This window comes from Amphritea sp. (assembly GCF_050300915.1).
Taxonomy (GTDB): domain Bacteria; phylum Pseudomonadota; class Gammaproteobacteria; order Pseudomonadales; family Balneatricaceae; genus Amphritea.
The window spans coordinates 1-56,438 of sequence record NZ_JBNKYN010000006.1 but is presented as its reverse complement, the minus strand read 5'-3'; the positions used below and the strand labels follow the sequence as shown (position 1 = coordinate 56,438).

Here is a 56,438-nt window from a genome sequence, read left to right as displayed (position 1 = left end):
CTTACTGGTTTGCACCCGCTTTAGTGGCGCTGAATGGTATTCCCGCAGTCACCGCTATGAAGATGAGTTTCAGTGCCTGTTTAAAAAATATGCTGCCAGGTTTGGTGTATTCCCTTTTGGCGACAGTTCTGATTTTCGTGGGTGCAATCCCCCTGGGCCTGGGACTGCTGGTGGTTATACCAATGATATCGGCTTCGATGTATACCTCATATCGGGATATTTTCTACAGCTAAGGCTGTATTTTCCCGATGACAGAACAGGATAAAACCTTTCTGACAGATACCGTCAGACGTCACGAAACCCCCGAAGGCATCCTGCTTGAGCTACGGCTGGCGGGGCCTGTGGTGCGTGCTTGTGCCTGGAGCCTCGATATGCTGATCCGGGCAGTACTGTATGCACTGGTTTCCGGTGTTTTTGCCTTCTTTGGTGGCGTCGGCACTTCCGTGATGTTGATCATGTTTTTCCTGATTGAGTGGTTTTATCCGGTTGTCTTCGAACTGTATAACGGCGCTTCGCCCGGAAAAAAAACGATGGGGCTGGTGGTTATTCAGGATAACGGTACGCCGGTGACGTTCTCCTCCTCATTTATTCGCAATCTTCTCCGGGCTGCTGACTTTCTGCCTTTTCTTTATGCCGCAGGCCTGCTGTCGATGTTGATGAACCGAAACTTTCAGCGCCTGGGTGATCTGGCTGCGGGCACGCTGGTTGTCTATCGGGAAACGGATCTGGTTCGGGTTAAGCTGGCGGAGATCGTGGCTATTCGTCCTCCGGTTGATCTGAGTGTGGATGAGCAGCGTGAGCTGATCCGCTTTGCCGAGCGTTGTCCGCAGCTGAGTCAGGAACGCCAGGTTGAGCTGGCAACCTCGCTCTATCCTGTGACCGGTAAACGGGGGGCTGCAGCGGTCAACGAGATTCTAGGATATGCGGCCTGGCTGACCCGGGGGAATCGATGAAGCAGGAGCAGTTTGAACAGCGTTATCAGCCGTTGTGGCAACGTTTGGATCAACAGTTGGCACAGCTAGAAACGTTTCGGCTGCGTCGGGCGGCAGATGAGTTACCGGCCGATCTGCCGCAACTCTATCGTCAGCTATGTAATCACTATGCACTTTCCCGGACGCGTCGCTACAGTCCTCAACTGGTTGAGTTTCTGCACCGGCTGGTGCTGCGTGGTCATCAGCAACTGTACACCCGTCGTGGTGCCTGGCTGTGGCGGCTGATGATCTTTATTGCCAGAGACTTTCCGGCCTGTCTGCGCCACAATATTCGCTATTTCTGGGTGGCACTGGCTCTGTTTCTGCTGCCTGCACTACTGGTAGGGGGGTATTGTCTGGTCGATGACTCCTTTATTCATAGCCTGATGAGCGATGCTGAAGTCAGTAATATGGAGGAGATGTACCGGCCGGATAATGCCCGCCCCGGGCGAACTCTGGAACGCAGTGCCGACTCTGATTTCGCCATGTTTGGTTACTATATCTATAACAATATCGGTATCGGTTTTCGCACCTTTGCGATGGGTGTTCTGGCTGGGGTTGGTACCGTTTTTACACTGCTATATAACGGCATCGTCATTGGTGGAGTGGCGGGCTATCTGTCGGGGCTGGGTTACATCGAAACCTTCTGGCCTTTTGTTTGTGGCCATTCGGCGCTGGAGCTGACCGCGATTGTGATCAGTGGTGCTGCCGGCCTGATGATCGGGCGAGGGGTGATCAGCCCCGGCCGCTTCAGTCGCCTGGATGCGATTAAATTTCAGGCAGGTAAAGCGGTTCCGCTGGTGATGGGAGCGGGGCTGATGTTACTCGGGGCCGCCTTTATCGAGGCGTTCTGGTCTGCCAGTAGCCTGCCAAACACAGTCAAATATGTCGCGGCTATCATCCTCTGGGTGCTTATGATTCTCTATTTTATCTTCGCGGGCAGGGGGACGGGTGGAACTCGATAAACTCGAAATATCCCTGCGCCGACGCACTCCCTGGGAAGCGATAGACCTCGGGTTTGCCCTGGCCAGACGCTGGTTTATGCCACTCTGGTTGCTCTGGCTTAGTATTGCTGTGCCTATGGGGCTGGTTTTGTTTTTCCTCCTATATGATGAACTCGGCTGGCTGATGCTGATTATCTGGTGGTTTAAACCGCTGTACGAGCCGCCGTTGATGTTCTGGTTAAGCCGGGCAGTGTTTGGTGAGCAGCTGCCGGTGAAATCGGTGTTACGGCAGTGGTGGTCAGTGGTCCGGCCGCAGTTGCTGATTAACCTTACCTTGCGTCGTTTCAACCCCTCCCGGTCCTTTGCGCTGCCGGTGGCTTTGCTGGAACAGCTGCGGGGAACTGCGCGCCGCGATCGTTTGCGGGTGCTGGGACGCAACCAGAGTGCGGCTGCCTGGCTGACGGTAATCGGTATCCATCTTGAGTCAGTGCTGGAGATGGCATTTATCGCGGTTGTTTTCATGCTGATCCCGGAAGACCTGCGCTGGACCAGTTTCGGTGATCTGTTTATGGCACCGGGAAAGGTGGGGGACTGGTTACAGTTTGCCGGAGGCTTACTCTGTATGTCGATTATTGCGCCGTTCTATGTGGCCGCCGGGTTTACCCTCTATCTCAATCGTCGAAGTGAGCTGGAAGCCTGGGATATCGAGATCAATTTCCGGCGCACCAGTGAACGCTATAAGGCCGAATCTTCCCGTCGTTCCGGTGGCGCTGTTGCAGCAGTGGTGCTGGCGGCTGTTTTGGCGTTCGTTGTGCCGCTGATCAGTACACCAGTGGATGCGGCTCAGCAAGTGAGCGCCCGGGAGGCTAAGCCGCTGATCGACAAAGTGCTGGCGGATGAAGCCTTTGGTCGTTATGAACAGACGCATACCTGGCAATATGTTGGCTCTGAATCGGAAAACAGCAATAACTGGTTTATTCGCTGGCTCGAAGATTTACTCAGAGGGATGGATACTACGGCGGCTGATAACACGCATAAATCAGCTATCAGTCTGATAGAGCTGGGTAAAATTCTGGTCTGGATTATCGGTATTTCGCTGGTTGTTTTTCTGATCTATCAGATTATCAACAATAGTCAGTGGTTCAGAGATTTTCAGGGCCGCAGGGTGCGTAAGGAAAAGCACAAACCGATTGAACTGTTTGGTCTGGACTTGCGCCCTGAGCAGTTGCCGGATGACCCCGCCGCAGAAGCGCGGCGACTGGTCGCGCAAGGCGCTTTCCGGGAGGCGTTGAGCCTGCTTTATCGGGGCGCGTTGGTCTATCTGGTGACTCAGGAGCATATAGAGATACCCGACAGTGCGACCGAGGGAGAGTGTGAGCGCCTGGTCAGAAGCAACCGCAGTACCGCTGAAGCGGACTATTTTAATACCCTGACGAATCACTGGTTGCGGATGGCCTATGGGCATATCGTTCCGGCGGAAGAGCCTGTTGTTTTGCTATGTCAGCGGTGGCAGGAGGTATACGGCAATGTCGAGCACTAACCGTGTTCTGCTCTGGCTGTTGGCTGGTTTACTCCTGATCGGCGGCATCTGGTATACCCAGTGGTTTTTTAAGAACTTCGAAAAAGTGACTGAGGAGCACCGGGTCGATATCTCACCTGCCGCGACGCGAAACCGTTTTCTCGCCGCGGAACGTTTTTTGACAACGTTGGGGTATGAGGCGGAAAGCTTTCGTGCCCGGAACCTTATTGCCATGCTGCCACCCACCAGTGATGCGCTACTGGTTCGCCGTATGCCGCCAGAGATGAGTGATCAGCAGATTGACACCCTGGACAAGTGGGTTGAGGCCGGTGGCGTGCTGATTCTGGCACCGCAGTATTTCTATGAAGACGATGAGACCAATAATCCGTTTCTGGATTACCTGGGGGTGCGGATGCTGAGTCCTGAAGCCGTGGATGAGGAACCGGCTGAAAGCGATTCAACCCAGAATGCTGCTGTCGATGCGGCCGAAAGTTCGGTTTACCGGCAGGTTAAGCTCTCGCTGGCGAGTGAGCCGGAGCCAGTGACTGTCAGCTTTCGTCGAGACCGTGTTCTGGACGACAGCGAGGAATGGTCTTCTGAAACGTTTGGCTCTGAACAGGGCGCAAACTATCTCAAGTTAGCCTTTGGTCAGGGGCGTGTGCTGGTGCTGAGTGATCTGGATCTGTTCACCAATGACCGGATTAACAAAGATGACAATGCCTTTCTGCTGAGCCATCTGGTTGGTGGGAGTCGCAAGATCTGGTTGCAGTACAGTATTGATTCAGTGCCTCTGCCGCAGCTTTTATGGCAGAAAATTCCATTTATTGTTTCTGTCGTGGTGGTGCTCTGTTTGTTGATGGGGTGGCGCTTATTTCTTTATACCGGCCCCCGTTTGCGGCTGCAAAATGTGCAACGGCGTAATCTGTTAGAGCACATCGATGCTACGGCCAGTTATGCCTGGCGTATCGACCGGGGGGCTAGCCTGTTTGAGAATAACCGTAAAGCGCTGGAGCAGGCGTGGCGCAAGCGTCATCCGGCGCTCAATCCGATGGATAATAGCCAGCGGGCTGAATGGATCGGTGAGAAAACCGGTATGGCGGCGACAGCTGTTGAACGCAGTCTCTACCATGAGATTAAAAAAGATCAGGATTTTATTAAAGCAACGCTGGTACTGCAGCAGCTGGCCAGTAGCTTAAAACAGCGGGAGTTAAGATGAACGAATCGCAGGGACAGGATCAGCTGTCAGACAAAGTGCTGCGCAAACTCGGGCAGCTGGAGCAGGAGATCGGCAAGGCGGTGATTGGTCAGCGTCAGGTGATCCGGGATACCACCATTGCACTGTTGGCGGGTGGCCATGTGCTGGTGGAAGGGGTTCCAGGGTTGGGTAAAACGCTGCTGGTTCGCAGTCTTGCTGCCGCCGTGGGGGGCGTGTTCAACCGGGTGCAGTTTACCCCGGATCTGATGCCCAGTGATATCAGCGGGCACATTATGTTTGACCGTAAAACAGACTCTTTCCGGGTGCGTAAGGGGCCGGTGTTCTGTAACTTCCTGCTGGCGGATGAGATCAACCGCGCCCCGGCGAAAACCCAGTCGGCGCTGCTGGAAGTGATGCAGGAACAGCAGGTGACTATCGAAGGGCAGACGTACGAACTACAGCTGCCATTTCTGGCGCTGGCAACGCAGAACCCGATTGAACAGGAGGGCACCTATCCCTTACCACAGGCCCAGCTTGACCGTTTTCTGCTGAAGGTCTACATCGATTATCCGAGCGTTGATGAAGAGCTGCAGATGGTGAAACAGATCACCTCAGGCTCGGTGGCTGATAAACTGGATGTGACGTCCATACAAGAGGTGCTGAAGCCTGAAGAGATTCTCAGTCTGCAGCGCTATACCTCAAAACTGGAGGTTGATGAGCAGATTGTTGCCTATGCGGTGAATATCGTCAGGGCAACCCGTGACTGGAGCGGTATCGAGACCGGCAGTGGTCCCCGGGGCAGTATTGCACTGCTGCGTGCCGGCCGTGCTAATGCGGTGCTGTCTGGGCGGCGCTTTGTCACTCCCGATGATATTAAAGCCGTGGCCCCTGCGGTATTACGTCACCGGGTTAAACTCAGTGCTGATCTTGAGATTGAAGGTTATCAGCCGGACGATGTACTGAAAGATATTCTCAGCAACGTGCAGGCTCCCCGGGTATGATTCCATCCCGTCGATCAGTACTACTGGTCAGCGTTATTCTGCTGCTCGCACTGCTGGCTGCCTTCTGGCCGTCACTGGAGCTACTGCGTGATCTGGCGGCCGCAGCGGGTGCCGGGGCTCTGTTGCTGGACTTTTTATTGCATCGTCGGGAACCGGTTGCTGAAGTAAGCCGTGAGCTGCGTGGCAGTATTCCTGTGGGCGTCTGGAGTGATGTCAAACTACAGGTGACCAATCACACCGGCCGCTCTCAGTGGCTGACACTGCATGATCATCATCCATCTGAATACGCGGTTGAAGGGTTGCCGCTGCAACTCAGCTTAGCCGCAGAGCGCACTGCCAGAGCGACCTATCGAATTCGACCGGACCACCGCGGTGATGGCTCGTTTGGCGGAGTCGATCTGGTGAGTGTGTCACCGTTCGGGTTATGGCAACGGAAGCAGTTCGTTGCCCTGGCTGAAACGGTGAAGGTATATCCCAATTTTCGTGCTGTCAGTCAGTATACGTTACTGGCCACCGATAACCAGCTCAGTCAGCTGGGTATCAAGCATCAGTTACGCCGGGGCGAGGGTAATGATTTTCATCAGTTACGTGAATATCGTGCCGGTGACTCGTTACGCCAGATCGACTGGAAAGCCACCTCACGTTATCACAAGCTGATCTCCCGGGAGTATCAGGATGAGCGGGATCAGCAAATACTGTTTCTGCTGGACTGTGGCCGACGGATGCGTCACCGGGAAGCCGATGGCGGCCATCTGGATCAGGCATTGAACTCGATGTTGCTGCTTGCCTATGTGGCGGCGGAGCAGGGGGATGCGGTTGGCTTTCATACCTTTGGCGGGGTGCAACGCTGGTTTCCACCGATGAAAGGCACCGCAGTAGTGCGGCAGATGATTGCTAACACCTACGATATAGAGGCGACTCTGGAAGCGGCGGACTATCTCGAAGCGGCCCGTGAGTTAATGCCTTTGCAGCGGCGTCGGGCACTGATTGTACTGGTAACGAATACCCGCGATGAAGACAGTGAAGATCTGGTTACCGCGGTGCGGTTGTTGTCCCGCCGTCATCTGGTTGTGGTGGCCGATCTGCGGGAGCAGATTCTCGACACTACACAGGCACACCGGGTATCAGATTTCGACACCGCTCTGCGCTTTCATGGTGTTCAGGAATATCTGGAAAGCCGCGCCCAGAACCATGAAAAACTGCGCCATCAGGGCGCAATGCCGATGGATCTGCTGGCCAGGCAGCTGCCGGTCGCGCTGGTTAATCAGTACTTAACCGTTAAGGCATCGGGGCGGTTGTAAGGTTTTTTACCCTAAAATGTATGGGTAATTCAGCTACCAGACACCTGATATTATCTTGAAAAACCAGCGAGCGAGAAACGGATATTTTGATGCGGCTGACCAGTAATAGTTTCGACACTGTCTGATCAGGGTATTTTTTGTTGCCAGCATCCGGTAATCGAAGTCAGTAAAAAATAAAACGTTTCTGGCTCGTTTAGCCAATTGGGTTTCAACAGAAAGATCGTTTTTCATCAGCGCTTTTGCAAGGGTTATTCCGTCCCAGATTGCCAGATTTAAGCCTTGCCCCCCGACCGGTGACTGAACATGCGCAGCATCGCCAATCAGCCAGAAGCATTTTACTCTGGGGCTTAATACCCGGCGTAGTGAAACTTTGAATGACCGTTCATATTTGATTTTAGCGTCGTTAAAGTGCTCTTTCAGTCGCACACCAGCGCCGGGGGCGTTAAGAATCCCTTGCACCGTTCCTAACGCGGGTTGAGAAAGAAATAACCCGACGCCATCGGATTGAAGGTGTAGTTTTGCCTGAAGTGAAGAGGGCCATTGATGCGTATTTATTTCAGCGACGGACCACTGTTCGGGGTATTCTCTGCCCTTGAAGGGGAGTTCCAACGCACGACGTACTCTACTGTGGGCACCATCAGCACCGATCACCCACTTAAACTCACCGAGTTCTTCTGTGTTGCACTCATTCCTGATTAACCTGACGGTGGCGGTATCGCTGTTTTTAATAATCGAAACGAACTGAATGCCATATTCGACCTGCACTCCCATCTCTGCAAGACGGTGTTCTAATATTTTCTCGAGTTCGCCCTGAGGGAACAGATGGGCTGGTTGTTTACCCTTAATAGCGGGAACACTTACATTCGAAATAAGTTTAGCATCATCGTAGAAAGCAAAATTACTCATGGGAATCGTGTCGGCAATCGAACGTGGGGATATTTGAAATTTATCTAACTGGTTCCAGACCCCCTGTGCAATTCCAGTCGCTTTTTCAATCATCAATCTGCCGGGACGTTGATCTATCAAGCGAACTTTGAACCCATGATCTATGCATTCAAGTGCAAACGCTAATCCACTGGCTCCTGCGCCAATGACTAATATTGCTTCATTATCATCATTCATACACTGCATCCTTGTTGTGTTTCTGAGTGACCTGAAATTTACTTAGATCGTTGCTTCCTGCGATAAGAATATAACGTATTTTAAGTAACGTTTATCTGTTTTGTTTGCTTACGCCGAAACAGGTTCAGCTGTGACAGAATCATCCCTGCCAGCATCAGACTGCAGCCGATCATGGCGCGATGGCTGAAGTCTTCTTCCAGTAACCACCAACCGCCGATGGCGGCAAAGACCGCCTCAAGACTCATAATGATCGCCGCATGGGAGGCGGGTGCATCCCGTTGCGCCACTACCTGAAGGGTGTAGGCGACACCAACAGAAAGCAGACCTGCGTAAGCAATCGGTTGCCATGCCAGGGTGATATTTGACAGGGTCAGGCTGTCCTGTTCAAAGATCAGGGCAACGATAAAACTCAGCAGGGCGCAGATCATAAACTGGATTATTGCCAGTCTCAGGTTGTCCAGCTGACTGGCTAAACGACCGATGACCACCACATGGGCAGCCCAGAAGAAGGCACTGCCGAGCACCAGCAGATCACCACTATTGATGGTGAAATTGGCACCTGAGTTGGTAGTAACAGTAAGCAAGTAGAGCCCGATAACCGCCAGCAGGCCTCCCAGCCAGGTGTTCAGGCGGGTGATCTGGCCCAGCAGCAACCCCAGAAGTGGCACGATAATGATGTAGAGTCCGGTGATAAACCCGGCATTGCCTGCGGAGGTCCAGAGCAGACCCGCTTGTTGTAACGATGCCCCGAGAAAGAGAATAACACCCGCCGAGATACTGCCCCGGAGCATCGCCCTGGGTTCTGTTGCCCCCGCTTTTGGACGAAATAGCAGTAACAGTGGCAGCAGCGAAACCGCTCCCAGCAGGAAGCGGCAGCCATTAAACCCGAACGGCCCCAGGTGGTCCATGCCCAGACGCTGAGCGACGAAGGCAAAGCCCCAGATTGCAGCGACCAGCAGCAGGGTCAGGTCGGCGCGGATATTGCGGGTTTCCATCAATGGAACCTCTTAAAACAGAAAAAGAGCGGTTATTGTAGATGGCTGCTCTTTTTACGCAATGGGACGCTGCGAAAATTGATTATATGGGCTAAACGATCAGACGGCTGCTGCGGCATCCAGCTGATTAAATGCCCGGCGTCCCAGTGTAAAGGCTTGACGGTTGAGCTCGGTCAGGGCCTCCCCTTTACGTTGAAAACGGGCTAGCAGAGCCTGTTCCAGGGTTTCCGGCGGAAACGGCAGATGGTCGGCAATCGCTCCCAGCATAATTGAGTTAACCAGCCGCCGGTCACCCAGTTCTATTGCGGCGTCACCTGCATTGAAATGATGCAGCTCTACTGAGCTGTCTGCTAACTGGCTGAGAGGATTTTCAGGATAGTCATACAGGCCGATAGAGACGACCGGAGGTATGAGTGGATAGTCATTCACCATAACCACTGCGCCGGGTTTCAGGTGGCTGTGCCAGCGCAACGCTTCTGCGGGTTCAAACGCGATCATCATATCCGCATCGCCGGGTCTGATGGCCGGTGACAACACTTTTTTACCGAAGCGTACATGCGAAGTCACCACGCCGCCCCGTTGCGCCATCCCTGCTACCTCGGTTTTTTTGACGTCATATCCCAGTGCCAGTGCGGCCTGAGCCAGTACATCGGCGGCGGTCATCACCCCCTGTCCGCCGATTCCCACGACCAGAATATTGGTGACGGTGTCGCTGTTCAGTTCGACTGTATTTTTCTGGGATCTCATTATTTCACCTCCACGGCATTGATCTTGTTGACATTGAAGGCCGCTACGATGGCGTTGGGTGCACAGGTATTAGTACAGAGGTCACAGCCGGTACAGGCCGCCGTGTCAATATTTACGAAGGTGAGCTCTTTCTCTCTGCCATTGGGCTTGATAACGGTCTCTCTGCGGCTGACCAGAATCGCGGGGCAACCGACATCGAGGCAGTTGCTGCAGCCGGTACATTTGTCTTCCTCTACTTTGAGAGGCGGCAGCTTACTGTAGCGCTCTGTCAGTACACAGGGCTGATTGGTGATAATCACTGACGGCTCTTTAATCTTCACCTCTTCACGCAGTGCTTTGAACAGGGTCGGAAGCTCGTAAGGATTGACCTCGTGAATTCGTTCCGGCTTCACTCCCAGGGCTTCGCACAGCTTGCGGAAGTCGATCTGCAGGGTTGGCTCTCCGTGAATATTTAAACCGGAGGAGGGGGCGTTCTGCCCACCGGTCATCCCCACCGCGCGGTTATCCAGCAGCAGTATGGTGACATTACCTTTGTTGTAGGTGATATCCAGTAAACCCTGCATCCCCATATGCATAAAGGTTGAATCGCCAATCACGGCCAGAACGTTTTTATTCTGATCTGCCTCACTGCGTCCCTTATCGATACCCTGCGCCACACTCAGGGATGCCCCCATGCTGATGGTGGTATCCAGCGCATTCCAGGGGTGTCCGGCCCCGAGGGTATAACAACCAATATCTCCGGCAATAATAGTGTTTTTGATATGGGAGAGGCAGTAGTAGATACCCAGATGGGGACAGGCAACGCAGAGGGTCGGTGGCCGGGGAAACAGCTCCTCGGCCGCGATTTGTTTATCTTCACAGGGCTTGCCCGATAGTTTATCGATGCAGGGGGTCAGCACCTGAGGCGACAGTTCGCCTATCCTGGGGAGAATATCTTTGCCATAAAGGCTGATCCCTGCGGCGCGAAGTTCGGTCTCAAGCAGCGGCTCAACCTCTTCCACAACCACCAGTTGATCGATGGTTGCCGAAAACTCTCGGATTTTTTCGATGGGGGCCGGATGACTGAAACCGAGTTTCAATACCGGCGCCTCAGGGTAGGCCTCTTTCACATGGAAATAGGCTGCCCCGGAGGCAACAAAGCCTATTGAGTTATCATGGCCGGTTTCAATGCGGTTAAGCGGATGAGTCTCGCTGACCTCTTTAAGTGTCAGGTCGCGGGCCATCATCAGCGGAATCCGTTTGCGGGCATTGCCGGGCACCATGACATAACGAGCCGGGTCTTTGGTAAAGTTTTTGCGTTGATAGGTTTCGGCCGGGCTGCACACGACCACCCCTTTAACATGGCAGATCCGGGTGGTCAGACGCACCATCACCGGCACATCATATTGCTCAGACAGGCCAAACGCCAGCCGGGTCATCTCATAGGCTTCCTGGGCGTCCGCAGGCTCCAGTACGGGGATATGGGCAAAGCGGCCCCAGTAGCGGGAATCCTGTTCATTCTGCGAAGATGACAGACCAACATCATCCGCCACCACGAGCACCAGACCACCGACTGCGCCGATCAGGGTCTGCGTCATCAGCGCATCAGAGGCGACATTTACCCCGACATGTTTCATCGCACACAGCGCCCGGCTACCTGCCAGGGAGGCACCGATAGCCACTTCAAGCGAGACCTTCTCATTGATCGACCATTCGGTATAGATCTCCGGGTAGGCGGCGATAAACTCGAGAATCTCGGTGGAGGGGGTGCCCGGGTAAGCAGAGGCAACTGTGCAACCGGCATCTCGTGCCGCTTGCGCAACGGCTTCGTTACCGGAAATAAACTGACGCTGATCCTGTTGGGAGAGGTGGGGTGCGTTCAAGAAAGGCTCCTTACAGCTTTAGACCTGATAGTTTTTTTGGTTATTTTGGTTTAAAAGTGAATCATAAAAGAGAGATTTTAAAACGAAGCCCGCCAATGCCAGGCTGACCTGAGTCAAGGATAGCCGAATACCCGTGGTCAAATGGTCGTATATGGCCTGGATGGGGGATAGCAGCGGCGCTGTCAAGCCGTTGCTAGTGGTTAGACGTGGCTTCGCCACTTGCCAGGAAAAGCCCTCTTTATTGAGGATAGAGGGGATTTAGGGAATAGATGCTTTGTAAGAAGGTTGTTGATTGGGCAGAGGTGGATAATCCCGAGCAACATCTTTTTCTGGCAAGGAAAGCGAAGCTTTCCGTCTAGCCACTAACAGGCGCGAAGCGCCGTTCTAGCGGCTTAATATAGCGTTCTGCAGCATATACCGTTCAACGGTATCGACTACCGCCTGCGTCTGGCTGTCGACCTCCAGATTTATCTTGTCGCCTACGGATGCTGTGCCAAAAATGGTGACAGTGAGGGTTTCCGGTATCAGATAAACATTAAAACGATTGCCCAGAACTTCGCCGATGGTAAGGCTGCAGCCGTTGAGAGATACGAACCCTTTGGGCAGGATATACTTCATCAAGGCTGGCTCCGCTTCAAACCAGACAATGCGGTTGTCCTGAGGTTGTTCAATCTGATCAATTATCGCGGTGCCGTGGATATGCCCGGAGAGCATATGTCCGCCAATCTCATCACCGATGCGGGCTGCGCGCTCAAAGTTGACCCGGTCTCCGGGCTTTAATTTTCCGAGATTGGTGACTCTGAGGGTTTCCATTATCAGGTCGAAGCTGATCTGGTTTGCACTGAATTCGGTGATGGTCAGGCAGGTGCCATTGATGGCGACACTCGCGCCAGTTTGAAGGTTTTCACAGCTCTGCTGAGGAAACTCCAGCGTCAGTTGCATGAACTGATCCTTGATTACCGTCGTAATAACTGTAGCTGTGCCCTGAACAATACCGGTGAACATAATGCTTTCCTGTTAGCTTTTGACTGGAGTTTCTTTACTGAACTATCGGTTACTGGGCTATGTTTATAAAGACTGACAGCTGATATTGCAATGTTTGAGGAGATCTATATGAAGGTTCTGATCAGTGGCGGTACCGGTTTTATTGGTCGCCATCTTATCCCCCGGCTGTTGGATTATGGCCATGAGCTGGTGGTGCTGGCCCGTTCAGAAACGAAAGCCCGGGAGTTGTTTGGCGCCTCCGTCCGGGTAATCAGCGATCTTAAGCAGATCGCCAGTGATGAGTGGTTGGGTGGCATTATTAACCTGGCCGGTGAGGGGATCGCGGATAAGCGTTGGAGTGAAGAGCGTAAGCAGGCGTTAATCGATAGCCGTATCGAGACAACTGCCGACCTGGTGTCGCTGATTATGCGCTTGGAGCGCAATCCTGAGGTGATGATCAGTGGTTCTGCTATCGGGTTTTATGGTTGTCGCGCCGATGACCTGCAGTTGGATGAGCGTGGTGAAATCATTGATGACTATACTCACCGTTTATGTAAACGCTGGGAGAGTGAAGCACTTAAAGCTCAGTCGATGGGGGTCCGGGTTTGTCTGATCAGAACCGGCGTGGTATTAGGCGATGGCGGGGCTCTTGCTAAGCTGTTGCCCGCATTCAAACTGGGGCTCGGGGGGCCGGTTGCCCGGGGCGATCAGTGGATGTCCTGGATCCATATGGATGATCAGATTGAAGTGATCAGCATGATGCTCACTCATCCTGAATTCCACGGCGCTTATAATCTTACGGCCCCTGAAGCGGTGACCAATAATACCTTCAGCAAAACACTGGCTGGAGTGTTGTCACGGCCTTGCTGGCTTCGGGTGCCTGCAGTGGTGCTCGATCTGATGTTGGGTGAGGGGAGTGAACTGTTGCTTAAGGGGCAACGGGTTTATCCCAAAAGGCTGTTGGACGCCGGTTATAAGTTTGCCTACCCGGATTTGACAACTGCGCTTAATCAGGTGCTTGAGCCTGCTGACTGATTGAAACCGGTGTATCAGGAGCGCCTGGTATTGCGTAGCTGGCTTTCCCTGATATGCTCAAGCGCCTGAGCCAGCAGGTCGCCGGACCAGGGGCCTGACTCGGTACCGCTGATATAACTTTCCATATCGATTAATAAAAGTTCGAGGGTTTTACTGTTGCTGATCTCACTCAGGTCGAGACTGTCCGACACTTTATGGCCAGGCCAGAACAGCCTTGCCCAGTCCAGTATTAATAATCTGGATTCAAGTGGAAGGTCGTTATAGCAGGCATCCAGCGCTTTATTGAAGGCTCGCTGTTCACTTTCCAGCATCTGCTTAAGTTTGTTCTGGTTACTTTCATCTATTTCGCTTTGCCTATCCACATCGCTCTGGTGAGTACTCATTTGCTTAGCACTGTGCTGACGCAAGCGCTCTGAAGCATGCTTTGCAATAGCGCTGGTTTGCCGCTGCTCGGGCAGCAGACCGCCAGATTCATCGCTGGTCTCGCCGATATCAAATCGTCTCCGGCGCTGGGCTGAGTGGCTATAGAGCCACCCCAGCGACGAGACGATAGCGATAGCCGTGAGCAGCCAGATCAGCACGCGCATACTGTTATTATTAAGAGGCTCCTCAGGAGGGTTGTGTGGTGGCTCCGGTGTTGCTGCGTCTATTACGGCGGCCTTGTTGACTGGTGCCGCCGGAGCCACTTTCAGAACCACTTTGTCTAACCTGACCTGCTCACTCTTATCAGTATTTATGTTCCACCAGGGAATAATGATCTCTGGCAGCGTCACTTCGCCCCGTTCTGCGGGGGTGATGCGAATGGTTTCCGTCCGGCTGCTGACGACCCCTTTGGCGGTGACATTTTGCTCCAGGCTGATATCCTCTACGGTGATCTGAGCCAACTCATTACGCAGCGGCATGAGAGCGGGTAGCTGGTCTGCCATCAGGCCCTCTGCACTGATTTTCAGCGTACGTATCTGGCTTTCACCCAGCAGTAGATTGTTCTCGGCTGTTGTCAGATCTTCCAGTGTCAGTTTAAACGCTGGTAACCAGTATCCCCGCACGGCTTGCGAAACCCGGGGCAAAACATCAACGGTTATTGGGTCTGTGCTGAGCTCAGGAGTGCCCGGACCAGCACTGAAATGGGCTGCAGGTATCGTCAAAGGGCCCGGCTGTTCGGGATAGATGGCGTAACTCTGCTCAGTGACATGATAGCTCTGCCCTTTCATCTGACGGGAGTATTGCTGTTTATCTCCCAGGGGCACTATTTTGCTACCGGGTATCATTGGCTCAGAGAGGCTCGACATAGGCGGCAGTTCATCAAGATGAAACAGTCGGACGCTATAGAGTAGCTGGCTGTTCTGATAAACCTCGTAACTGTCTGCCGAGCTTTCAAGAAATGCATCGTTGCTGATCAGCGCTGCCGCCCCGGCAACGCCATCCACTGTGATCAGTTGCGGCTGACTGTATTCGTTATTCAGTTGCAGTGCCGGGATTTGAAGATCACCTGCGTGACGTGGGCGCAGCAGAATTTTCCATCGAGTGGTGTTTTGGTTAGCGCCGTTGGCATAACTGGAGACCGTCATCTGCTTACTGCCCAGGAAATGAAAATCACGGGTCAGGGGGGAGAAGTCTGGGCGGTTGGAGGTGCGCTGATCAACCTCGACCGTGAGTTGAATGGTTTCTCCTTCAGTGATGGCGAACCGGTCAGGAAATACGGTGAGCTGAGCCCAGGCCGCAGGCGAGGTAAACGCAATTAGTCCGGCAATGAGATTTAGATATCGGCTGTGGTGAAACATCTGCGACATAAGTGCGTTTATCTCCGGTTTATGACCCGGCTCCAGAACAGGTGCTACTGGTTGTGTTCTATGAATGGTGGTTGCCCAGAGGGGCTGGTGTATCGCTGTTGCAACGGTAGCATAACTGGAAAAAGTAAGGAAAAGATATCTTTTAAAAAGATATAAGTTATTGTTTTATCATGGATTCAAATTCATGTTGCGTTGAAATATGCGTATACTCCAATGACGCAACCAGTTTAACTAATGGCGACTTAGACCTGTTGCCGGCGTCATCGAAGCTGATAGCGGTGGCACCGTCAGGCTGCTGTCAGTAGAATACTGCCACACGTCAGCCTACGGCGACTTTATTTTTGGTTACTATGGCCCTATGCAGCAGATCATCGTCGATATCAGTTTAACTCAGGAACAGTATCTGGCTCACTATCGCCAACAGGTAAAGGATGTTGTCGCAGTGAGTCGTGACGGCAGGCGGGTGCGGTTTCCATCTGCATTGTTGCAACCGTATCTGCTACATAATGGTGTTCAGGGGAGTTTTCGCATCTGCTTTACTGATGCGGGAAAGTTTAGTTCTATCGAACGACTCTGATTTTTTTACAGCGCCCTCGGCATTGCATATAATGCCCGCACTTTAAATTGACTTGTGGTATCCCATGCTCTATCAAGCTGCCCGATCTTTGTTGTTTAAGCTCGACCCTGAAACGGCCCATGACCTGTCGCTGAATAGTCTGAGCCTGATGTCCAGTGTCGGGTTAAATTCGCTGTTTGGCGTAAAAACACTCAGCCAGCCGGTTGAAGTGATGGGGATTCAGTTTCCCAATCCGGTTGGTCTTGCGGCAGGACTGGATAAAAACGGTATCGCTATCGATGGTATGGCTGCCCTGGGGTTTGGCTTTATCGAGGTAGGCACGGTGACTCCAAGGCCGCAGCCGGGCAACCCTCAGCCGCGATTGTTCCGGATTCCAGAGCATCAGGCGATCATTAATCGCATGGGTTTCAATAATCAGGGGGTCGATACTCTGCTGAAAAATATTGAAAAGAGTCGCTTTGACGGTGTTCTGGGAATCAATATTGGTAAGAATTTTGATACGCCAGTCGAGAATGCTATTGATGATTACCTGATCTGCATGCGCAAGGTGTATGACAAAGCTAGCTATATTACCGTTAATGTATCCTCACCTAACACGCCTGGACTGCGTTCACTGCAGTTTGGCGACTCGCTTGACGAGCTGCTGGCGGCATTGAAGACGGAACAGGCCCGACTGGTTCAGTTGCATGGAAAATATGTTCCGGTGGCCGTTAAGATTGCGCCGGACATGAATGAAGAGGAGTTTGGCCTGGTTGCTGCTGCCCTCAAGTCTTATGAGATGGATGGTGTGATCGCAACCAACACCACGCTGTCACGTACTGGGGTTGAAGATTCTCCTGTTGCACAGGAAGCGGGTGGGCTGAGCGGCGTGCCGGTGCGTAATGCCGCTACAAAAGCGATCCGTATTCTGGCGCGGGAGCTGGATGGTGCGCTGCCGATTATCGGTGTCGGCGGTATCACAAACGGTTTTGATGCGGCTGAAAAGATAGAGGCGGGTGCTTCACTGGTGCAAGTGTATACAGGGTTTATCTATCGTGGACCTGAGCTGATTTCTGAGTCGGTCAGGGCGATTGCTGATCTGACTCATTAATCATGCTACTCACTGAACGGATTCGCTGATACCAAATGCAAGAAAGGCTCCCTGAGGAGCCTTTCTTTTATATTCTTTCCACGTTAATTTAGTTGCAGTGGATCGGTTAATGCAAAGATGGATTAATGTTTATAGCCGAGACACCCGACTGACCATTCCAATGTGCTTCACGCCCCTCACGCCATCCACTCATCCAGTGGGTTCTGAGGTCTCCGATAGTGACTGGACACTCGTCTTTGGATTTACCTACGAGTCCGGCTGTAAAGCCGCGGTTGAAAAGTACTGAAGAACGATCACGTTTTTGTCTCTTCATAAAAGACGCCTCTATTTAGTTCTTAATATTTTCAGGCAATTTACTGATACCACGGCCGTTGTTGCGAAAGCTGATTGTCAGTCTTTCTGATTCCCTGCCGTCTCAGTAAACCCGGTTACTGTGACTCAATTGCTCCTGTGGTTTGTGTGTTGACTGATTAAATTTTGAACTTCACAGAAATTCACAATGGCTTAAACAGATTCTGGAGTGTAATTAAAAAAAAGTATTAAGAAAGTGATTTTAATAAAATTGTCACAAACGCATCTGCAAAAAGATCATTACTTCAAGGGGTTGCACCGGGGTTTTGAAACGCTGAAATCAGATTGAAAAAAATTCACGTTACTGCAGTTTCTTTTGAATTCGCATCTTTGTCATTGGTCTTAAAAGCGTTTGCCGTTAATATGCCGGTTCTTAAATGAGGTATTCCCTGAGTATGAAATTCTTTGCTACCTGCCCTAAAGGGCTGGAGCCTGTTCTGTTTGATGAACTTCAGGCCCTGAATGTTGAAGCGCCGAAACAAACGTTGGCCGGTGTGTATTTTTCTGGTGGTCTGCAAGCCGCTTACCGCGCCTGTCTATGGTCGCGGGTAGCCAACCGCATCTTGCTTGAGCTGCACCGCTGTCCGGCTGAAACTGCCGATGCACTGTATCGTGGCGTGCAACAGATTAAATGGCTTGAACATATGCGTCCTGAAGGCACTCTGACGATCGATTTTACCGGCCAGTCAGAGGGGATTAATCACAGTCGTTTTGGTGCGCAAAAAGTTAAAGATGCGATCGTCGACCAGATTCGTGATGAAACCGGGCGGCGCCCCTCTGTTGACCGGATGAAGCCCGATCTGAGAGTTAATGTTCATTTGCAGCGGGGCGAAGCAACGATCGCGGTTGATATCTCCGGTGACAGTCTGCACCGCCGGGGCTACCGCCTGCAATCCGGCTCCGCGCCGATGAAAGAGAACCTTGCTGCAGCATTACTATATCGCTGTGGCTGGCCTGAAAAGGCGGCTGAGGGGCAGGCGCTGCTTGATCCTATGTGTGGTTCAGGAACCCTGCTGATAGAAGGCGTTTTGATGGCCGCGGATATCGCCCCGGGGCTGTTTCGCCGGGATTATGGTTTTACCTATTGGACACAACATAACAGCGCCCTGTGGAAATCACTGCTGGAGGAAGCAAATGAACGACGTGATGCGGGGCTGAAAATGGTCCGCAGTCGTTTCGAAGGTTTCGATGCCGATGCTAAAGTCCTTAATATCGCGCGGGATAACGCCCGCAGAGCCGGTGTTGAATCGTTAGTTCATCTCGAACGCCGGGAGCTGTCAAGACTGACCCGTTCTGCTTCTGATGAACACGGTTTGGTAGTCACCAACCCGCCATATGGTGAGCGTCTGGGTGAGGAGCCAACGCTGTTCTTCCTTTATCAGCATCTGGGTGAGCGTCTCAAAGCGGATTTTGCCGGCTGGCAAGCTGCAGTATTTACCGGCAATCCTGAGTTATGCCGGATGATGAAGCTGGCTGCGGATAAAACCTATAAGCTGTATAACGGTGCTATTCCAAGCCAATTGCAGATTTTTAATATCCGTGCACGTGCTCGTGCTGAGGCGGCGATGGCGGTTCAGAAACCGTCTGATCAGCCAGAATCTGATGTTGCGGGCGTTTTGGATGCTGAGCCTGACGTTCAGGTTGCTCCGGTTGAGTTGAGTGATGGTGCTCAGATGCTGGTTAACCGCCTCAATAAGAATCTCAAGCAATTGAGTAAGTGGGCGCAGCGCCAGGATATTACCTGTTACCGTTTATATGATGCTGACCTGCCGGAGTATTCCGCTGCGATCGATATCTATAATGATTGGGTACATGTACAGGAGTACCAGGCACCGAAAAGTGTTGATATGGTTAAGGCGTTTGCAAGGCTGCAGGAGATTGTTGCTGTATTGCCTTCGGTGCTAGGAGTCCCGGCGGAAAAAATTATTCTCAAGCAGCGCCGCCGACAGCAGGGCAGCAGCCAGTATGAGAAACGGGATCAGACCGAGCGCTATATTGATGTCACCGAAGGTGGTTGCCGAATCCTGGTAAACCTTGAAGATTATCTGGATACCGGATTGTTTCTTGATCATCGGCCAATTCGCCTGCAGATTCAGCAACAAGCGAAAGGCGGTGACTTCCTTAATCTGTTCAGCTATACCGCTACCGCTTCACTTCATGCTGCAAAAGGGGGCGCCCGCTCAACGACCAGCGTCGATATGTCGGCGACCTATCTGAACTGGGCAAAGAAAAATTTTGCTCTGAATGGATTTGCGGAAGCGCGCAACCATTTTCTTCAGGAAGACTGTATCAAGTGGTTAAAGGGGCAGAAAGGACAGAGCTATGATCTGATCTTTATGGACCCGCCAACCTTCTCAAACTCTAAGCGGATGCATGATGTGTTGGATGTACAGCGGGATCATGTGGGGCTGATCGATCTGGCAATGGGGTTGCTACGCCCAGGAGGAAAGTTGATTTTTTCCAACAACTACCGCCGTTTTAAGCTTGATCCTCAACTGTCTGAGCGTTATCAGGTTGTTGATATTACCCGGAAAACAATTGATCTTGATTTCAAACGTAATAGTAAAATTCATCAGTGTTTTGAGATATCCGCGCTTTAATCAGAGAGCGTCATCGTTTTAATAAAAGCCACCCTCGGGTGGTTTTTTTTGGTGCGTAGTTATTGCTTTTAATTGGTGCGATTTGCTGTATTGGCATGTTATCTGCTTATTAAAGTGCACATTTCTGGAGCAGTAATGGTTATTTCCGCTGTAGCCCTATGTTTATCATAGGTGTAGATCGGTGGTGCCAGAATCCGGATTGTTCTTACAATTAAAAAACGCACCGTTAATGTGCTATCTGAATAGATTGGCATTAAAAAGGTGCGAAAGTTGGCAGGAGATCTTCGTGGAAAGTGTTAATAGTGCAGTAGAAACACTCGTTCAGAGTTCAAATACGCTGTTTATTCTGATGGGCGCCATCATGGTATTCGCGATGCATGCAGGGTTTGCCTTCCTTGAGGTGGGAACTGTGCGTCAGAAAAATCAGGTGAATGCGCTGGTTAAAATTATGACAGACTTTGGTTTCTCAGCGGTCGCCTACTTCTTTATCGGTTATTGGGTGGCATATGATGTGACCTTTTTTCAGGATGCTGAGACCCTGGCCCAGGGAAATGGCTATGAGCTGGTAAAGTTTTTCTTCCTGATGACCTTTGCCGCCGCAATCCCGGCAATTGTTTCTGGCGGTATTGCTGAGCGGGCGCAGTTCTGGCCTTTTCTGATTGCATCGTCGCTGATCGTTGCCTTTGTCTACCCGTTTTTTGAGGGGATTGTCTGGAATGGCAACTTCGGCATTCAGGAGTGGATGACCAGTCGGTTTGGTGCTGCGTTTCATGACTTTGCCGGATCTGTTGTGGTGCATGGTGTGGGCGGCTGGCTGGGACTGGTGGCGGTGATCATGTTGGGGATCCGTAAAGGGCGTTATAGAAGCGGTAAGCTGGTGGCATTTCCGCCCTCTAACATCCCTTTCCTGGCGCTGGGTGCATGGATTCTCTGTATCGGTTGGTTTGGCTTTAATGTCATGTCGGCGCAAACCCTGGAGGGGATTTCCGGGTTAGTGGCTGTCAACAGTCTGATGGCCATGGTGGGGGGGATCATCGTTTCGCTGTTGTTGGGCAAAAATGACCCTGGTTTCATTCATAACGGCCCGTTAGCCGGGTTGGTGGCGATCTGTGCCGGTTCAGATATTGTGCATCCAATTGGTGCGCTGATGATCGGTGGTATCGCAGGAGCGTTGTTCGTCTGGATGTTTACCGTGGTGCAGAATCGCTGGAAGATCGATGACGTGCTGGGTGTGTGGCCCCTGCACGGCCTCTGTGGTGCCTGGGGCGGGATTGCTGCCGGTATCTTTGGTTCGGCTTCTCTGGGAGGCCTGGGGGGTGTCAGCCTGACTGCACAGCTTGTCGGTACTTTACTGGGGGTTGTCATTGCTGTGGTTGGTGGTGTGGTTGTCTATGGCACCATTAAACTTGCCATGGGGTTGCGGTTGGATGAGGAGCAGGAATTCAATGGTGCCGATCTGTCGATTCATAATATTGAATCTGTGTCTGTCGATTAAGATCGGTTTCAGAAATAGGCTTGCTAGCCTGGATCTGGTCAGGAAAGCGGTATAAAAAGCGGCGGCATTCTAAGAATGCCGCCGCTTTTTTATATGCTGGATGCCGACTGTTTGAGTTCGTGACGACAATGAATTCTGACTCGCAACACGATCAGTCCGGCGAGCACCAGTAGTGTTCCGCTGATAAAGCTCAGAGGGGGTGATATCAGCGTGTAGCAGATCACTCCGCCGATCAGATAGAAAAATGGCAGGCTTTCATACAGCCACTCGGGTAGGTAGCCCTCAATGTTGCCGCGGGATATCTGGCTGAGAAGGAGGCGGTGTTCACGACGGTCCCTGCGACGGTAGTTTGAGCGCATAATCCATAGTGCGCTGCCGTATAGATAGAGCGTCAGTGCAGCTAAGAGCATGGCAGGAACCTGATTGTATAAAATGGCCAGCAGTGAGCATGTGGCAAAGCAGAGATAGGGTGTGCTTTCGTAGAGAGGTGTGGGAAGCCGCATAGTAATCGCCTTTAGCTAATTATCGGTTTAATCCCCCTACCCATACATGGATATTAGTATGAAGCTAAGTAAATTGGCTAGTTTGCGAGATGAAAAATATTCAATCTAAAGCGGAAGCGTCAGTCTATAGGCGTGTTTCTGGCGAAAAAAAGCCGCTAACTAGAGCGGCTTTATTTCGGGTCAGGCAGATTACTTGGATGGGTAATCCCGCTTAACCGGGCCAGTATACAGTTGGCGTGGGCGACCGATCTTATTCGGGCTGCTGTGGAATTCGCTCCAATGAGAGATCCAGCCAATAGTACGGGACAGTGCGAAAATTACGGTAAACATGTTGGTTGGAATGCCGACCGCTTTCAGGATGATGCCTGAATAGAAGTCAACGTTCGGATAGAGTTTACGCTCAACAAAGTATTCATCTTCCAGGGCGATCTGCTCAAGCCGTTTGGCGATCTTCAGCAGTGGGTCGTTTTCGATGCCCAGTTCGGCCAGTACTTCATCGCAGGTCTGCTTCATAACTTTAGCGCGGGGGTCAAAGTTACGGTAAACGCGGTGACCAAAGCCCATCAGTCGGAATGAATCATCCGGATCTTTGGCGCGTTTGATGAACTCTTCGATATTGGCTTCGTCACCAATTTCGTTAAGCATAGTCAGAACCGCTTCGTTCGCGCCGCCGTGAGCGGGTCCCCAAAGGGCTGCGATGCCGGATGCGATACAGGCAAATGGGTTAGCGCCTGAAGAGCCCGCCAGACGAACAGTGGAAGTAGATGCATTCTGTTCATGGTCGGCATGTAACAGGAAGATCTTATCCATCGCCTTGGCCAGCACTGGATTAGTCACATAGTCTTCACATGGATTACCAAACATCATCTGTAGGAAGTTGTCGGCGTAATCCAGATCGTTACGTGGATACTGGAAAGGTTGTCCAATACTGTACTTGTAACACATCGCCGCAATAGTAGGCATTTTCGCAATCAGGCGGTAGGCGCAAACCTCGCGATGATGTGCATCATCGATGTCCAGTGAGTCGTGGTAGAACGCAGAAAGCGCACCAACAACACCGACCATGATCGCCATTGGGTGTGCGTCACGACGGAATCCGTTAAAAAAGTGCAGCATCTGTTCGTGAACCATCGTGTGGTTCTTAACGGTGGCAACAAATGTTGCTTTCTCTTCAGGTGTCGGCAGTTCGCCGTTCAGTAGCAGGTAGCATACTTCCAGGTAGTCAGATTTTTCTGCCAGTTGCTCAATGGGATAACCGCCATGCAGCAAAACACCCTGGCCGCCATCTATATAGGTAATAGCGGAGTCACAAGCTGCGGTAGAAACAAAGCCTGGATCATAGGTGAACAGGCCTTTACTTGTCAGAGCGCGAACATCAATAACATCAGGTCCCATTGTTCCGGAGTAGACCGGCAATTCAAAAACCTCGTCGATACCGTCGACTGTTAAGCGTGCTTTCTTGTCAGCCATTATAGGCTCCTATCATTTCTGTTTAATCTGAATGACTTTATAAATTGTAGAAGGGTAATCACGTGCCGCATCAGGGTTTGCAGTTAAACCTGTGGGCGCTCAGAGCCCTTTAATTCAGTCACAATCTAAGAGTTTTAGCTCGAAATAGGACTCTGACACTATAGAGAGTTGAATTCGTTTGTCAATTCAATCGAGCTTAGTTTTGCCGCGATGCAGCAAAGGTCGAATACATTGGACGTAAGGTTTATCAGGAATCTGAAATTAGCTGAATAATCATTTAGTTGTAGGGCGATGGTGGAGGGTGTCAGATAAAAAAAACACTAGACAATAGACTTAGAACCGGTGTTGATTAATTGTATTGCGGCAATTTGCTGGTATACTCCGTCACCAGCTTGCATTCCTCATTTCGGGATGGGGTGCAGGCGCTGGACCGAGGTGCTTATCTTTGTCTTTGTACACTACCTTTAACAACCTGGCCCTGCAATCGGGCTTAACCTAAGTGTGAACAAGAGCCGTGAACGAGAAAAGACCCGTTAACTTAGATCTACGAACTATTAAACAGCCACTTCCGGCTATCACTTCCATACTGCACCGTGTAACGGGGCTAGCGTTGTTTTTTGGCGCGTTCTTTATGCTGTATGCACTTGGAATGTCTCTTGAATCTGAACAGGGCTTTGAAGCTGCTGCACAGATGCTGACAGAGAGCTTCTTCGCGAGGCTGATCGCATGGGGATTGGTTTCAGCGTTGCTGTATCATTTCTTTGCCGGTATTAAACACCTGGTGATGGATTTTGGTCATTGTGAAGAGTTGGAAAGCGGTAAAATGGCAGCCAAAGTGACTCTGGTTGTATCTGCTGTTGCAATTCTGCTGGCGGGAGTATGGATATGGTAACTTCAATTACAAGTTTTGGCCGAAGCGGTCTTTATGACTGGATGATCCAGCGTGTAACTGCTGTCGTATTACTTGCTTTTACAGTCTTTATGATTGGGTACATGCTGTTGAATCCGAATCTGGATTACCAACAGTGGAAAGAGCTGTTCGAATGCACCTCTATGCGTATCTTTACACTGTTGGCTCTACTGTCAATGGCGGCGCACGCATGGATTGGTATGTGGTCAATCTCGACTGACTACATTAAGCCTACAGGCATTCGTTTCTTGTTCCAGTCAGCTTGTGGTCTTCTGACGTTTATCTACGTCGTTTGGGGCATTCAGATTCTGTGGGGAGTGTAAGATGAGCAGCAAGCTACGTACGCTGACTTTTGACGGTATTGTTATTGGTGGTGGTGGCGCGGGAATGCGTGCAGCACTGCAACTGGCCCAGAGTGGCCTGAATACCGCGTGTATTACTAAAGTATTTCCAACCCGTTCGCACACTGTCTCTGCTCAGGGTGGTATTACCTGTGCGATTGCCAGTGCAGATCCGAACGATGACTGGCGCTGGCACATGTACGATACCGTTAAGGGTTCCGATTATATCGGTGACCAGGACGCTATCGAGTACATGTGTTCTGTAGGTCCTCAGGCTGTATACGAGCTGGACCACATGGGGATGCCATTCTCCCGTACTGAAGAGGGCCGTATTTACCAGCGTCCTTTTGGTGGACAGTCGAAAAACTTCGGTGAGGGCGGTCAGGCTGCCCGTACCTGTGCTGCAGCCGACCGTACTGGTCACGCATTGCTGCACACGTTGTACCAGGCCAATATGAAAGCCGGTACCACATTCATGAACGAATGGTATGCGGTTGATCTGGTTAAGAATGGTGATGGCGCTGTTGTGGGTGTTATAGCGATCTGTATTGAAACCGGTGAAACTGTTTACGTTAAAGCCAAGGCGACAGTATTGGCGACTGGCGGTGCCGGACGTATCTTCCAGTCTACCACCAACGCTCTGATCAATACCGGTGACGGTATGGGTATGTCTCTGCGTGCGGGTGTTCCTGCTCAGGACATGGAGATGTGGCAGTTCCACCCAACCGGTATTGCCGGTGCCGGTGTGCTGGTAACAGAAGGTTGTCGTGGTGAAGGTGGTTACCTGGTCAATAAAGACGGTGAACGCTTCATGGAGCGCTATGCGCCCAACGCGAAAGACCTGGCTGGCCGTGACGTTGTTGCCCGTTCTATGGTTCTCGAAATTCTGGCAGGCCGTGGCTGTGGTGAGAATGGCGATCATGTATACCTGAAGCTGGATCACCTGGGTGAGGAAGTGCTGCACTCCCGTCTGCCTGGTATCTGTGAGCTGTCTAAGACATTTGCCCATGCTGACCCGGTTAAAGAGCCCGTACCTGTTGTACCAACCTGTCACTATCAGATGGGTGGTGTTGCCACTAACATCGGTGGTCAGGCGATTGGTCGTGATGCTGAGGGCAATGATTACATTATCGATGGTCTGTTTGCCTGTGGTGAGGTTGCTTGTGTATCTGTACACGGTGCTAACCGCCTGGGTGGTAACTCGCTGCTTGACCTGGTTGTGTTTGGTCGTGCTGCGGGAATTCAGATTGAGAAGCAGATGGCTGCAGGTTACACCGCTGAGAATGCCACCGAGGCTGATATCGAGCGTGCCATGGCGCGTCTTAACCGCCTGAATAACTCTACCGGTGGTGAGCGTGTATCTGAGGTTCGTGCTGATCTGCAGAAAACCATGCAGCTCTACTTCGGGGTATTCCGTGAAGGCGAAAGCATGGAGAAAGGTCTTGAAATGCTGAAAGAGATCCGCACCCGTGTGGAAAACCTGCATCTTGAAGACAAGTCTCAGTCTTTCAACACCGCGCGTATCGAAGCGCTGGAGCTGGAAAACCTGATGGAAGTTGCTGAGGCGACTGCTATTGCCGCGTTGACTCGTAAGGAAAGTCGTGGTGCTCACGCCCGTAATGACTTTACCGAGCGTGATGATGAAAACTGGCTGTGCCACTCACTGTTTGATCCTAAGACTAAAGAGATCAGCAAGCGTGATGTTAACTTTGCGCCGAAGACAGTAGAAGCATTTCCACCAAAAATCCGAACTTACTAAGGGGTTGTTACGATGCTGGTAAGTGTATATCGCTATAATCCTGAAATTGATGATGCGCCCTACATGCAGGATATCCATATTGATATCCCGGGTGGCAAGGACATCATGGTTCTGGATCTGCTGCAACTGCTGAAAGATAAAGATCCGACTATGGGTTACCGTCGTTCATGCCGTGAAGGTGTGTGTGGTTCTGATGGTATGAATATGAACGGACGTAATGGTCTGGCCTGTATCACGCCGCTGTCTGAAGTGGTTGAAAACGACAAGTTGGTTCTGCGTCCGCTGCCAGGTCTGCCGGTTATTCGCGACCTGGTTGTCGATATGTCTCAGTTCTACAAGCAGTACGAGAAGATCAAGCCGTTCCTGATCAACGATACGCCGCCGCCTGCTATTGAGCGTCTGCAGTCGCCGGAAGAGCGTGCTGAGCTGGATGGTCTGTACGAGTGTATTCTCTGTGCCTGCTGTTCTACTGCCTGTCCGTCTTTCTGGTGGAATCCTGATAAGTTTATCGGTCCTTCCGGTTTGCTGCAGGCATACCGGTTTCTGGCAGACAGTCGTGATACTGCAACGACAGAGCGTCTGGCAGGGCTGGATGATCCGTTCAGTGTGTTCCGCTGCCACGGCATTATGAACTGTGTCAGTGTCTGTCCGAAGGGTCTTAACCCGACTAAGGCTATTGGCAAGATCCGCAACATGTTGATTTCGCAAGCGACCTGATTGCAAACAAAGCGGCTCCCACTGGGAGCCGCTTTTTTTTGACTTTTATCTGTGTGCCCGTCAGTGGTTATGCGTGTACTAGTCAAAAGACTTATATCTGTTTGTATGGAAAGTTTTTAGAATTCCCTCTGCATTGATATATGAACCTCGCCATAAAAAGCGTAGAATCACGTCCCGTAACCTGTACCTCTATCAGGCTATATACGTGAGAAATTATAAACGGTAACTAAACAGGGGACGGCCGGAACAGGCCAGTTGGACAGGACGTGGTGCATCCTGGACTTCGATAGTACCCCTGAGCCAGGGTGATCAAGAATGCAAGAAGGCATAATGGAGCTGATGTGGAAGAATGCCCATCTATACGGTGGCAACCTGTCTTACATTGAGCAGCTATATGAATCCTATCTGATGGACCCCAACGCGATTCCTCAGGAATGGCGTGAAGAATTTGATCGGCTACCTAAAGTCGGCGATAACCTGACCCAGGATGTTCCGCATTCTACGGTACAGGACCATTTCCTCTATCTGGCGAAAAACCAGCGTCGTGCGGCACCCGCTGCCGGTGGTGGTCAAAGTTCTGAGCATGAGAAAAAGCAGATTCGCGTTTTGCGAATGATCAACGCCTATCGTGTGCGTGGTCATCAGGCTGCTAATATCGATCCGCTTAATCTGATGCAGCGTGAGCCGGTGCCGGATCTTGATCCGCGCTTCCACGAACTGTCTGAAGCTGATTTTGATACAACATTCCAGCTGGGTTCTCTGTTCTTCGGAACGGAAGAGGCAACCCTGAAAGAGATTATTAACGATCTCAAGAAAACCTACTGTACGACAGTGGGTGCTGAGTATATGCATATTGTCGATACTCAGGAAAAACGCTGGATACAATCCCGACTTGAACCTGTTCGCTCCCATCCAGTGGTTGATGTTGACCGCAAAATGATGGTGCTTGAGCGTCTGACCGCAGCTGAAGGTCTGGAAAAGTACCTGGGTTCGCGCTTTGCTGGGGCGAAACGCTTTGGTCTGGAAGGCGGTGAGTCGCTGATTGTTTCCCTGAATACGCTGATTCAGCGTGCCGGTAAACAGGGCGCCCGTGAAGTTGTGATCGGCATGGCCCACCGGGGGCGTCTGAACACCCTGGTTAATATCTTCGGTAAAAATCCTGCTGAACTGTTCGGTGAGTTTGAAGGTAAAAAAATGCTGGAAACCTCCGGTGATGTAAAGTATCACCAGGGCTTCTCATCTAACGTGATGACCGCTGGTGGTGAGGTTCACCTGGCGATGGCATTTAACCCATCTCATCTGGAGATCTCGGCACCCGTTGTTGAGGGTTCGGTACGTGCTCGTCAGGACCGTCGCCAGGACCCTGTTGGTACAACCGTTGTGCCCGTCAATATCCACGGTGATCAGGCATTTGCTGGTCAGGGTGTGGTGATGGAGACATTCCAGATGTCCCAGACCCGCGCTTATAAAACCGGTGGCACCATCCATATCGTAGTCAACAACCAGGTAGGCTTTACCACGAACAAACTGGAAGACTCACGCTCTTCTGAGTACTGTACTGATATCGCTAAGATGGTGCAGGCGCCGATCTTCCACGTGAATGGTGATGATCCTGAAGCGGTTCGTTTTGTGACTCAGCTGGCAGTCGATTACCGTACAGAGTTCAAGAAAGATGTGGTCATCGATCTGGTTTGCTACCGTCGTCGTGGCCATAACGAAGCGGATGAGCCATCGGGTACTCAGCCGCTGATGTATAAGCAGATCAAGGTGCAGAAATCTACCCGTGAACTGTATGCACAGCAGCTGATTGCCGAAGGTGTGATCACTGAAGAGCAAAGCAAGCAGTTGGAACTGGATTACCGTAAAGACCTGGAAGATGGTAAGCACGTTACTCACTCTCTGGTACTGGAACCGAATCAGGAGCTGTTTGTTGACTGGACGCCGTATATCGGTCATGAGTGGTCGTTTGATTGCGATACCCGGGTAGACAACAAGCTGCTGCAGGAACTGGGTAGCAAAATCTGTGAAGTGCCTGAAGGTTTTCAGGTGCAGCGTCAGGTGCAGAAAATTTACGATGACCGTAAACGTATGGCCGTTGGCGCGATGGAGCTGAACTGGGGGATGGCGGAATCACTTGCCTATGCTTCGATTCTGGCTGAGGGTTATCCTGTGCGTCTCACAGGTCAGGATGTTGGCCGGGGTACATTCTCGCATCGTCACGCCGTTCTGCATGATCAGCGCACTGGACAGGTTTATGAGCCGCTGAAAAACATTGCTGCTGATCAACCAGCGTTGACGCTGCATGACTCTTTCCTCTCTGAGGAAGCGGTATTGGCATTTGAATATGGTTATTCGACTACTATGCCAAACGCACTGGTTATCTGGGAAGCTCAGTTTGGTGATTTCGCCAACGGCGCTCAGGTAGTTATTGACCAGTTTATTACCAGTGGTGAGCACAAGTGGGCGCGTCTTTGTGGCCTGACTATGCTGCTGCCGCACGGTTTTGAAGGGCAGGGGCCTGAGCACTCTTCAGCCCGTCTGGAACGTTACCTGCAGTTGTGTGCTGAACACAACATTCAGGTGTGTGTGCCAACAACCCCCGCACAAATTTTCCATCTGCTGCGTCGCCAGATTGTGCGGCCTCTGCGTAAGCCTCTGGTGGTGATGACGCCGAAGAGCTTGCTGCGGCATAAACAGGCTGTTTCGACACTGGAGGATCTGTCGGATGGCGAGTTCCTGCCGGTAATCGCTGAAACCAATCAGCTGGATCCGAAGAAGGTCAAGCGTCTGGTGCTATGTAGCGGTAAGGTGTACTACGACCTGTATAACCGCCGGGCAGAACTGGAAAAAGACGATGTCGCGATTGTACGTATTGAGCAGCTGTATCCGTTCCCGGAGCATCAGATGTTCGCTGCAATCAAAGATTACACTAACCTCGAATCGGTTGTCTGGTGTCAGGAAGAGCCAATGAACCAGGGTGCATGGTACTGTTCACAGCATCATATGCGCCATGCACTGGCCCGTCATAACGACAAGATTCATATGGAAGGTGTGGGTCGTCCACACGCTGCAGCGCCTGCCGTAGGTTACATCTCTGTACACCTTGAACAGCAGGAAAAACTGGTTAATGAAGCAATCAATGGCTAACAGGCCAGATAAAAGCGCCTGTTAGTAACTGAGAAAGGAAAAGACATGTCAATCGAAATCAAAACGCCGACCTTCCCTGAATCTGTAGCCGACGGTACCGTAGCGACCTGGCACAAACAGCCTGGTGAGGCTTGTTCTACCGATGAACTGATCGTTGATATTGAAACGGATAAAGTCGTTCTGGAAGTTGTAGCCCCTGCTGATGGCGTGATCAAAGAGATCCTCAAAGGCGAAGGCGATACCGTATTGAGTGAAGAGATCCTGGCGATCTTTGAAGCAGGTGCTACTGCATCTGCAGCCCCCGCAGCGGTTGCCGCTGCTGCGCCAGCTGCTGCTGTTGCCACTGCAGCATCAAGTGAGACTGATGCAGAAAAAGTTGGCCCTGCAGCACGTAAGCTGATTGAAGAGAACGGTCTGGATGCTAACCAGATTCCGGGTACTGGTAAGAATGGCGGTATCACTAAGGAAGATGTGGTTAACTTCATTAAAAATAAGCCTGCTGCAGCTCCTTCTGCACCGGTTAAAGTTGATAATGCTGCCGCACTGAACATCGTTTCCGGCGAACGGGTTGAAAAACGTGTTCCAATGACGCGTCTGCGCGCCACTATCGCTAAGCGTCTGGTTGAAGCACAGCAAAATGCTGCAATGCTGACGACTTACAACGAAGTGAATATGAAGCCGATCATGGAACTGCGTAAGCAGTATAAGGATCTGTTCGAGAAGACCCATAACGGTACGCGTCTGGGCTTTATGTCATTCTTCGTTAAAGCGGCAACTGAAGCCCTGAAGCGTTTCCCTGCGGTTAATGCGTCAATCGATGGCAATGATATGGTTTATCATGCGTATCAGGATATCGGTGTTGCGGTTTCCACTGAACGTGGCCTGATGGTGCCGGTTCTGCGTGATACTGACAGCATGAGCCTGGCGGGTGTTGAGGCTGCTATTGCTGACTTCGGCAAGCGTGGCCGTGATGGCAAGCTGGGTCTTGACGATATGCAGGGCGGTACATTCACGATCACTAATGGTGGCGTATTTGGGTCCCTGATGTCTACACCGATCCTGAACCCGCCACAAACGGCTATTATGGGTATGCACAAGATCCAGGATCGCCCAATGGCAGTGAATGGACAGGTAGAGATTCTGCCAATGATGTACCTGGCGCTATCCTATGACCATCGTATGATTGATGGTAAAGAAGCAGTACAATTCCTCGTGACTATTAAAGACCTTCTGGAAGACCCTGCACGTATGCTTTTGGAAGTCTGAGTCGGTCCCTTACTAGAACGAATAGATAGGTAGGTAATAAATGTCTGATAAATTTGACGTAATTGTAATTGGTGCAGGACCTGGCGGATATGTCGCTGCGATTCGTGCTGCCCAGTTGGGTCTGAATACTGCGTGCGTTGAAAAATGGGTTGATGATAAGGGCGCTGCTGTTCTCGGTGGCACCTGTCTGAACGTCGGTTGTATTCCGTCTAAAGCGCTGCTTGAGTCAACTCATCAGTTCCATAAGACTCAGCATGCTGATGTACACGGTATCCAGACCGGTGACGTCACCATGGATGTTAAGAAGATGGTCGCCCGTAAGGACAAGATCGTCGGCAATCTGACCGGTGGTATTGCTGGCCTGTTTAAGGCAAACGGCGTAACCCTGCTTCAGGGTATGGGTAAGCTGCTGGCTAATAAGCAGGTTCAGGTAACTGCCGCTGATGGTTCTGCGACTGTTTATGCTGCAGAGAACGTGATTCTGGCATCCGGCTCTGTTCCGGTTGAGATTCCACCAGCACCCCTGACAGAGGGGTTAATTCTCGATAACGCGGGTGCGCTGAATATCGATGAAATCCCTAAACGTCTGGGTGTTATTGGCGCGGGTGTTATCGGTCTTGAGATGGGGTCTGTCTGGGCGCGCCTGGGGACTGAAGTAACCGTTCTGGAAGCGATGGACGAGTTCCTGGCCATGGCTGACGCTGACGTCGCTAAAGAAGCCGCTAAGATCTTTAAGAAGCAGAAGCTGGATATCAAACTGGGTGCTCGTTGCACTGGTACTGAGATCAATGGCAAAGAGATTACCCTGAAGTATACCGATGCTGAAGGTGCTAAAGAGCTGGTTGTCGACAAACTGATCGTGGCCGTTGGTCGTCGTCCACAAACTCAGGGTCTGCTGGCGGATGATTCCGGTGTGCAGCTGGATGAGCGCGGATTCATCTTCGTTGATGGTCAGTGCCGTACAGAAGCGCCGGGTGTCTATGCCATCGGTGACTCTGTTCGTGGTCCTATGCTGGCGCATAAAGCGTCTGAAGAGGGCATCATGGTTGCGGATATTATCGCCGGTCATCATGCACAGATGAACTACGATGTGATTCCTAGCATCATCTACACGCATCCAGAACTGGCGTGGGTTGGTAAGACCGAGCAGGAACTGAAGGCTGCCGGTGTGGCTATTAAAGTGGGTAAATTCCCATTTGCTGCATCTGGTCGCGCAATGGCTGCTGATGACACCGATGGTTTCGTGAAGATGATCGCCGATGAAGCGACTGACCGCATCCTGGGTGTGCATATGGTCGGTGGTATCGCTTCCGAACTGATTGCACAGGCAGCGATTGCGATGGAGTTTGGTTCTACTGCCGAAGATCTGCAGTTGACCGTGTTTGCGCACCCAACCGTATCAGAAGCCGTGCATGAAGCAGCGCTGGCAGTCGATGGTCATGCTATCCATATGGCTAATCGTAAAAAGCGTTAATCGCTGTAAAATAGTTTGAAATTTCGACCGGGGTGACCCGGTCGATTATTGTTGAGGGTGAAACACTGTCACCTGAAGCAATTGGGCTGTGAAAAGATAATCTCTCTATATCGTTTTGCAGGTTCCTAAAAAGTGTGAAAAAGACGACGGATTAGAGCATGAATCTTCATGAGTACCAGGGCAAACAGTTGTTTGCCGAATATGGTCTGCCGGTTTCTAAAGGAATCGCGGTAGATACCCCTGAAGCTGCTGCTGAAGCGGCTCTGAAAATTGGTGGTGATAAGTGGGTTGTTAAGACTCAGGTTCACGCAGGTGGACGTGGTAAAGCCGGTGGCGTTAAGCTGGTTGACTCCCCAGCAGAAGCTCAGGCTTTTGCAGCGAATTGGCTGGGTAAAAACCTGGTGACTTATCAGACCGATGCTAACGGTCAGCCAGTTTCCAAAATTTTAGTTGAAGATTGCACTGATATCGCGAACGAGCTGTATCTGGGTGCGGTTGTGGACCGTTCTTCTCGTCGCATCGTTTTCATGGCATCCACCGAAGGTGGTGTTGAGATCGAGAAAGTAGCGGAAGAAACACCAGAAAAAATCCTGAAAGCTACCATTGATCCGGTCACCGGTGCACAGCCTTACCAGGCACGTGAACTGGCGTTCAAACTGGGTCTGGAAGGTGTTCAGATTAAGCAGTTCACTCAGATTTTCCTGGGTCTGGCCAAGATGTTCAAAGAAAAAGATCTGGCCCTGCTGGAAATCAACCCTCTGGTTATCACCACTGAAGGCAACCTGCACTGTCTGGATGCTAAAGTAGCGATCGATGGTAACTCTGTTTACCGTCACAAAGATCTGCAGGCGATGGAAGATCCATCACAGGAAGACGAGCGTGAAGCACGCGCGGCTGAATGGGATCTGAACTACGTCGCACTGGATGGCAGCATCGGCTGCATGGTTAACGGTGCAGGCCTGGCAATGGGTACGATGGATATCGTCTCTCTGCACGGTGGCTTCCCGGCTAACTTCCTGGACGTTGGTGGCGGCGCGACTAAAGAGCGTGTAACCGAAGCGTTCAAGATTATTCTTGAAGACACTAAGGTTAAAGCCGTACTGGTTAACATCTTCGGTGGTATCGTGCGTTGCGATCTGATTGCAGAAGGTATTATCGGTGCAGTTAAAGAGGTAGGCGTAAACGTACCAGTTGTTGTACGTCTGGAAGGTAACAATGCTGAACTGGGTTCCAAACTGCTGTCTGAGTCTGGTCTGGACATCATTGCAGCAACCAGTCTGACTGATGCTGCTGAGCAGGCAGTTAAAGCAGCGGAGGGTAAATAATAATGTCCGTTCTGATTAATAAAGACACCAAAGTAATCTGTCAGGGTTTCACTGGTGGCCAGGGTACCTTCCACTCTGAACAGGCTATCGCATACGGCACCAAGATGGTTGGTGGTGTAACGCCGGGTAAAGGCGGTACTGAACACCTGGGTCTGCCGGTATTCAACACTGTTGCTGAAGCGGTTGAAGCGACTGGCGCAGACGCTTCTGTTATCTACGTTCCTGCTGCATTCTGTAAGGATTCTATCCTGGAAGCTGCGAACGGCGGTATCAAGCTGATCGTTTGTATCACTGAGCACATTCCGGTTATGGATATGCTTGAGTGTAAAGTTGTATGTGACAACCTGGGCGTGCGCCTGATCGGACCAAACTGCCCGGGTGTTATCACGCCGGGAGAGTGTAAGATCGGTATTATGCCAGGTCACATCCATCTGCCGGGCAAAGTCGGTATCGTATCCCGTTCCGGTACACTGACCTATGAAGCGGTTAAACAGACAACTGATGCTGGTTTTGGTCAGTCTACCTGTGTTGGTATCGGTGGTGACCCGATCCCAGGTTCTAACTTCATCGATATTCTGGAAATGTTCCAGAACGATCCACAGACTGAAGCGATTGTGATGATCGGAGAGATCGGTGGCTCCGCTGAAGAGGAAGCGGCTGCTTACATCAAAGCAAACGTAACTAAGCCTGTCGTATCTTACATCGCTGGTGTGACTGCACCTGCCGGTAAGCGTATGGGCCATGCGGGTGCGATCATCTCCGGTGGTAAAGGTACTGCAGACGAGAAGTTTGCTGCGCTGGAAGCCGCTGGTGTGAAGACTGTTCGCTCTCTGGCTCAGATCGCTGACGGTCTGCGTGAAGTGACTGGTTGGGAATAATCGCTTAGCGATTATTCCAGTGGCTAGACGTGACTTCGTCACTTGCTAGTCGCTAGAAAAAAAACCGCCTTAGGGCGGTTTTTTTGTGTCTGCGGATTGAGTTAACGTTAGTTCTGCGGGTATTCTGGATGCCTATATTCGTAAGGAGTTGTTATGAGTCTGTTTTCATCTATTAAATCGATATTTGCGTCTGCTGATAGCGGCCCTAAAGAGCCTGAAGCGCTCCCGTCTGAAGAGTATCAGGGCTTTACCATTACGCCCGCGCCGATTCGTGAAGATGGCGGCTATCGAGTGAACGGTCTGATTACCAAGGGGGAGCAGAGTCATCGTTATATCCGCGCAGATATGTTGTCATCCAGTGATAGTTGTGCCGAGGAGATGATCCGTAAAGCAAAGCAGATGATTGACCAGCAGGGTGATAATGTTTTCAGTTGACCCTCTGCAGGAGGGCTGGCTTTGCTATCGGATTTGACTCTGTTTATATGATAGAGTTGCCACTAAATTTATAGTTATAAAGGGATTTTTTGATGCGATATCTCATTATTGCACTTTCACTATTGTTGGCTGGCTGTGAAGTTGCACCGGTAAAAGATGCTTCCAGTGTTCAGGTTGCAACAAAGCTTGATAATAGTCTGACACTTCCGGTGGCTGCGCCACTCGCTTACTATATTGGCCGTGAAGATCTGCAGCGAGAAGTTAATGGGGCTGATGGCTATTCCCGCTGGAAATTCTACCCAGGACCATCCTTTAAAAAAGCAGCAGACGTAGTCTTTCCTGACTTCTTCTCCATTGCTGGTCCACTGGCTGAAGATCAGCCTTTTCGCTATCTGGTCAAGCTTAGCAGTGAGGCGGGGTTTTCGAGTCTGTGGGGGACATTTAAGGTATCAGTCACCGCTTCATACCTTGATCGTCAGGGTAATGAAGTCTTTAAAACTACAACGGATGCCAGTGTTACCGGGGCAAACCTATGGCAGGAAGCTTATACCAGTATTTATGCCGAGGCCCTGAAAGAATCCACACACCGGTTTCTGAACCATATGGCAGCGCTGAATACTGATTTACAACAGCCAGTCAGTGATGAGGAACGGCAGACGGCTGACTTTGATAAACTGTTGGGAGAGATGAAGCCCGCAGGCAACGGTACAGGTTTCTTTATAAACAGTACCGGGCAGTTGCTTACGGCAGCTCATGTCGTGAATCAGTGCCTGAAAACCGAAGTGCGATATAACGGGCAAAACTATCCGGCGAACAGGGTTGCGGTTAGCAGGGTTCTTGACCTTGCGGTACTGCAGGCTGATCTGCAACCGGCACGTTTTGCCAGCATCCCTACTAATGCCTCAGATGATGTTGCATTGGGACAGAGTGTATTTGTTACTGGCTATCCACTAGGAAGTATCATGGCAGACTATCCCAGTCTCACAATGGGTAACATCAGCTCCTTGGGGGGCTTGAAAGGTGCGTTGGCCAATCTGCAGTTTTCAGCGCCAGTGCAGCCGGGTAACAGTGGTGGACCATTAATCGATTACAAGGGGAATGCTGTAGGGGTAGTCACCAGTAGTCTGAATCAGTCAATGATGCTGGCGAAGACCGGGACCACGTCTCAGAATGTCAATTTTGCTGTGAGTGCCGAATATATGCGCCGCTTTCTCGATCATTCGCATGTTCAGTACCGTTATAAGCCTCTGAAGAAAAGTCTTGAAACAGCTTCAGACGCAGCGGTTAAATTCACTGTACAGATATTGTGTTATCAGTAAGGAGTGCTGAAATGTTCACTAATTTAATCCGGCTTAAGATTATCCTGCTACTGGTTGTGCTTTTTAATTCAAGCCTGGTGCAAGCTGCAGATCCTTCTGAGTCTTTTACTGAATATGTTCATCAGGGGAATCCGTATCCGCCTGTATTGTTCCAGAGTAATATTGAGGGCGACACCTTTACGGAGAAGCTAAAAGCCTATGGTGCTTTTAAATCCGTAGACAAGGATGCTATGGGATCACCTATTGGTATTATCGTTATGAAAGGCTTGCGCATGAAAGCTGATGCAACCAGTTTTTCAAGTTTAATGTTGTCGGCGGGAACTCTTGGGTTAATCCCCGTTGTATCGAATAAAAGCTTTAAAGTTCAGTATGGTGTATTTGTTCAGGGGGATCTGCTGTCTACTTTTGACTACGAGATGACCTCCACTGATGTAGAGAACATGTGGAGCGGTCCCCGTACTTCTGAAATGAAGCCTGCAGAGGAGCTCTTTCTGGAAAACAGCCTGTCGCTGTTTCTGAATGATCTGGCAAAAGACCGTAAGGCTCAGGAGCTCTTTCGTGAGTACTATACCTATTTCGATCGTTGAGTGGTAATGGTTGAAATCAGATCAACTTAAGCGCCTCAGGGCGCTTTTTTATGGTGAATTGGATGACTCAGAAGCAACTGTTTGCCCGCTATAGTAAAGATCTTAATCCTGGCAGGCTTGAGTGGATTGGTCTGCGACCAACGCGTAAAGCGGATCTTGAGGTGGTTGATAGCGTTGAAGCGTTGGCTGGCTTGGGGCTGGAGGGTGATCATCGCTGTAGCAAAACACCGGGCTCTGCCCGGCAGGTTACGCTGATCTCTGCTGAATTTATCCGGATGATCGAAACCTACACTGGCATTAACACGATTGATCCGGCCCTGTTACGGCGTAATCTGGTGGTCAGTGGTATTAATCTCAATGCTTTACGGCACCAACAGTTCACTATGGGAGGTGCGCAGTTTGAAGCAACAGCATTGTGCCACCCCTGTCGCCGGATGGATCTGGCGCTGGGCCAGGGCGGGGCTGCGGCTATGCTGGGGTATGGTGGCCTGTGTGCGCGGGTATTAGAGTCAGGTATGATCAGGGTTGGTGATCCGCTGATACCGCAAGTATCAGGTTGATTGTGGTGACGGACGAAAAGGGTAAAGGGGCATTAATGGATAGATCAACGCCTGTTTTTTGGCGTGATTCACGTATGCCTTATGTGGAACTGCGTCAGGTGAGTGATGGCAGGACTGTGTGTTACGCACCTCATAGCCATGCTCAGTGGTCAATTGGCGCAATTACTGAAGGTATCAGCACGTTTTGTTACCGGGATGACCGGTGTCAGGTCGGTGCGGGTGATCTGGTGCTGATAAATCCAGATTGGGTCCACGCCTGTAATCCGATCGACAATCAGCCCTGGGCATATCTGATGCTCTACATCGATACTGGGTGGCTAACGGCGCTGCGTACCCGGCTTGGCTTGCTGGAGCAGCCTGTGTGGCAAGATATCGGTACCGCCGTTGTTTCTGAGCAGTGGTTTTATCAGGGATATTGTCAGATGGCGGATTGTTTGCTGAACCCTCAGGTGGCTCTGCCAGAGAAGCAAACTGCGGTTATCGAATATCTTTCCGGCTTACTGAGCTGTCTGGCAGGTCAATATCCATTGCCACTTGAGAAGGTGCCGCAGGCACTCAGTGATCTTGCGGGGTATCTTGATGAAAATGCCACAGAGGATATTCCCCTGGCAGAGATGTGTCTTCGCACTGGCTATAGCGCTGGTTATCTCATCCGCTCATTTAAGCAGTATTTCAGTCTGACGCCCCATGCATATCAGATTAATCGACGGATTCAGCGGGGACAGCGGGAGTTAAAACGAGGCCGGCCCATTGCTGAGGCTGCATTGACTGCGGGTTTTACCGACCAGCCCCATTTTCAGCGTACGTTTAAACGAATGGTCGCTGCCACCCCCAATCAGTACAGACAATCTCTACTCAGATAGAAGGTAAAAGCAGCTGGCTACCAGCAGGATAGCCAGAGTCCGGTTGATTGTTTTGAGTATTACAGGCTGGCTGATATATCTGCGCAGACATGCACCTGCATAAACCCAGCTTCCCAGCGATAGCCAGCAGATAGGCAGGTAGAGTGCCGCAAACAGAAGCAGCTGCTGCATATCGTTTCCGCTGGTGTATGCGCCGATTCCTGATGCTGAGGCCAGCCAGGCTTTAGGGTTGAGCCACTGCATCATCGCTCCGGTTATAAATCCGGGGGCTTTCCCCGGTTGCTGTTGTGGCAGTTGCCCGTCAAAGGCGGCAAGTTTGACGCTCAGGTACAGCAGGAAAATGATACCGCCCCAGCGCAGTAAACTAGTTAAAGCCGGGATCATTTCAAGTGCCGTATAAAGGCCCATCCCAATAGCTATAAACAAAACAATGAAGCCGAGAGTCGCACCGGTGACAAATATAAGACCTTTCGAAATGGCGTAGCGGCTGCCACTGCTCAGGCAGACAAGATTTACTGGCCCGGGAGAGATAGAGGCCGCCAGCGCAAAAGTCGACATGGATAAAATGATAGACAGGGTCATGCTGTTCTCCTCAACGAAAGAGGATCAGTATGCCGTGGTCGATGCGTAGGATATTGAATAAAATTGATCTTTATTACGGCGCTGAGGGGGAATTTTGAGATTTACTAAGCAACTCTCTTGACCTGTCTACCGGTGATGGCCTCAGGCTAGCTGTGAATCGTGAATGAGGTGTTGATGTGCTGACTATTTCTCTACTGGCCAAAAAGTTTAATCTTTCACGGACGACGATTCTCTATTATGAGCGGGAAGGGTTGTTGCATCCTCTTAAGAGGGATCTCAATGGTTATCGGCTTTATGGCGACAAGGCGCTGTTCCGGTTATCACAGATAGTGAGTTACCGGGCGCTGGGCGTTCCTGTTTCTGAGATCGCGCTGTTGCTGGATGGAAAGGGTGAACAGAAGCGCATTCTGCAGGATCAGCTACAGCGTCTACAGGCAGAGATAGAGCGGCTTCATCAACAGCAGATGGCGATTCTTAAATTTATGAAACAGCCGGACACTGAGGAGAATAGTATGGTGACGAAAGAGCGCTGGACAGAGATCATGAGAGCCGCAGGGCTAAGTGATGATGATATGCATAACTGGCACATCCAGTTTGAAACACTGGAGCCTGAAGCGCATCAGGAGTTTCTTGAGTCGTTGCAGATAGACGCCGATGAAATCGATCGAATCCGGGCATGGTCGCGTTGTTAACTGTGTAGCTGCAGCCGATGCAGGATAAACGTGGTTTTTTAACCAAAAAGAGAGCCGTGTGGCTCTCTTTAATCTGAGAATAAACGCTGCTATCAAACCGGTTTTGGTGACTTAAAGTACAGCCAGCTAAAGCCGATCAGGCCTGATATCAGGGAAGCAAACAGAATGCCTGTTTTCGCCATCAGCAGGTCAGCTGGATATTGGGCAAAACCGAGCTCGGCGATAAAGATCGACATGGTAAAACCGATCCCCCCCATAAAGGCCACTCCAATAATATGATTAAAGTTGAGGCCGGAAGGCAGGTCGCTGATTTTTAGTTTGACTGCCAGCCAGGTAAAACCGGCAATACCGATCAGTTTGCCGAGAATCAACCCGGCTCCTATTCCCTGGGCGACAGGGTGAGCCATTACATCTGAAAACTCCGACCAGTTTATTGGTACCCCGGCATTGGCCAATGCAAATATCGGGATAATCAGATAAGCCGATGGCAGGTGCAGATTGTGTTCGAGCACCTGAGCGGGCGCCTGAACTTTATATACCCCTTCTCCCAGTGCCCGTACCCGGGATCTTAGTGCATCGTTAATGATGATATTCTCATTCTGGCTGAACAGGCTTTTGATGTGTTCAGCACTGTCACGTACCAGTGAATGGAAGCGGGCGGGATCATATTTTGGTTTCATGGGGATGGTAAAAGCCAGCAGAACCCCGGCAAGCGTGGCATGCACTCCACTTTTCAGCATTGCAACCCAAAGTACAGCGCCAATCAGTGAGTAGGGCAGAATCCGCCTGATGCCCCCCAGATTCAGACAGATCAGCAGAAATATCATCAATCCTGCGGTCATCAGGGCGGTTAAATTTATGGTTTCGGTATAAAACACCGCGATAACGATCACCGCGCCGAGGTCATCTACAATCGCCAGCGCAACCAGAAACATCAGCAGATTCTGTGGCACTCGTTTACCCAGTAGTGCCAGTGCGCCCAGGGCGAAGGCAATATCGGTAGCCATTGGAATGCCCCAGCCGTTCATGGTGTGTCCGTCGGGGTTGATCGACACATATATCAATGCGGGCATCAGCATACCGCCAGCCGCTGCAATAATGGGTAGAGAGGCTTGTTTAATATTGGCAAGCTCGCCTACCAGTAGTTCCCGTTTAAGCTCCAAGCCTACGACAAGGAAAAACAGCGCCATCAGACCATCGTTGATCCAGTGGTGGACTGTTTTTGAAAGCTGAAAGCCTTCCAGGCCAATGACGAAATGGGTTTGCAGAAAATGATGGTAGGTTTCACTGAACTGGGTATTCGCGATAATAAGTGCGATTACGGCAAACAGCATCAGCAATATACCACTGGTTGTCTGCCGGTGAATGAACTCTTCAAGTGGGGTTAATACGGTTTCAAATGCTCTTTCCCAGGGGGCAACATACTCTTTACCCGCTACCCTGTTTCTCCGTCTCATCAATCTCTCCAGGCTACTGAACTGTGCTGTTTAACTTTCCGCTGTATTGTATCTAATTCGTAGTGTTAAGCATGATTTGATTCATTTTAAATGCTTATGCATTACTTGTTGCAGGGGTAAAGTGCTTTTATGGCGCTATAAACGATGGTGTCACGTTGTGTGTTGGCTGGCTTGGTGGTTTGTTTTAATTGATCGCTGATGCTATTGATCAGTTTTTCTTCACTAATCCCTTCAGGGATACAGAAGCCCGCCAGATAGGTCGGTTGTAGGCTTGGATGCTCTTTGCCCAGACGTGTGCGGTATGCCCGCTGAATAAAATCACTTTCATTACCTGAGCTGATGTTGTCAATAATGGCGCCGTCGGTGAGGTCTGCACCTGCGAGAAAGCCGGCAATATAATCGCGGGAGATTTCCGTGTTGGCGTGACCTTCTGCAAAGGCAGGTAAGGCAGTGAAGAACGTCAGTGCGGACACCAGAGTGATTGTTTTATTCATAACAGTTTTCCTTCGGCCAGAGTTAGCTTATTCGCTATACGCTTTGAGTGTCTGTTCAGATCTCTAATAGGTCGTGTATTTATATAAGCATAGGATACTGATCGGAGGAAAGGTTATTCAGTTACATGGCTCTGAGTCGGCAGGTTGATTACGCGAACTCAATGGGTAGACAAAAAAAGAGAGCCAAAGGGCTCTCTTTTATCAAGTATCAAGTTTTGCTGTGCGGTTTACGCGTCCCGACGTGGACGAGGCTTGCGTGGCGCTGCGCGGTCACTGCTGCCGCGCTCATTACGGCCTTTACCTTTGAACTCTGTGCGGGGTTTGCGCGGAGCTGGACGGGCAATTTCGCCTTCCATCAGGCTGATATCAATCTTCTTACGACAGATAAACACACCTTTCAGTTGCTGCAGAACCTCAGGAGGCATCCCTTTTGGCAGCTGAACGGTGCTGTAGTCATCAAACAGGCGGATATCGCCGATGTGACGGCTGTTGATATCTGCTTCGTTAGCGATAGCGCCAACGATATTTTTAACCTGTACCCCATCGTTGCGACCAACTTCCATGCGGTAGACATCCAGATCAGCATAGTTAATCCGTTCGCGTTTAGCGCCCCGGTCACCATCCCGGTCACTGTTGCGGTCGTTATCTTTCTCACGGCGAGGCTTAAATTCTGGCTCGGGTGGCAGGATAAGCGGCTTCTCTTTTTGTGCCATGTAGAGCAGGGCAGACGCCAGATCCAGTGTTTCCAGCTCAGTATCCACTGCCAGCTGATCGATCAGTTCACGGTAAGCCGCCATATCTTCGTCATTGAAGATAGTGGTGATCTGTTCGCGGAATGATTCCAGACGTTTATTCTGCACCATATCGCGGGAAGGCAGATCCATCTGCTTGATTGGCTGGCGGGTAGCTTGCTCAATCTGCTTCAGCAGGCGCCGCTCACGGGGGGCAACAAACAGAATAGCTTTACCGTCACGACCTGCACGACCCGTACGGCCGATACGGTGTACATAGGCTTCAGTGTCGTAAGGAATATCGTAGTTGATAACCATACCCACGCGCTCTACATCGAGTCCGCGTGCGGCAACATCGGTGGCAACCAGGATGTCCAGTTTGGCGTCTTTCAGGCGCTGTACGGTACGCTCACGAAGCTGCTGGTTCATATCACCATTCAGGGCTGCAGCGGCATAGCCACGCGCTTCCAGCTTTTCGGCGATCTCTGTTGTTGCTGTTTTCGTGCGGGCAAAGATAATGATGCCGCCGCAGTCTTCAGTTTCCAGAATTCGAACCAGTGCATCCAGCTTGTTAACCCCGGAAACGATCCAGCAGCGCTGGTCGATGTTTTCCATGGTAGTGGTTTTGGATGCGATCTTGATCTCTTGTGGATCACGCATGTAACGTTTGGTGATGCGGCGGATCTGTTCTGGCATGGTTGCAGAGAACAGAGCAGTCTGGCGCTCAGCAGGGGTTTTAGCCATGATGGTTTCAACATCATCGATAAAGCCCATGCGCAGCATTTCGTCTGCTTCGTCAAGCACCATCGCTTTCAGCTCATCAAGCACCAGGGTGCCACGGTCCAGGTGATCCATAACCCGGCCAGGTGTACCAACAACAACGTGTGGGCCGCGGCGCAGTTGTTTAAGCTGCAGGGTGTAGCTCTGACCGCCATAGATTGGTAATACATGAAAACCCGGGATATGACGAGCATATGCCTGGAACGCTTCAGCCACCTGAACCGCCAGTTCGCGTGTTGGTGCAAGCACCAGAACCTGAGGTTTATTCAGTTTCAGGTCGATACGGCTCAGCAGGGGCAGGGCAAATGCAGCAGTTTTACCGGTACCTGTTTGCGCCATCCCCAGAACATCCTGACCCTTCAGCAGAAGCGGGATGCACGCTGCCTGAATGGGGGATGGTGTTTCATAGCCAAGCTCTGTAATGGATTTAAGAACGGAAGAGGGGAGATCAAGGTCGCTGAATGCGACTTGTGTGTCTGACATATTTGAAGGTACCGGAAGGAATGGAATTGTAAAACGCGAAATTATACGCCTATTGTCGAATAAAAGCCCGTTTTTTATTGGCGGGGTTAATAACGCTGCTTATTTCGACTCAGTTAACGCGATATCATCGTACCAGCTTAGAAAGTTTGTTCCGCCGTTATCGCTATCGGTCATGATGGCTATCGCCTCAATCTCAGTATAGGTCTTGGCAAACGCGATTTGCAGATCATTCTGCAGATTACGGCTGTGCCTGGTCCACTGGCCGGTGAGTTTGTCACCACTGTCGACCGCCCACATCAGTGCTCTGTCGGTGAAGGGGTTAGGCCAGCGGCTGTCAACGGGCTGATTATTAGACCAGACATACACCAGTGTGCGCTTTTGCCAGAAAAAGGGGCCATCTGAGACGACGATGTAGACACGTACCGGAAAGTCGTCACCGGCTTTAGTGGTTTCGGTCGCGGAAGGCCAGGTTTTACTGATTTTCCAGCGCCAGCTGAGGTTGGTTTTGCTGTCGATAGTGATGGTTTTTTTATAATAAAGTCCGGACGCCGAACCGTCAGAGCGCGCTTCAAGCAGCGGGTTGTCGCCTTCGGATGTCAGAGTGTAGTGGGTTTCTCCTGAGAAGTGCTTATGTTCCCACTGCGTGATACCTTGCGGGTCGAAGCCTGGGATCGAGACTGGTGATGCCTGGGTGGGTGCTGCTGCAACGACGAATAGCAGTATGCTGGCAGAAACAATTGAGTAAATGTTGGGCATTTTCACTTTACACATATCAGATTCGACTATACTAAAATTACGTTTTGGATCAGTGTATCAGAGTTTTAAAGGCCATCTCCCCCTTCAGGCGCTCTCTGATCTGGTTGTTGCCGGTTGCTGGCAGCTCTCTGCAGTACGGCAGGGCACACTGATCTGTAACTGTGGGCGAAAGGGTTGCTGCAATGTTCCCCTCACTGTAGCAGCTGTCATCGTTATATTCTTCGCCTATCAAGGGGCCTGGTTTATGCCAGGCCCCTTTCTGTTATAAATATAAGTTTGTTGACTGAGATGTTATAGCACAGCTTTTCGCTGTCGCTGTTGTCCATTATATTGAATTTTTTTTATGGGGTTTTAGCGTGGCACATAATCCAGCCTATGAGATGATCTGGCAAGTGGTGGCTGCCATCCCTGTCGGGAAAGTTGCCACCTACGGGCAGGTAGCTGAGCAGGCTGGAGTGCCTGGTGCTGCCAGGCTGGTTGGGCGCTGTCTCAGCCAGTTACCGGGTGATACCCGGCTGCCCTGGTTTCGGGTGGTGAATGCCAGTGGCAGGATCTCACTGCCGGTTGGTAGTGAGGGCTATCTCCGGCAGGTTGAAATGTTGCAGGAGGAGGGGGTTGCAGTGCTGCATGGCCGGGTTCGTCTGGCTGATTTTCGCTGGCGCTGCTGAATGTGCGGCAATGTCGCGCAAACAGTTAACACTGTTCTGTGGGCGGTTGCGATGTATCAGGGGGGAGGCCGATGCAGAGTGGGCTGCGGATACAAAATTAGTCTGGCGGGTCTCGATGGAGATTGATATCCCGCCTCCAGGATGGCTATGAGCCGCAGCAAAAACAGTGATGCTGAAACTTATTTGAGGTTTCCTGCATCCATATCGTATGGAAAGCAGCCGACAAAGTGCACATATTCATCTTCAAAAATATGGGTCTTTTTAGCGCGGTATTCAAAATCGAACAGGAGTATCAACCAGCTGATCTGCGTGTCGCCGAGCTTTTCAATCTTTTTGATCACCGCATCGCCGTATGAGTACGACCAGGAGCAGGGGCCGATAATGTCGAGCACTGCTGTTTTACCTGTATCAACACCATTAGTTTCCAGATTTTCCGAATCGTATTCGCTGATCTCGAAGTTTTTCGCCCAGCGATCCAGGCCCTGCTCATCCTCTTCAAAATAGCTGTCTGGAATGCTGGCGTAGTCGGTCGTTGAATACCAGACCGATACGATACCCTCTTTGGCAAAATTCATTTCGCAGTCTCGCTAAGTTGAAGCCAGAGTGAGCGGATATCGCTGACATCTTCATCACTGAGCTTATCTACCTTAAATGCATCGTCCAGGCTTTGCTCTACCCGCTGGTTAAACTGCAGGGCGCTCTCTCCCTGTTCAGCGCTGATCAGGCTTATATGGCCCAGCAGGTAGCTGCAGAGAAACAGCTGGTTGGGTTCGGCACCGCTTTCCAGTTCGAGCAGCCGGTTATAGATTGATTCAGCCTGTTGTTCGTATGCACTCATCAGAGGTCCATAAATTCCAGTTTATCGATCAGCAGGCTGTATTCTTTGCCGCTTTTTTCGACCTGTTGCAGTTTGACGACCATATAGTCGAGTTCAGGCGCGCACCAGATGAACGTATCACGCTTGCTGTCCGGACCCCGGTCGCGCTGTATTTTTATCGTTTCAAAAGAACCAATAGCAGTGGTGACTGTCTCGCTGCCGATGATGATGAACGGATAAGTTTTGATCTTGCCGCCGTCAGCAACCTGATAGCTCAGTTCTGTTTTGCCTGCAGCAAGGTCCAGTCGTAATTGCATCTGATAACTGAGATTGTCCTGGGTACCTTCAGTAACATCCATCGTCCAGGGCTTTTTGGCTATGTCGTTAAGTACGGTGCCGGTGTTCCAGTTAAACTGCAGCACTGCATCTTTATTGTTGCCGATAACCTTACGGTGGTATTCATAATGCTGAGGCTGAATGGTCTGATCTTTGACGGTGAACTCTGAAAATTCATTCACCTTAGCGATCAGCGCTTCGGCACTAAGGGATGTTATCCAGCGGTCACCTTTGCGCTGCAGTTGTCCGATGGCGTCACCACCAAATGAGATGCCCATGTCCCATTGTGCTTTGTAGACTGCTTTGTAGGGTCGGAACAACTCTGCTGCTTGTCCCGGCAGGGCTGACACAAGTAATAATGCAGTGATAAGTAATGTGCTGATACGCATCAGTTTACTCCTGAGTGAATTGATATCCTTCAGGTGCCAGAGTAGTTCCATCCAGCTGAACTGATCCTGAAACTGAAAGTGTCAGACGCTCAGCACAGAACCACTCAACAGCAAGGGGGTAGATTTTATGCTCAGCACTGTGAACCCGCTGTTGCAGACTTTCAATCGTATCCGTTGCGAGGATGTCGATGGGTGCCTGCAGCGCTAGTGGTCCGCCATCCAGTTCTTCAGTGACGAAGTGGACAGTACAGCCGTGCTGTGAATCCCCCGCCTCCAGCGCTCGTTGATGGGTGTGCAGACCTTTATATTTAGGCAGCAGGGATGGGTGGATATTAAACATCCGCCCCCGATAGTGACGGACAAAATCGGCAGTGAGGATCCGCATAAAGCCAGCCAGGACGATAAGGTCCGGTTGGTAGGCATCGATCGCTTTGATCATCGCTGCGTCAAAACTTTCGCGGCTGTCATAGTCTTTATGGCTGATAATGATTTCAGGAATGCCTGCTGTTCTGGCGCGTATCAGGCCATAAGCATCCGCTTTATTGCTGAGTACGGCAGCGATGCGGCCATTAATCTGGCCGCTCGCAATAGCATCGATGATCGCCTGCAGATTTGATCCACTACCGGATATCAGCACAACAATGCTCTTTTCTGCCATCCTCAGGCCTCCAGGCCCAGCAGCTCTACCTGCTCTTCTCCTGCAGATGCGGCAGCAATCTCACCGACGATAAAGGGGGCTTCGCCGGCATCTTGCAGAATCTGTAATGCCGTGTCTGCAGTGCTGGCAGGAACTACGATAACCATACCGATACCGCAGTTCAGGGTGCGATACATCTCGCGTGAATCAACATTACCCAGTGCCTGAATCCAGCGGAATACTTCCGGCATCTGCCAGCTACAAATATCAATTACTGCTTTAGCACTCTGCGGCAGAACCCGGGGGATGTTTTCCAGCAGGCCGCCACCGGTAATGTGGGAGAGTGCATTTACCTGACTTTTCTTAATCAGTTCCAGAACCGGCTTGACGTAGATGCGGGTGGGTTCCATCAGTGCTTCAGTCAGTGGTTTACCATCAACCGTGCCGCTCAGGTCCGCATTGCGAACTTCAATAATCTTACGAATCAGTGAGTAGCCGTTTGAATGTGGGCCTGATGATGGCAGTGCAATCAGTTTGTCACCGACTGCGACTTTAGACCCGTCAATAATCTCGTCTTTTTCGACTACCCCAACACAGAAACCTGCCAGATCGTAATCTTCGCCTTCATACATACCAGGCATTTCGGCGGTTTCACCGCCAACCAGTGCCGCACCAGCCAGCTCGCAGCCAGCACCTATGCCTGTGACAACATCGGCTGCGATGTCGATATTCAGTTTACCGGTGGCGTAGTAATCAAGGAAGAACAGGGGCTCTGCTCCGGCGACGATCAGATCGTTGACGCACATCGCTACCAGATCGATACCGATGGTATCGTGCTTCTTCAGGTCCATCGCCAGACGCAACTTGGTACCGACACCATCAGTGCCTGATACCAGAACGGGCTTCTTATAGCCCTCAGGAATTTCGCACAGGGCGCCAAAGCCACCCAGGCCGCCCATCACTTCAGGGCGTGCGGTGCGTTTAGCAACGCCTTTAATACGATCAACCAGTGCGTTGCCAGCGTCGATATCGACGCCAGCGTCTTTGTAGCTGATAGGAGTGTTATTGTCAGTTGCAGACATAGTATGTGTGAACCTGTTCGGGCTGATTACTGATAGAAAAATTTGAGGCGTATTCTATCAGGTTGCTGGTGAGGCGGCTATTGTGTGTTAAAGTTTATGCCGTTTTAAAGGACATTTTTTTCAGACTGTCAGGATTGTTGTTCTGGCAGTAAAACAGGATATGAAAACGAACATGATGCGTAATCTTTGTAACGCTCTGCTGATGTTGCTATTAACCGTTATCTGTAGTCTGGGGCAGGCAGCCACTGTTAAGGGGCTCTATTCCGCTGAGCTGCTAGTCCCGGAACAGCTGACTCAACCGGCGGTTGAACAGTTGCGGTCAGGTCTGAAAGAGGTGCTGGTCAAGGTATCCGGACGCAGTAACGTGGTTAACAAGCCTGCGGTGGTGAATGCATTACAGCAGCCAGCGGCGTGGCTGAATCAGTTTGGCTATCAGGCTACCCAGACCCCGGTCTCCGCCGGAGATGGTCGTGAAGTGCTCGGGCAACGGCTGTTGTTGGAGTTTGATCCGGTACTGATCGATCAGTTGCTGCAGCAGTCAGGTATGAGAGCAATCGGCCATGCCCGGCCAGTGATGCTGGTCTGGCTGGTTCAGCAGCGGGGTGCTGCCAGCCGCGATTTCGTTTCTCATGACAGTCAAATCTATACCGAACTGCAGCAGCAGGCTGATCTGCGGGGGCTGCCGCTGAGTATACCTTTGCTGGACCTGAATGATCAGAATGCCCTCGATGTCAGTGATCTGTGGGGCTTTTTCCGTGCGCCGATAGAGCAGGCGTCGGTGCGCTACCAGCCGGACGGTATTCTGGTTGGGCGGTTGTTACAGAGCAGTGGTGGGGCGTGGCAAACCGAGTGGTTGTTGATCAAAGAGGGACAGGCGCGCGCCATTTCACCTTCGGGATCGCTATCAGAACAGCTGAAGCAGGTGATCAATGATACGGCAGATTTTGCTCTGGCTTCGCTGGGCGCTTCCCGTTTTGATTACGTCGAAACAGGTTTGCAACTTGAAGTCACTAATATAGTCGAAATAGAAGACTATCTGCAGCTGCTGGACTATCTGCGGCAGTTGCCTCCGGTTGATGCGGTGCGGGTCAGTGGTGTCGATGCCGACCGGGTGTTGTTCCGGGTGGAGCTTCAGGGTGGTGTACAGGCGTTGGAACAGGCGGTACGCCTTAATCCGCGGATGTCGCCAATGCCACGTATGAGCAATGCGGGTGCTGAAACGGTGTATGCTTATCGCTGGCAACAGGAATAGTGAAGCCGGTAATGGTTGAAAGGGAGTGCTTATGAGCGATTCACAACGTTGGTTTTTTCTTATTTTTACCCTGGTGCTGGGGTTTCTGCTTTATCTGCTGCAGCCGATTCTGTCACCTTTTCTGATTGCAGCGCTTTTGGCGTATCTGACCGATCCACTGGCTGACCGGCTGGAGGCCCGTGGATTAAGCCGGACGCTGTCCGTGGTCGTGGTGTTTCTGGTGATGACCACGGTTTTACTGTTGCTGGTGGTCTGGTTATTGCCAAAACTGGGTTCGCAGCTGCAGGTGATGGTTAAAATGGTGCCGCAGGTGCTTACCATGGTTGAGACGGTGTGGATCCCCTGGGTCGAGGCGCATGTCGGCATCTCCTTTGAAGGATTTGATATGCAAAGCGTGAAAGCGCTTATCAGTGGTCACTGGCAACAGACAGGCAGCCTGCTTAAAGGCGTATTCAGTAGTGTGGGACAGTCCGGTCTGGCACTGGCCGCATGGGTGGCTAATCTGGCACTGATTCCGGTAGTGACGTTTTATCTGTTACGTGACTGGGATGTGATGATGGATAAAATAGGTTTTCTTTTGCCGCGCAATGTTGAAAAAAAGGTAACACTTTGGGCTCAGGAGTGTGATGAGGTGTTGGGCGCCTTTATTAAAGGGCAGTTGCTGGTGATGCTGGCACTTGGGGTCATCTACTCTCTTGGACTTTGGAGCGTAGGTCTTGATCTGGCTTTATTGGTGGGAATGCTGGCGGGTCTTGCCAGTATTGTGCCCTATATGGGGTTTATTGTCGGTATTGTCGCAGCGGGTGTTGCCGCGATGCTGCAGTTTAATGATATTACGATGTTGGCCTGGGTCGGCGTGGTTTTTGCCATTGGTCAGGCGTTGGAAGGGATGGTGCTGACGCCACTGCTGGTGGGGGACCGGATCGGGCTGCATCCCGTGGCGGTAATATTTGCCATTATGGCGGGTGGGCAGCTGTTTGGTTTTGTGGGGATTTTGATTGCACTTCCCGTTGCTGCCGTTATTATGGTGCTCCTTCGTCATCTGCATCAGGGATACAAAAGTAGTAAACTTTATGACTGTTGAGCAGTCTGTATAGTGATGATGCTGCGCTGTAAGGTTCGGCGCTGATAAAATAACGAGCTTAACCCGTACCGCAAAGCTTGAAAATCCAGAAACTTAAACGGTGAGAAAGGTCTGGCGTTCTGCTGGCCAATAAGTATTGATAGATGAGTAGTCCTGAACCCTTTCAGATACCTCTGGGTATCACTCTGCGGGATGATGCCCGATTTGAGAATTTCCTTTGCCAGGGGAATGAGTTGCTGTGCAACACCCTGGATCAGGCTGCCCGGGGGGAAGGGGAGCAATACTTATATATCTGGGGAAACCGTGACAGCGGCTGCTCGCATCTGCTGCAGGCCGTTTGTCATGCGTCTGATCCGGTTGGCCGGACTGCGGTTTATCTACCGTTGGATGAACTACTGGATATGGGCCCTGGTGTGCTTGAGGGGATGGAGCATCTTGATCTGGTCTGCCTCGATCATATTCAGATAATCGCGGGCAATAAACAGTGGGAAGAGGGTGTTTTTCACTTCTTTAATCGTATCCGTGCTGAAAACAACCGTTTGCTGGTGGCCGGTGATCGTGCGCCCAGGCAGTTAAATCTTAATCTTCCTGATCTGGCCTCCCGGTTGAGTTGGGGAATGGTGTTTCAGGTGCATAATCTTGACGATGACGGTAAAGTACGTGCCTTGCAGTTGCGCGCCCGTGGGCGTGGTTTTACCATCAGTGAAGAGGTTGCCTGGTTTCTGATCCATCGGGCAAGCCGCAGCATGGCTGACCTGTTTGAGTTACTCGATAAACTGGACTCCGCTTCTCTGAGTGCCAAACGCAAGGTAACCATACCATTTGTGAAGCAGGTTCTGGGGCTTTGATCCTTAATAGCTGACTCTTAAATTACGGCGTACTATGAATATTATCCTGGCTGGTTTTACATCCGATGTAACGGAAAGCGAATTGAGAGAGCTGTTAGCTCACTATGCTGAAGTTGATGAACTGGACATTATCCCCGGTGACCTGCCTGAGCAGACGGTTGCGGTGATGACTATTGAAGCCAGTAATGCTGAAGCGCACTGGGTAACCCGTCGGTTAACCGGGCTTTACTGGCATGGACACTCATTGCAGGCGTACGTCTCGTTGTTCTGATATGGGCAGGGCAACAATGAAAGGGTATGCCCTGGTTGATCAGACAGATGATTATCTGCTCATCAATAAAGCACCGGGCATCTCTGTTCATCGTGATGAGGCGGAGACCGGGTTATTGCAGCAAATCTCCGCTGAGCTGAATTGCGGTCCACTGTATCTGGTGCATCGTCTGGATAAAATGACCTCGGGCTTATTATTGCTGGCGCGCCATGCGCAGGCTGCGTCCATCCTTTCCCAGCAATTTCAGCAACGATCAGTCGAAAAATACTACATCGCATTGTCTGATCAAAAGCCCCGTAAAAAACAGGGGTTGATTAAAGGCGATATGGTGCGCAGCCGCCGAGGCAGCTGGAAACTGACCAGCGGAATGAATAATCCGGCAGTAACCCGTTTTTTCAGTTGTGCGCCGTTGCCGGGATTACGATTGTTTCTGCTGCGGCCGTTAACCGGTAAGACCCATCAGTTACGGGTAGCCCTGAAAAGTATCGGTGCGGCTATCATTGGTGACCAGCGTTACCATAGTGCTGCTGAGGCATTCGCTGACCGGGGTTATCTGCATGCCTGGGGGCTGGCATTTGACTGGCAGGGGCAGCGACGGGAGTATCTGTGTGATCCGGATATTGGTGAGCTGTTTCTTCAGGCACCGGTAACACTGCAGCTGGAGAGCTGGAAACCGCCGGGCAGTCTTGCCTGGCCAAAATCGTAAAATATGATCTAAGTGTAATAAGAGTGTTGCAATGCAAGATGACCGAACCGAGCGGGATTTTAGTGTCCGTAGCGAGGAAGAGCAGCAGGCGTTTCTTCAGGAAACCTGGTGTGACCACTGTCAGGAAGCCAATCTGGGAATGAAAAACCCCCGGGAATACCTCTACAAAGGGGTTGTTTTTATTGAAGGTGAGTGTAAACGTTGCGGCAACGTAGTACTGACTGAACTCACCGAAGACGATTTTTAAGGCGTGTTTTGCTATGACCGACTCTTTTAATCAGCGCTTTGGTGGCACTCAGCGGCTGTACGGCGTGGTTGGAACTGAGCTGTTTCGCCAATCTCATATCTGTGTGATTGGTATCGGTGGGGTAGGTTCCTGGGCTGCTGAGGCGCTGGCGCGCTCAGCCATTGGTCATATTACGCTGATCGATCTGGATGATATCTGTGTCACCAATACCAACCGGCAGATACATGCGCTCGATAGCACCATCGGGGAGCCGAAAACAGAGGTGATGGCTGCCAGAATAGCTCATATAAATCCTCAGTGCCGGGTTGAAATAGTTGATGATTTTGTCACTCTTGAGAATATTCCGCAGCTGATTGGCCGTCATTTTAATTACGTAATCGATTGTATCGACAGTGTTAAAGAGAAGGCTGCGCTGATAGCGCATTGCAAGCGGAATAAAATTCCGATTATTACGGTCGGCGGTGCCGGTGGGCAAACAGACCCCACGCAGATCAATATCGCTGACCTGAGCAAAACCAACCATGACCCGCTGGCGGCTAAAACCCGTTCACTGTTGCGGCGCTATTATAACTTCAGTAAAAGTGGCCGGCGTTTTGCTGTGGATTGTGTCTACTCGACTGAGCAGCTAGTTTATCCTCAGCCGGATGGCAGTGTCTGTCAGATGAAGACGGTTGCCGATGGCAATACCCGTCTCGATTGCAGTGGCGGTTTTGGGGCGTCTGCCTGTGTCACCGCTACCTTTGGCTTTGTCGCAGTATCGCGGGTGTTGCAAAAGATGCTCGAAAGAGCTGAACGTGAGAAAAACACGCTATAAGTTCACTTTAATATGCTTGAAATAAGAGGGTGGCTGAAGATCCCGGTTGACCTTTTAGTATATCAGGCTAAAGTGTTTTGATTGTTTCCAAAACGGACGCCTGGCTGATTAATGTCAATGTGCTTTTCAGAAGGATTTTATAAAGCTATTTTTGAGGGCTGCAGTGATGCGATCTATGTTATAGATCCTCTCAGCTCGCGCATTCTCGATGCAAATACCTGCGCCTGGCAAGATCTGGGGATGAGTCGCGAGCAGCTGCTACAGCACAGCGTTATCTCGTTACAACAAGGTGTAGAAAACGAAGAGCACTGGGCGCAGATTGCGGCGATGATCACTTCCTCACACCCTAATGCCTTTACCTTTATCGGCCGTCACTATCATCAGCATGGCACCTATTTCCCGGTTGAAGTCTACACCAGTGTAATTGAATTTGAGGGGCGACAGCTTTTTCTTTCTGTTGCCCGAAATCTTGACCGGACCTCTTCGCAGCGGGAGGCTTTCCGGACTAAGGATGCACGCCTGACCTATGCTCTGAACGAAGCGGTTGACGGGTTGTGGGACTGGGAGATCAGCAGCAGTGAGGTATTTTTCTCGCCCCAGTTAAAAAGGATGTTAGGTTATCTGCCCAATGAAATGGAGCCGAATCTGGAAACCTGGACGCAAGCGCTGCATGAGTCGGACCGAGAACGGGTGATTGCTGCGCTGAACGATCACCTTGAAGGACGGGCCGCTAGTTATAGTGCGGAATACCAGATACGCAAACGTGATGGCAACTATATCTGGGTCAGGGATAGGGGGCGCATCTGTCAGCATGATGAGGCGGGCAAGCCTTTACGGATGGTCGGCATGGTTCATGATATTACCCGTAGTAAAGACCTGGAAGACCAGTTACGGGAGCAAGCCAGTCATGATCATCTTACCGGCCTGCTGAACCGGCGGGCCGGTTATATTCACTTTTCAAAGCAGCTTAGTTATGCGCTTCGCTACAATCAGCAGCTGAGTATCTGTCTCATCGACCTGGACCATTTTAAGAACATTAATGATACATACGGGCACCTGGTCGGAGATTCAGTACTCAAACATTTTGTTGAGCTGATGAACAGCACGTTGCGTAAATCCGACTCTCTGATGCGCTGGGGCGGTGAGGAGTTTTTGTTGTTGCTGCCCAATACATCAGTGGACAATGCCAAGCAACTGATAGAGCAGCTGAAAGAGACCCTGGGGGATACGCCAGTGGTGCTGGAGTTAGAAGGCCGGGAGATCAGTTATACCTTTAGTGCCGGGCTTGCCAGCTTCCCGATCCACTCGCAGTCTTTGGATAGTTTGATTAAATGTGCCGATGACGCCCTCTATGAAGCAAAGGCAGAGGGGCGTAATCGGATCTACATTACCCGGGAGGGCGATATTACTCAGCCCGAGCTGTTTTAAGCGCCGCCCTCAGGGCTGTTGCGCACGTTTAACTGCCTGTTCCCTGACCGCAGCAATAATCGCTTGCAGACCGTTTCCTCTGGATGGGCTCAGGTGACGGGTCAGTTGCAGCCGGGCAAAATAATCTTCCATATCAAATGCCAGAATCTGTTCAGGCTGGCGGCCATTGAGTGCAGCTAACACCAGTGCGATCAATCCGCGAATAATGCGGGCATCGGCATCAGCCGCAAACCACAGTTTGCCTTCAGCATCCTGGCTTACCTGTAGCCACGCATCACTTTCACAACCGCTGATGCGATACTGGTCGGCTTTCATGGCGGAGGTAAATGCAGGTAGCTGTTTACCCAGCTGCATAATCTCCCGATAGCGGTCATTCCAGCTTTTTAGCGGCATGAGCTGCGCGAGAATATCGCTGTCACATATCTCCCGGCCAAGCGGAGAGCTGTCAAAGATGGATTGCTGCGACACAGTGTCGGCTAGCGCAAAGCTGCGCATCTGGCTAATTTGCTCCAGCGCCTGGGCAAAGCGCTCAACCTCTTCAAGGGTGTTGTAGAAGCAGAATGATGCTCTGACCGTGCCGGGCAGGCCGAGCCGTTCCATCAATGGCATCGCGCAATGATGACCGGTGCGCAGGGCGATCCCCTGCCTGGAATACCCATTGACGAATGACGACAGTGTCTGTCGTTCGCCCCCCATGTTTCAGCCCGACTGGCTAAGTCTTTACCAGCTAAATCATCTGGCATTTTGTTAT

At 51.1% G+C, this 56,438-nt stretch carries 56 protein-coding genes (1 of these 56 running past the window's edge); 36 read left to right on the top strand and 20 right to left on the bottom strand.

Annotation, left to right across the window (positions count from 1 at the left end):
* The 7 genes in view from ACQY8X_RS02880 to ACQY8X_RS02850 are tightly spaced (at most 15 nt apart) and all read left to right on the top strand, a layout consistent with a single transcriptional unit that may run on beyond the window.
* Positions 1-233, top strand: the final stretch of a protein-coding gene (locus ACQY8X_RS02880) for a BPSS1780 family membrane protein (protein WP_428033633.1). It extends 1,048 nt beyond the left edge of the window; 233 of the gene's 1,281 nt are visible here — the last part of the coding sequence; its start codon lies off the left edge, out of view; its stop codon occupies positions 231-233.
* Positions 234-248: 15 nt separating this feature from the next.
* A complete protein-coding gene (locus ACQY8X_RS02875; protein ID WP_428033632.1) occupies positions 249-953 on the top strand; it encodes an RDD family protein in 705 nt (234 codons plus the stop codon).
* Positions 950-1,936, top strand: coding sequence for a stage II sporulation protein M (locus tag ACQY8X_RS02870; RefSeq protein ID WP_428033631.1), 987 nt, complete (start codon positions 950-952; stop codon positions 1,934-1,936). Before ACQY8X_RS02875 ends, ACQY8X_RS02870 begins: the two co-directional genes overlap by 4 nt.
* Positions 1,923-3,455: a hypothetical protein gene (locus ACQY8X_RS02865; protein ID WP_428033630.1), complete on the top strand. Its 1,533-nt coding sequence runs from the start codon at positions 1,923-1,925 to the stop codon at positions 3,453-3,455. Before ACQY8X_RS02870 ends, ACQY8X_RS02865 begins: the two co-directional genes overlap by 14 nt.
* Positions 3,442-4,650 (top strand): DUF4350 domain-containing protein, encoded by a 1,209-nt coding sequence (locus ACQY8X_RS02860; protein WP_428033629.1) that lies wholly within the window; start codon positions 3,442-3,444, stop codon positions 4,648-4,650. Before ACQY8X_RS02865 ends, ACQY8X_RS02860 begins: the two co-directional genes overlap by 14 nt.
* A complete protein-coding gene (locus ACQY8X_RS02855; RefSeq protein WP_428033628.1) occupies positions 4,647-5,630 on the top strand; it encodes an AAA family ATPase in 984 nt (327 codons plus the stop codon). The genes ACQY8X_RS02860 and ACQY8X_RS02855 overlap by 4 nt, the downstream gene beginning before the upstream one ends.
* Positions 5,627-6,931 carry a DUF58 domain-containing protein gene (locus ACQY8X_RS02850; protein WP_428033627.1) on the top strand — a complete coding sequence of 435 codons (1,305 nt, stop codon included), beginning with the start codon at positions 5,627-5,629 and terminating at the stop codon, positions 6,929-6,931. Before ACQY8X_RS02855 ends, ACQY8X_RS02850 begins: the two co-directional genes overlap by 4 nt.
* Before the next feature lie 33 nt (positions 6,932-6,964).
* Here ACQY8X_RS02850 and ACQY8X_RS02845 read toward each other — a convergent pair whose 3' ends face one another.
* The 5 genes from ACQY8X_RS02845 to ACQY8X_RS02825 form a co-directional block, all read right to left on the bottom strand.
* The gene (locus ACQY8X_RS02845) at positions 6,965-8,053 is read right to left on the bottom strand and encodes an FAD-dependent oxidoreductase (protein WP_428033626.1); all 1,089 of its coding nucleotides are present in this window, start codon (positions 8,051-8,053) and stop codon (positions 6,965-6,967) included.
* Between the two features lie 80 nt (positions 8,054-8,133).
* Entirely contained in the window at positions 8,134-9,048 is a 915-nt protein-coding gene (locus ACQY8X_RS02840; protein ID WP_428033625.1) for a DMT family transporter, read from the bottom strand.
* Positions 9,049-9,147: 99 nt separating this feature from the next.
* The gene (locus ACQY8X_RS02835) at positions 9,148-9,795 is read right to left on the bottom strand and encodes an indolepyruvate oxidoreductase subunit beta (RefSeq protein WP_428033624.1); all 648 of its coding nucleotides are present in this window, start codon (positions 9,793-9,795) and stop codon (positions 9,148-9,150) included.
* On the bottom strand, positions 9,795-11,657 hold the full coding sequence (locus ACQY8X_RS02830) for a thiamine pyrophosphate-dependent enzyme (protein ID WP_428033623.1): 1,863 nt from the start codon (positions 11,655-11,657) through the stop codon (positions 9,795-9,797). Before ACQY8X_RS02830 ends, ACQY8X_RS02835 begins: the two co-directional genes overlap by 1 nt.
* Before the next feature lie 384 nt (positions 11,658-12,041).
* The gene (locus tag ACQY8X_RS02825) at positions 12,042-12,662 is read right to left on the bottom strand and encodes a riboflavin synthase subunit alpha (RefSeq protein WP_428033622.1); all 621 of its coding nucleotides are present in this window, start codon (positions 12,660-12,662) and stop codon (positions 12,042-12,044) included.
* Positions 12,663-12,770: 108 nt separating this feature from the next.
* Between ACQY8X_RS02825 and ACQY8X_RS02820 the strand changes: the two genes are divergently transcribed.
* Entirely contained in the window at positions 12,771-13,676 is a 906-nt protein-coding gene (locus ACQY8X_RS02820; protein WP_428033621.1) for a TIGR01777 family oxidoreductase, read from the top strand.
* Positions 13,677-13,690: 14 nt separating this feature from the next.
* On the opposite strand, the gene ACQY8X_RS02815 is transcribed toward ACQY8X_RS02820, so the two are convergent.
* On the bottom strand, positions 13,691-15,466 hold the full coding sequence (locus ACQY8X_RS02815; RefSeq protein WP_428033620.1) for a BatD family protein: 1,776 nt from the start codon (positions 15,464-15,466) through the stop codon (positions 13,691-13,693).
* 358 nt (positions 15,467-15,824) lie between these two features.
* Between ACQY8X_RS02815 and ACQY8X_RS02810 the strand changes: the two genes are divergently transcribed.
* Together ACQY8X_RS02810 and ACQY8X_RS02805 are read left to right on the top strand one after the other, a co-directional pair.
* Complete coding sequence (locus tag ACQY8X_RS02810) at positions 15,825-16,043, top strand: DUF2835 domain-containing protein (RefSeq protein WP_428033619.1); 219 nt, start codon at positions 15,825-15,827, stop codon at positions 16,041-16,043.
* A 64-nt stretch (positions 16,044-16,107) separates the two neighbouring features.
* Positions 16,108-17,133 carry a quinone-dependent dihydroorotate dehydrogenase gene (locus ACQY8X_RS02805; protein ID WP_428033618.1) on the top strand — a complete coding sequence of 342 codons (1,026 nt, stop codon included), beginning with the start codon at positions 16,108-16,110 and terminating at the stop codon, positions 17,131-17,133.
* Between the two features lie 106 nt (positions 17,134-17,239).
* Here the strand turns inward: ACQY8X_RS02805 and rmf are convergent, their stop codons facing one another.
* Positions 17,240-17,446 (bottom strand): ribosome modulation factor, encoded by a 207-nt coding sequence (gene rmf / locus ACQY8X_RS02800; RefSeq protein WP_091358036.1) that lies wholly within the window; start codon positions 17,444-17,446, stop codon positions 17,240-17,242.
* Positions 17,447-17,879: 433 nt separating this feature from the next.
* Between rmf and rlmKL the strand changes: the two genes are divergently transcribed.
* Positions 17,880-20,084, top strand: a complete 2,205-nt coding sequence (gene rlmKL, locus ACQY8X_RS02795; protein ID WP_428033617.1) for a bifunctional 23S rRNA (guanine(2069)-N(7))-methyltransferase RlmK/23S rRNA (guanine(2445)-N(2))-methyltransferase RlmL — start codon at positions 17,880-17,882, stop codon at positions 20,082-20,084.
* 286 nt (positions 20,085-20,370) lie between these two features.
* A complete protein-coding gene (locus tag ACQY8X_RS02790) occupies positions 20,371-21,579 on the top strand; it encodes an ammonium transporter (protein ID WP_428033616.1) in 1,209 nt (402 codons plus the stop codon).
* Between the two features lie 89 nt (positions 21,580-21,668).
* Here the strand turns inward: ACQY8X_RS02790 and ACQY8X_RS02785 are convergent, their stop codons facing one another.
* A complete protein-coding gene (locus ACQY8X_RS02785) occupies positions 21,669-22,082 on the bottom strand; it encodes a hypothetical protein (protein ID WP_428033615.1) in 414 nt (137 codons plus the stop codon).
* Between the two features lie 189 nt (positions 22,083-22,271).
* Positions 22,272-23,552 carry a citrate synthase gene (gene gltA, locus ACQY8X_RS02780; protein ID WP_428033614.1) on the bottom strand — a complete coding sequence of 427 codons (1,281 nt, stop codon included), beginning with the start codon at positions 23,550-23,552 and terminating at the stop codon, positions 22,272-22,274.
* A 514-nt stretch (positions 23,553-24,066) separates the two neighbouring features.
* On the opposite strand from gltA, the gene sdhC reads away from it, so the two are divergent.
* The 14 genes from sdhC (at position 24,067) to ACQY8X_RS02710 (ending at position 39,133) form a co-directional block, all read left to right on the top strand.
* On the top strand, positions 24,067-24,444 hold the full coding sequence (gene sdhC, locus ACQY8X_RS02775; protein ID WP_428033613.1) for a succinate dehydrogenase, cytochrome b556 subunit: 378 nt from the start codon (positions 24,067-24,069) through the stop codon (positions 24,442-24,444).
* A complete protein-coding gene (gene sdhD / locus ACQY8X_RS02770) occupies positions 24,438-24,785 on the top strand; it encodes a succinate dehydrogenase, hydrophobic membrane anchor protein (RefSeq protein ID WP_428033671.1) in 348 nt (115 codons plus the stop codon). The genes sdhC and sdhD overlap by 7 nt, the downstream gene beginning before the upstream one ends.
* Before the next feature lies 1 nt (position 24,786).
* Positions 24,787-26,562, top strand: coding sequence for a succinate dehydrogenase flavoprotein subunit (gene sdhA, locus ACQY8X_RS02765; protein WP_428033612.1), 1,776 nt, complete (start codon positions 24,787-24,789; stop codon positions 26,560-26,562).
* A gap of 12 nt (positions 26,563-26,574) precedes the next feature.
* A complete protein-coding gene (locus tag ACQY8X_RS02760) occupies positions 26,575-27,279 on the top strand; it encodes a succinate dehydrogenase iron-sulfur subunit (protein WP_299201480.1) in 705 nt (234 codons plus the stop codon).
* Positions 27,280-27,594: 315 nt separating this feature from the next.
* Complete coding sequence (locus ACQY8X_RS02755; RefSeq protein ID WP_428033611.1) at positions 27,595-30,426, top strand: 2-oxoglutarate dehydrogenase E1 component; 2,832 nt, start codon at positions 27,595-27,597, stop codon at positions 30,424-30,426.
* Positions 30,427-30,471: 45 nt separating this feature from the next.
* Positions 30,472-31,692 (top strand): 2-oxoglutarate dehydrogenase complex dihydrolipoyllysine-residue succinyltransferase, encoded by a 1,221-nt coding sequence (gene odhB, locus ACQY8X_RS02750; protein WP_428033610.1) that lies wholly within the window; start codon positions 30,472-30,474, stop codon positions 31,690-31,692.
* Between the two features lie 40 nt (positions 31,693-31,732).
* Entirely contained in the window at positions 31,733-33,166 is a 1,434-nt protein-coding gene (gene lpdA / locus ACQY8X_RS02745; RefSeq protein WP_428033609.1) for a dihydrolipoyl dehydrogenase, read from the top strand.
* 158 nt (positions 33,167-33,324) lie between these two features.
* Positions 33,325-34,491, top strand: coding sequence for an ADP-forming succinate--CoA ligase subunit beta (sucC, locus tag ACQY8X_RS02740; protein ID WP_428033608.1), 1,167 nt, complete (start codon positions 33,325-33,327; stop codon positions 34,489-34,491).
* A gap of 2 nt (positions 34,492-34,493) precedes the next feature.
* Positions 34,494-35,369, top strand: coding sequence for a succinate--CoA ligase subunit alpha (gene sucD / locus ACQY8X_RS02735; RefSeq protein WP_091358072.1), 876 nt, complete (start codon positions 34,494-34,496; stop codon positions 35,367-35,369).
* Positions 35,370-35,522: 153 nt separating this feature from the next.
* Positions 35,523-35,804: an HlyU family transcriptional regulator gene (locus ACQY8X_RS02730; RefSeq protein ID WP_428033607.1), complete on the top strand. Its 282-nt coding sequence runs from the start codon at positions 35,523-35,525 to the stop codon at positions 35,802-35,804.
* Positions 35,805-35,896: 92 nt separating this feature from the next.
* Positions 35,897-37,123, top strand: coding sequence for a S1C family serine protease (locus ACQY8X_RS02725; protein ID WP_428033606.1), 1,227 nt, complete (start codon positions 35,897-35,899; stop codon positions 37,121-37,123).
* An 11-nt stretch (positions 37,124-37,134) separates the two neighbouring features.
* On the top strand, positions 37,135-37,710 hold the full coding sequence (locus ACQY8X_RS02720; protein ID WP_428033605.1) for a hypothetical protein: 576 nt from the start codon (positions 37,135-37,137) through the stop codon (positions 37,708-37,710).
* A gap of 62 nt (positions 37,711-37,772) precedes the next feature.
* Positions 37,773-38,270: an MOSC domain-containing protein gene (locus ACQY8X_RS02715; RefSeq protein WP_428033604.1), complete on the top strand. Its 498-nt coding sequence runs from the start codon at positions 37,773-37,775 to the stop codon at positions 38,268-38,270.
* Between the two features lie 35 nt (positions 38,271-38,305).
* Positions 38,306-39,133, top strand: coding sequence for a helix-turn-helix domain-containing protein (locus ACQY8X_RS02710; protein WP_428033603.1), 828 nt, complete (start codon positions 38,306-38,308; stop codon positions 39,131-39,133).
* On the opposite strand, the gene ACQY8X_RS02705 is transcribed toward ACQY8X_RS02710, so the two are convergent.
* On the bottom strand, positions 39,122-39,715 hold the full coding sequence (locus ACQY8X_RS02705) for a LysE family translocator (RefSeq protein ID WP_428033602.1): 594 nt from the start codon (positions 39,713-39,715) through the stop codon (positions 39,122-39,124). The two genes, ACQY8X_RS02710 and ACQY8X_RS02705, sit on opposite strands and share 12 nt — an antisense overlap.
* Positions 39,716-39,891: 176 nt before the next feature.
* On the opposite strand from ACQY8X_RS02705, the gene ACQY8X_RS02700 reads away from it, so the two are divergent.
* On the top strand, positions 39,892-40,407 hold the full coding sequence (locus tag ACQY8X_RS02700) for a MerR family transcriptional regulator (protein WP_428033601.1): 516 nt from the start codon (positions 39,892-39,894) through the stop codon (positions 40,405-40,407).
* 92 nt (positions 40,408-40,499) lie between these two features.
* Here ACQY8X_RS02700 and nhaA read toward each other — a convergent pair whose 3' ends face one another.
* From nhaA to ACQY8X_RS02680, 4 genes are all read right to left on the bottom strand, one after another.
* Positions 40,500-41,864 (bottom strand): Na+/H+ antiporter NhaA, encoded by a 1,365-nt coding sequence (gene nhaA, locus ACQY8X_RS02695; protein WP_428033600.1) that lies wholly within the window; start codon positions 41,862-41,864, stop codon positions 40,500-40,502.
* 101 nt (positions 41,865-41,965) lie between these two features.
* Complete coding sequence (locus ACQY8X_RS02690; protein WP_428033599.1) at positions 41,966-42,358, bottom strand: hypothetical protein; 393 nt, start codon at positions 42,356-42,358, stop codon at positions 41,966-41,968.
* A gap of 227 nt (positions 42,359-42,585) precedes the next feature.
* Positions 42,586-44,352, bottom strand: a complete 1,767-nt coding sequence (locus ACQY8X_RS02685; protein WP_428033598.1) for a DEAD/DEAH box helicase — start codon at positions 44,350-44,352, stop codon at positions 42,586-42,588.
* Between the two features lie 99 nt (positions 44,353-44,451).
* Entirely contained in the window at positions 44,452-45,123 is a 672-nt protein-coding gene (locus ACQY8X_RS02680; RefSeq protein WP_428033597.1) for a DUF3047 domain-containing protein, read from the bottom strand.
* 341 nt (positions 45,124-45,464) lie between these two features.
* Between ACQY8X_RS02680 and ACQY8X_RS02675 the strand changes: the two genes are divergently transcribed.
* The gene (locus ACQY8X_RS02675; protein WP_428033596.1) at positions 45,465-45,776 is read left to right on the top strand and encodes an MGMT family protein; all 312 of its coding nucleotides are present in this window, start codon (positions 45,465-45,467) and stop codon (positions 45,774-45,776) included.
* Positions 45,777-45,955: 179 nt separating this feature from the next.
* Here ACQY8X_RS02675 and ACQY8X_RS02670 read toward each other — a convergent pair whose 3' ends face one another.
* Genes ACQY8X_RS02670 through purM form a run of 5 tightly spaced genes read right to left on the bottom strand, consistent with a single transcriptional unit; the run spans position 45,956 to position 49,037 of the window.
* Positions 45,956-46,351 carry an immunity 22 family protein gene (locus tag ACQY8X_RS02670; protein ID WP_428033595.1) on the bottom strand — a complete coding sequence of 132 codons (396 nt, stop codon included), beginning with the start codon at positions 46,349-46,351 and terminating at the stop codon, positions 45,956-45,958.
* On the bottom strand, positions 46,348-46,614 hold the full coding sequence (locus ACQY8X_RS02665; protein WP_428033594.1) for a YfcL family protein: 267 nt from the start codon (positions 46,612-46,614) through the stop codon (positions 46,348-46,350). The genes ACQY8X_RS02670 and ACQY8X_RS02665 overlap by 4 nt, the downstream gene beginning before the upstream one ends.
* Positions 46,614-47,318 carry a DUF3108 domain-containing protein gene (locus ACQY8X_RS02660; protein ID WP_428033593.1) on the bottom strand — a complete coding sequence of 235 codons (705 nt, stop codon included), beginning with the start codon at positions 47,316-47,318 and terminating at the stop codon, positions 46,614-46,616. The genes ACQY8X_RS02665 and ACQY8X_RS02660 overlap by 1 nt, the downstream gene beginning before the upstream one ends.
* Positions 47,319-47,322: 4 nt before the next feature.
* Positions 47,323-47,976, bottom strand: a complete 654-nt coding sequence (purN, locus tag ACQY8X_RS02655) for a phosphoribosylglycinamide formyltransferase (RefSeq protein WP_428033592.1) — start codon at positions 47,974-47,976, stop codon at positions 47,323-47,325.
* 2 nt (positions 47,977-47,978) lie between these two features.
* A complete protein-coding gene (purM, locus tag ACQY8X_RS02650; RefSeq protein ID WP_428033591.1) occupies positions 47,979-49,037 on the bottom strand; it encodes a phosphoribosylformylglycinamidine cyclo-ligase in 1,059 nt (352 codons plus the stop codon).
* A gap of 172 nt (positions 49,038-49,209) precedes the next feature.
* Here purM and ACQY8X_RS02645 point away from each other — a divergent pair, with 172 nt between their 5' ends.
* From ACQY8X_RS02645 to ACQY8X_RS02610, 8 genes are all read left to right on the top strand, one after another.
* On the top strand, positions 49,210-50,289 hold the full coding sequence (locus tag ACQY8X_RS02645) for a DUF2066 domain-containing protein (RefSeq protein WP_428033590.1): 1,080 nt from the start codon (positions 49,210-49,212) through the stop codon (positions 50,287-50,289).
* A 31-nt stretch (positions 50,290-50,320) separates the two neighbouring features.
* The gene (locus tag ACQY8X_RS02640; protein WP_428033589.1) at positions 50,321-51,373 is read left to right on the top strand and encodes an AI-2E family transporter; all 1,053 of its coding nucleotides are present in this window, start codon (positions 50,321-50,323) and stop codon (positions 51,371-51,373) included.
* Positions 51,374-51,516: 143 nt separating this feature from the next.
* Positions 51,517-52,221 carry a DnaA regulatory inactivator Hda gene (hda, locus tag ACQY8X_RS02635; RefSeq protein ID WP_428033588.1) on the top strand — a complete coding sequence of 235 codons (705 nt, stop codon included), beginning with the start codon at positions 51,517-51,519 and terminating at the stop codon, positions 52,219-52,221.
* A 34-nt stretch (positions 52,222-52,255) separates the two neighbouring features.
* Positions 52,256-52,492, top strand: coding sequence for a hypothetical protein (locus ACQY8X_RS02630; protein WP_428033587.1), 237 nt, complete (start codon positions 52,256-52,258; stop codon positions 52,490-52,492).
* Positions 52,493-52,508: 16 nt separating this feature from the next.
* Positions 52,509-53,198: a TIGR01621 family pseudouridine synthase gene (locus ACQY8X_RS02625; RefSeq protein ID WP_428033586.1), complete on the top strand. Its 690-nt coding sequence runs from the start codon at positions 52,509-52,511 to the stop codon at positions 53,196-53,198.
* A gap of 31 nt (positions 53,199-53,229) precedes the next feature.
* On the top strand, positions 53,230-53,445 hold the full coding sequence (locus ACQY8X_RS02620) for a hypothetical protein (RefSeq protein ID WP_428033585.1): 216 nt from the start codon (positions 53,230-53,232) through the stop codon (positions 53,443-53,445).
* A gap of 13 nt (positions 53,446-53,458) precedes the next feature.
* A complete protein-coding gene (gene tcdA / locus ACQY8X_RS02615) occupies positions 53,459-54,259 on the top strand; it encodes a tRNA cyclic N6-threonylcarbamoyladenosine(37) synthase TcdA (protein ID WP_428033584.1) in 801 nt (266 codons plus the stop codon).
* A gap of 111 nt (positions 54,260-54,370) precedes the next feature.
* Positions 54,371-55,687 carry a sensor domain-containing diguanylate cyclase gene (locus tag ACQY8X_RS02610; RefSeq protein WP_428033583.1) on the top strand — a complete coding sequence of 439 codons (1,317 nt, stop codon included), beginning with the start codon at positions 54,371-54,373 and terminating at the stop codon, positions 55,685-55,687.
* Positions 55,688-55,696: 9 nt separating this feature from the next.
* Here the strand turns inward: ACQY8X_RS02610 and ACQY8X_RS02605 are convergent, their stop codons facing one another.
* Positions 55,697-56,383, bottom strand: coding sequence for an aminotransferase class V-fold PLP-dependent enzyme (locus ACQY8X_RS02605; RefSeq protein WP_428033582.1), 687 nt, complete (start codon positions 56,381-56,383; stop codon positions 55,697-55,699).
* Positions 56,384-56,438 lie beyond the last annotated feature (55 nt).

Excerpts from the sequence above, each read along its gene's own strand:
- ACQY8X_RS02850 (WP_428033627.1), top strand. The coding sequence starts at position 5,627 with ATGATTCCATCCCGTCGATCAGTACTACTGGTCAGCGTTATTCTGCTG.
- ACQY8X_RS02630 (WP_428033587.1), top strand. The coding sequence starts at position 52,256 with ATGAATATTATCCTGGCTGGTTTTACATCCGATGTAACGGAAAGCGAA.
- purN (WP_428033592.1), bottom strand. The coding sequence starts at position 47,976 with ATGGCAGAAAAGAGCATTGTTGTGCTGATATCCGGTAGTGGATCAAAT.
- ACQY8X_RS02730 (WP_428033607.1), top strand. The coding sequence starts at position 35,523 with ATGAGTCTGTTTTCATCTATTAAATCGATATTTGCGTCTGCTGATAGC.
- ACQY8X_RS02715 (WP_428033604.1), top strand. The coding sequence starts at position 37,773 with ATGACTCAGAAGCAACTGTTTGCCCGCTATAGTAAAGATCTTAATCCT.
- ACQY8X_RS02685 (WP_428033598.1), bottom strand. The coding sequence starts at position 44,352 with ATGTCAGACACACAAGTCGCATTCAGCGACCTTGATCTCCCCTCTTCC.
- ACQY8X_RS02785 (WP_428033615.1), bottom strand. The coding sequence starts at position 22,082 with ATGCGGCTTCCCACACCTCTCTACGAAAGCACACCCTATCTCTGCTTT.
- ACQY8X_RS02670 (WP_428033595.1), bottom strand. The coding sequence starts at position 46,351 with ATGAATTTTGCCAAAGAGGGTATCGTATCGGTCTGGTATTCAACGACC.
- ACQY8X_RS02755 (WP_428033611.1), top strand. The coding sequence starts at position 27,595 with ATGCAAGAAGGCATAATGGAGCTGATGTGGAAGAATGCCCATCTATAC.
- ACQY8X_RS02855 (WP_428033628.1), top strand. The coding sequence starts at position 4,647 with ATGAACGAATCGCAGGGACAGGATCAGCTGTCAGACAAAGTGCTGCGC.
- ACQY8X_RS02840 (WP_428033625.1), bottom strand. The coding sequence starts at position 9,048 with ATGGAAACCCGCAATATCCGCGCCGACCTGACCCTGCTGCTGGTCGCT.
- gltA (WP_428033614.1), bottom strand. The coding sequence starts at position 23,552 with ATGGCTGACAAGAAAGCACGCTTAACAGTCGACGGTATCGACGAGGTT.
- rlmKL (WP_428033617.1), top strand. The coding sequence starts at position 17,880 with ATGAAATTCTTTGCTACCTGCCCTAAAGGGCTGGAGCCTGTTCTGTTT.
- odhB (WP_428033610.1), top strand. The coding sequence starts at position 30,472 with ATGTCAATCGAAATCAAAACGCCGACCTTCCCTGAATCTGTAGCCGAC.
- ACQY8X_RS02725 (WP_428033606.1), top strand. The coding sequence starts at position 35,897 with ATGCGATATCTCATTATTGCACTTTCACTATTGTTGGCTGGCTGTGAA.
- ACQY8X_RS02665 (WP_428033594.1), bottom strand. The coding sequence starts at position 46,614 with ATGAGTGCATACGAACAACAGGCTGAATCAATCTATAACCGGCTGCTC.
- sucC (WP_428033608.1), top strand. The coding sequence starts at position 33,325 with ATGAATCTTCATGAGTACCAGGGCAAACAGTTGTTTGCCGAATATGGT.
- sdhA (WP_428033612.1), top strand. The coding sequence starts at position 24,787 with ATGAGCAGCAAGCTACGTACGCTGACTTTTGACGGTATTGTTATTGGT.
- ACQY8X_RS02710 (WP_428033603.1), top strand. The coding sequence starts at position 38,306 with ATGGATAGATCAACGCCTGTTTTTTGGCGTGATTCACGTATGCCTTAT.
- ACQY8X_RS02610 (WP_428033583.1), top strand. The coding sequence starts at position 54,371 with ATGTCAATGTGCTTTTCAGAAGGATTTTATAAAGCTATTTTTGAGGGC.
- ACQY8X_RS02875 (WP_428033632.1), top strand. The coding sequence starts at position 249 with ATGACAGAACAGGATAAAACCTTTCTGACAGATACCGTCAGACGTCAC.
- ACQY8X_RS02805 (WP_428033618.1), top strand. The coding sequence starts at position 16,108 with ATGCTCTATCAAGCTGCCCGATCTTTGTTGTTTAAGCTCGACCCTGAA.
- ACQY8X_RS02820 (WP_428033621.1), top strand. The coding sequence starts at position 12,771 with ATGAAGGTTCTGATCAGTGGCGGTACCGGTTTTATTGGTCGCCATCTT.
- ACQY8X_RS02660 (WP_428033593.1), bottom strand. The coding sequence starts at position 47,318 with ATGCGTATCAGCACATTACTTATCACTGCATTATTACTTGTGTCAGCC.
- ACQY8X_RS02825 (WP_428033622.1), bottom strand. The coding sequence starts at position 12,662 with ATGTTCACCGGTATTGTTCAGGGCACAGCTACAGTTATTACGACGGTA.
- purM (WP_428033591.1), bottom strand. The coding sequence starts at position 49,037 with ATGTCTGCAACTGACAATAACACTCCTATCAGCTACAAAGACGCTGGC.
- lpdA (WP_428033609.1), top strand. The coding sequence starts at position 31,733 with ATGTCTGATAAATTTGACGTAATTGTAATTGGTGCAGGACCTGGCGGA.
- ACQY8X_RS02860 (WP_428033629.1), top strand. The coding sequence starts at position 3,442 with ATGTCGAGCACTAACCGTGTTCTGCTCTGGCTGTTGGCTGGTTTACTC.
- ACQY8X_RS02690 (WP_428033599.1), bottom strand. The coding sequence starts at position 42,358 with ATGAATAAAACAATCACTCTGGTGTCCGCACTGACGTTCTTCACTGCC.
- ACQY8X_RS02680 (WP_428033597.1), bottom strand. The coding sequence starts at position 45,123 with ATGTGTAAAGTGAAAATGCCCAACATTTACTCAATTGTTTCTGCCAGC.
- ACQY8X_RS02835 (WP_428033624.1), bottom strand. The coding sequence starts at position 9,795 with ATGAGATCCCAGAAAAATACAGTCGAACTGAACAGCGACACCGTCACC.
- ACQY8X_RS02720 (WP_428033605.1), top strand. The coding sequence starts at position 37,135 with ATGTTCACTAATTTAATCCGGCTTAAGATTATCCTGCTACTGGTTGTG.
- ACQY8X_RS02625 (WP_428033586.1), top strand. The coding sequence starts at position 52,509 with ATGAAAGGGTATGCCCTGGTTGATCAGACAGATGATTATCTGCTCATC.
- ACQY8X_RS02845 (WP_428033626.1), bottom strand. The coding sequence starts at position 8,053 with ATGAATGATGATAATGAAGCAATATTAGTCATTGGCGCAGGAGCCAGT.
- ACQY8X_RS02705 (WP_428033602.1), bottom strand. The coding sequence starts at position 39,715 with ATGACCCTGTCTATCATTTTATCCATGTCGACTTTTGCGCTGGCGGCC.
- sdhD (WP_428033671.1), top strand. The coding sequence starts at position 24,438 with ATGGTAACTTCAATTACAAGTTTTGGCCGAAGCGGTCTTTATGACTGG.
- rmf (WP_091358036.1), bottom strand. The coding sequence starts at position 17,446 with ATGAAGAGACAAAAACGTGATCGTTCTTCAGTACTTTTCAACCGCGGC.
- ACQY8X_RS02815 (WP_428033620.1), bottom strand. The coding sequence starts at position 15,466 with ATGTCGCAGATGTTTCACCACAGCCGATATCTAAATCTCATTGCCGGA.
- ACQY8X_RS02760 (WP_299201480.1), top strand. The coding sequence starts at position 26,575 with ATGCTGGTAAGTGTATATCGCTATAATCCTGAAATTGATGATGCGCCC.
- nhaA (WP_428033600.1), bottom strand. The coding sequence starts at position 41,864 with ATGAGACGGAGAAACAGGGTAGCGGGTAAAGAGTATGTTGCCCCCTGG.
- ACQY8X_RS02620 (WP_428033585.1), top strand. The coding sequence starts at position 53,230 with ATGCAAGATGACCGAACCGAGCGGGATTTTAGTGTCCGTAGCGAGGAA.
- ACQY8X_RS02605 (WP_428033582.1), bottom strand. The coding sequence starts at position 56,383 with ATGGGGGGCGAACGACAGACACTGTCGTCATTCGTCAATGGGTATTCC.
- hda (WP_428033588.1), top strand. The coding sequence starts at position 51,517 with ATGAGTAGTCCTGAACCCTTTCAGATACCTCTGGGTATCACTCTGCGG.
- ACQY8X_RS02640 (WP_428033589.1), top strand. The coding sequence starts at position 50,321 with ATGAGCGATTCACAACGTTGGTTTTTTCTTATTTTTACCCTGGTGCTG.
- ACQY8X_RS02810 (WP_428033619.1), top strand. The coding sequence starts at position 15,825 with ATGCAGCAGATCATCGTCGATATCAGTTTAACTCAGGAACAGTATCTG.
- tcdA (WP_428033584.1), top strand. The coding sequence starts at position 53,459 with ATGACCGACTCTTTTAATCAGCGCTTTGGTGGCACTCAGCGGCTGTAC.
- ACQY8X_RS02645 (WP_428033590.1), top strand. The coding sequence starts at position 49,210 with ATGATGCGTAATCTTTGTAACGCTCTGCTGATGTTGCTATTAACCGTT.
- ACQY8X_RS02870 (WP_428033631.1), top strand. The coding sequence starts at position 950 with ATGAAGCAGGAGCAGTTTGAACAGCGTTATCAGCCGTTGTGGCAACGT.
- sucD (WP_091358072.1), top strand. The coding sequence starts at position 34,494 with ATGTCCGTTCTGATTAATAAAGACACCAAAGTAATCTGTCAGGGTTTC.